Annotated in this window: 51 protein-coding genes and 3 tRNA genes (1 of these 54 running past the window's edge); 28 read left to right on the top strand and 26 right to left on the bottom strand. The window is 43.9% G+C overall.

All coding sequences use genetic code 11. From position 1 onward, the window contains the following. From gspF to FQV37_RS01995, 8 genes are all read right to left on the bottom strand, one after another. On the bottom strand, positions 1-1,140 hold the 5' portion of the coding sequence (gene gspF / locus FQV37_RS02030; RefSeq protein ID WP_057758190.1) for a type II secretion system inner membrane protein GspF. It extends 63 nt beyond the left edge of the window; only the first 1,140 of its 1,203 coding nucleotides appear in the window; it begins with the start codon at positions 1,138-1,140; its stop codon lies beyond the left edge, outside the window. Between the two features lie 83 nt (positions 1,141-1,223). Then, positions 1,224-2,285 carry a hypothetical protein gene (locus tag FQV37_RS02025; RefSeq protein ID WP_102090814.1) on the bottom strand — a complete coding sequence of 354 codons (1,062 nt, stop codon included), beginning with the start codon at positions 2,283-2,285 and terminating at the stop codon, positions 1,224-1,226. Positions 2,286-2,615: 330 nt separating this feature from the next. Continuing rightward, positions 2,616-3,557, bottom strand: a complete 942-nt coding sequence (locus FQV37_RS02020; RefSeq protein ID WP_160021077.1) for an AraC family transcriptional regulator — start codon at positions 3,555-3,557, stop codon at positions 2,616-2,618. Positions 3,558-4,001: 444 nt separating this feature from the next. Then, a tRNA-His gene (locus tag FQV37_RS02015) sits at positions 4,002-4,077 on the bottom strand. Between the two features lie 41 nt (positions 4,078-4,118). Continuing rightward, positions 4,119-4,195, bottom strand: a tRNA-Arg gene (locus tag FQV37_RS02010). Between the two features lie 105 nt (positions 4,196-4,300). Beyond that, positions 4,301-4,377 (bottom strand) — tRNA-Pro (locus FQV37_RS02005). Between the two features lie 249 nt (positions 4,378-4,626). After that, positions 4,627-6,147 (bottom strand): McrC family protein, encoded by a 1,521-nt coding sequence (locus FQV37_RS02000; protein ID WP_240990911.1) that lies wholly within the window; start codon positions 6,145-6,147, stop codon positions 4,627-4,629. 15 nt (positions 6,148-6,162) lie between these two features. Continuing rightward, the gene (locus tag FQV37_RS01995; protein ID WP_240990910.1) at positions 6,163-7,680 is read right to left on the bottom strand and encodes an McrB family protein; all 1,518 of its coding nucleotides are present in this window, start codon (positions 7,678-7,680) and stop codon (positions 6,163-6,165) included. 465 nt (positions 7,681-8,145) lie between these two features. Between FQV37_RS01995 and FQV37_RS01990 the strand changes: the two genes are divergently transcribed. After that, positions 8,146-8,871 carry a DUF4442 domain-containing protein gene (locus FQV37_RS01990; protein ID WP_160021076.1) on the top strand — a complete coding sequence of 242 codons (726 nt, stop codon included), beginning with the start codon at positions 8,146-8,148 and terminating at the stop codon, positions 8,869-8,871. A gap of 38 nt (positions 8,872-8,909) precedes the next feature. Then, positions 8,910-9,383 carry a RidA family protein gene (locus tag FQV37_RS01985; protein WP_160021075.1) on the top strand — a complete coding sequence of 158 codons (474 nt, stop codon included), beginning with the start codon at positions 8,910-8,912 and terminating at the stop codon, positions 9,381-9,383. A 111-nt stretch (positions 9,384-9,494) separates the two neighbouring features. Here the strand turns inward: FQV37_RS01985 and gspE are convergent, their stop codons facing one another. After that, a complete protein-coding gene (gene gspE, locus FQV37_RS01980) occupies positions 9,495-11,048 on the bottom strand; it encodes a type II secretion system ATPase GspE (protein WP_160021074.1) in 1,554 nt (517 codons plus the stop codon). Between the two features lie 327 nt (positions 11,049-11,375). Between gspE and FQV37_RS01975 the strand changes: the two genes are divergently transcribed. Further along, entirely contained in the window at positions 11,376-12,197 is an 822-nt protein-coding gene (locus FQV37_RS01975; protein WP_101205496.1) for a thiazole synthase, read from the top strand. 174 nt (positions 12,198-12,371) lie between these two features. After that, a complete protein-coding gene (locus FQV37_RS01970; protein WP_160021073.1) occupies positions 12,372-13,811 on the top strand; it encodes a WS/DGAT/MGAT family O-acyltransferase in 1,440 nt (479 codons plus the stop codon). A gap of 92 nt (positions 13,812-13,903) precedes the next feature. Here the strand turns inward: FQV37_RS01970 and FQV37_RS01965 are convergent, their stop codons facing one another. Both FQV37_RS01965 and dxs read right to left on the bottom strand, forming a co-directional pair. Beyond that, positions 13,904-14,731 carry an inositol monophosphatase family protein gene (locus FQV37_RS01965; RefSeq protein ID WP_102094690.1) on the bottom strand — a complete coding sequence of 276 codons (828 nt, stop codon included), beginning with the start codon at positions 14,729-14,731 and terminating at the stop codon, positions 13,904-13,906. Between the two features lie 355 nt (positions 14,732-15,086). Then, a complete protein-coding gene (dxs, locus tag FQV37_RS01960; protein WP_102094689.1) occupies positions 15,087-17,159 on the bottom strand; it encodes a 1-deoxy-D-xylulose-5-phosphate synthase in 2,073 nt (690 codons plus the stop codon). 632 nt (positions 17,160-17,791) lie between these two features. Between dxs and ribA the strand changes: the two genes are divergently transcribed. From ribA to FQV37_RS01945, 3 genes are all read left to right on the top strand, one after another. After that, positions 17,792-18,520 (top strand): GTP cyclohydrolase II, encoded by a 729-nt coding sequence (gene ribA, locus FQV37_RS01955; RefSeq protein WP_160021072.1) that lies wholly within the window; start codon positions 17,792-17,794, stop codon positions 18,518-18,520. 7 nt (positions 18,521-18,527) lie between these two features. After that, on the top strand, positions 18,528-19,538 hold the full coding sequence (gene hemF, locus FQV37_RS01950) for an oxygen-dependent coproporphyrinogen oxidase (protein WP_160021071.1): 1,011 nt from the start codon (positions 18,528-18,530) through the stop codon (positions 19,536-19,538). A 387-nt stretch (positions 19,539-19,925) separates the two neighbouring features. Continuing rightward, positions 19,926-20,402 carry a c-type cytochrome gene (locus FQV37_RS01945; RefSeq protein ID WP_160021070.1) on the top strand — a complete coding sequence of 159 codons (477 nt, stop codon included), beginning with the start codon at positions 19,926-19,928 and terminating at the stop codon, positions 20,400-20,402. Between the two features lie 130 nt (positions 20,403-20,532). Here FQV37_RS01945 and FQV37_RS01940 read toward each other — a convergent pair whose 3' ends face one another. The 3 genes from FQV37_RS01940 to FQV37_RS01930 all read right to left on the bottom strand — a co-directional run bounded on the left by FQV37_RS01940 (position 20,533) and on the right by FQV37_RS01930 (position 22,931). Beyond that, the gene (locus tag FQV37_RS01940) at positions 20,533-21,510 is read right to left on the bottom strand and encodes a mechanosensitive ion channel family protein (protein WP_160021069.1); all 978 of its coding nucleotides are present in this window, start codon (positions 21,508-21,510) and stop codon (positions 20,533-20,535) included. A 72-nt stretch (positions 21,511-21,582) separates the two neighbouring features. Then, the gene (gene gloA, locus FQV37_RS01935; protein WP_160021068.1) at positions 21,583-22,140 is read right to left on the bottom strand and encodes a lactoylglutathione lyase; all 558 of its coding nucleotides are present in this window, start codon (positions 22,138-22,140) and stop codon (positions 21,583-21,585) included. Positions 22,141-22,292: 152 nt separating this feature from the next. Further along, positions 22,293-22,931: a carbonic anhydrase gene (locus FQV37_RS01930; RefSeq protein WP_057758161.1), complete on the bottom strand. Its 639-nt coding sequence runs from the start codon at positions 22,929-22,931 to the stop codon at positions 22,293-22,295. 390 nt (positions 22,932-23,321) lie between these two features. Between FQV37_RS01930 and potA the strand changes: the two genes are divergently transcribed. From potA to FQV37_RS01910, 4 genes are all read left to right on the top strand, one after another. Beyond that, positions 23,322-24,563, top strand: a complete 1,242-nt coding sequence (gene potA / locus FQV37_RS01925; RefSeq protein WP_160021067.1) for a spermidine/putrescine ABC transporter ATP-binding protein PotA — start codon at positions 23,322-23,324, stop codon at positions 24,561-24,563. Beyond that, positions 24,563-25,441 (top strand): spermidine/putrescine ABC transporter permease PotB, encoded by an 879-nt coding sequence (gene potB, locus FQV37_RS01920; RefSeq protein ID WP_160021066.1) that lies wholly within the window; start codon positions 24,563-24,565, stop codon positions 25,439-25,441. Before potA ends, potB begins: the two co-directional genes overlap by 1 nt. Then, positions 25,441-26,247, top strand: coding sequence for a spermidine/putrescine ABC transporter permease PotC (gene potC / locus FQV37_RS01915; protein WP_160021065.1), 807 nt, complete (start codon positions 25,441-25,443; stop codon positions 26,245-26,247). The genes potB and potC overlap by 1 nt, the downstream gene beginning before the upstream one ends. Before the next feature lie 115 nt (positions 26,248-26,362). Then, positions 26,363-27,253, top strand: a complete 891-nt coding sequence (locus FQV37_RS01910) for a LysR family transcriptional regulator (RefSeq protein WP_160021064.1) — start codon at positions 26,363-26,365, stop codon at positions 27,251-27,253. A 204-nt stretch (positions 27,254-27,457) separates the two neighbouring features. Here FQV37_RS01910 and FQV37_RS01905 read toward each other — a convergent pair whose 3' ends face one another. The 5 genes from FQV37_RS01905 to FQV37_RS01885 all read right to left on the bottom strand — a co-directional run bounded on the left by FQV37_RS01905 (position 27,458) and on the right by FQV37_RS01885 (position 31,056). Next, positions 27,458-27,961: a hypothetical protein gene (locus tag FQV37_RS01905; RefSeq protein ID WP_160021063.1), complete on the bottom strand. Its 504-nt coding sequence runs from the start codon at positions 27,959-27,961 to the stop codon at positions 27,458-27,460. 370 nt (positions 27,962-28,331) lie between these two features. Next, a complete protein-coding gene (gene crcB / locus FQV37_RS01900; protein ID WP_160021062.1) occupies positions 28,332-28,703 on the bottom strand; it encodes a fluoride efflux transporter CrcB in 372 nt (123 codons plus the stop codon). A gap of 44 nt (positions 28,704-28,747) precedes the next feature. Then, positions 28,748-29,785, bottom strand: coding sequence for a tRNA (adenosine(37)-N6)-threonylcarbamoyltransferase complex transferase subunit TsaD (gene tsaD, locus FQV37_RS01895; RefSeq protein ID WP_160021061.1), 1,038 nt, complete (start codon positions 29,783-29,785; stop codon positions 28,748-28,750). Positions 29,786-30,022: 237 nt separating this feature from the next. Continuing rightward, positions 30,023-30,559 carry a c-type cytochrome gene (locus FQV37_RS01890; RefSeq protein ID WP_160021060.1) on the bottom strand — a complete coding sequence of 179 codons (537 nt, stop codon included), beginning with the start codon at positions 30,557-30,559 and terminating at the stop codon, positions 30,023-30,025. A 125-nt stretch (positions 30,560-30,684) separates the two neighbouring features. After that, positions 30,685-31,056, bottom strand: coding sequence for a hypothetical protein (locus tag FQV37_RS01885; RefSeq protein WP_160021059.1), 372 nt, complete (start codon positions 31,054-31,056; stop codon positions 30,685-30,687). Between the two features lie 638 nt (positions 31,057-31,694). On the opposite strand from FQV37_RS01885, the gene rpsU reads away from it, so the two are divergent. Continuing rightward, complete coding sequence (gene rpsU, locus FQV37_RS01880) at positions 31,695-31,910, top strand: 30S ribosomal protein S21 (protein ID WP_010195908.1); 216 nt, start codon at positions 31,695-31,697, stop codon at positions 31,908-31,910. Between the two features lie 202 nt (positions 31,911-32,112). Further along, positions 32,113-32,562: a GatB/YqeY domain-containing protein gene (locus tag FQV37_RS01875; protein ID WP_160021058.1), complete on the top strand. Its 450-nt coding sequence runs from the start codon at positions 32,113-32,115 to the stop codon at positions 32,560-32,562. A gap of 42 nt (positions 32,563-32,604) precedes the next feature. On the opposite strand, the gene FQV37_RS01870 is transcribed toward FQV37_RS01875, so the two are convergent. Further along, positions 32,605-34,287 carry a M48 family metalloprotease gene (locus tag FQV37_RS01870; RefSeq protein WP_240990909.1) on the bottom strand — a complete coding sequence of 561 codons (1,683 nt, stop codon included), beginning with the start codon at positions 34,285-34,287 and terminating at the stop codon, positions 32,605-32,607. 427 nt (positions 34,288-34,714) lie between these two features. Here FQV37_RS01870 and FQV37_RS01865 point away from each other — a divergent pair, with 427 nt between their 5' ends. From FQV37_RS01865 to thiS, 4 genes are all read left to right on the top strand, one after another. Further along, the gene (locus FQV37_RS01865) at positions 34,715-35,170 is read left to right on the top strand and encodes a sulfurtransferase TusA family protein (protein WP_160021057.1); all 456 of its coding nucleotides are present in this window, start codon (positions 34,715-34,717) and stop codon (positions 35,168-35,170) included. A 240-nt stretch (positions 35,171-35,410) separates the two neighbouring features. Beyond that, the gene (gene rpoH / locus FQV37_RS01860; RefSeq protein ID WP_197099889.1) at positions 35,411-36,274 is read left to right on the top strand and encodes an RNA polymerase sigma factor RpoH; all 864 of its coding nucleotides are present in this window, start codon (positions 35,411-35,413) and stop codon (positions 36,272-36,274) included. Between the two features lie 24 nt (positions 36,275-36,298). Further along, positions 36,299-36,673, top strand: a complete 375-nt coding sequence (locus FQV37_RS01855) for a DUF423 domain-containing protein (RefSeq protein ID WP_160021056.1) — start codon at positions 36,299-36,301, stop codon at positions 36,671-36,673. 127 nt (positions 36,674-36,800) lie between these two features. Beyond that, the gene (gene thiS / locus FQV37_RS01850; RefSeq protein WP_101205102.1) at positions 36,801-37,001 is read left to right on the top strand and encodes a sulfur carrier protein ThiS; all 201 of its coding nucleotides are present in this window, start codon (positions 36,801-36,803) and stop codon (positions 36,999-37,001) included. Between the two features lie 208 nt (positions 37,002-37,209). Here the strand turns inward: thiS and hpf are convergent, their stop codons facing one another. Further along, positions 37,210-37,590, bottom strand: a complete 381-nt coding sequence (hpf, locus tag FQV37_RS01845) for a ribosome hibernation-promoting factor, HPF/YfiA family (protein ID WP_102090835.1) — start codon at positions 37,588-37,590, stop codon at positions 37,210-37,212. Between the two features lie 359 nt (positions 37,591-37,949). Continuing rightward, positions 37,950-39,608 (bottom strand): RNA polymerase factor sigma-54, encoded by a 1,659-nt coding sequence (rpoN, locus tag FQV37_RS01840; protein WP_160021055.1) that lies wholly within the window; start codon positions 39,606-39,608, stop codon positions 37,950-37,952. Between the two features lie 287 nt (positions 39,609-39,895). Here rpoN and FQV37_RS01835 point away from each other — a divergent pair, with 287 nt between their 5' ends. Continuing rightward, complete coding sequence (locus FQV37_RS01835; RefSeq protein WP_160021054.1) at positions 39,896-40,765, top strand: nitrilase-related carbon-nitrogen hydrolase; 870 nt, start codon at positions 39,896-39,898, stop codon at positions 40,763-40,765. A gap of 33 nt (positions 40,766-40,798) precedes the next feature. Here the strand turns inward: FQV37_RS01835 and FQV37_RS01830 are convergent, their stop codons facing one another. From FQV37_RS01830 to lptM, 4 genes are all read right to left on the bottom strand, one after another. After that, positions 40,799-41,821 (bottom strand): tyrosine recombinase XerC, encoded by a 1,023-nt coding sequence (locus FQV37_RS01830; RefSeq protein ID WP_160021053.1) that lies wholly within the window; start codon positions 41,819-41,821, stop codon positions 40,799-40,801. A gap of 46 nt (positions 41,822-41,867) precedes the next feature. Beyond that, positions 41,868-42,755: a diaminopimelate epimerase gene (dapF, locus tag FQV37_RS01825; RefSeq protein ID WP_057758121.1), complete on the bottom strand. Its 888-nt coding sequence runs from the start codon at positions 42,753-42,755 to the stop codon at positions 41,868-41,870. A 328-nt stretch (positions 42,756-43,083) separates the two neighbouring features. Beyond that, positions 43,084-44,313 (bottom strand): diaminopimelate decarboxylase, encoded by a 1,230-nt coding sequence (gene lysA, locus FQV37_RS01820; protein ID WP_205962043.1) that lies wholly within the window; start codon positions 44,311-44,313, stop codon positions 43,084-43,086. 336 nt (positions 44,314-44,649) lie between these two features. Then, positions 44,650-44,964: an LPS translocon maturation chaperone LptM gene (lptM, locus tag FQV37_RS01815; RefSeq protein WP_160021051.1), complete on the bottom strand. Its 315-nt coding sequence runs from the start codon at positions 44,962-44,964 to the stop codon at positions 44,650-44,652. A gap of 796 nt (positions 44,965-45,760) precedes the next feature. On the opposite strand from lptM, the gene FQV37_RS01810 reads away from it, so the two are divergent. From FQV37_RS01810 to tdh, 10 genes are all read left to right on the top strand, one after another. Next, positions 45,761-46,993, top strand: a complete 1,233-nt coding sequence (locus tag FQV37_RS01810) for an acetate/propionate family kinase (protein ID WP_160021050.1) — start codon at positions 45,761-45,763, stop codon at positions 46,991-46,993. Between the two features lie 153 nt (positions 46,994-47,146). Then, positions 47,147-49,294 (top strand): phosphate acetyltransferase, encoded by a 2,148-nt coding sequence (gene pta / locus FQV37_RS01805; RefSeq protein ID WP_160021049.1) that lies wholly within the window; start codon positions 47,147-47,149, stop codon positions 49,292-49,294. A gap of 220 nt (positions 49,295-49,514) precedes the next feature. After that, positions 49,515-50,447, top strand: a complete 933-nt coding sequence (locus tag FQV37_RS01800; RefSeq protein WP_160021048.1) for a nicotinate-nicotinamide nucleotide adenylyltransferase — start codon at positions 49,515-49,517, stop codon at positions 50,445-50,447. Positions 50,448-50,578: 131 nt separating this feature from the next. Next, positions 50,579-50,992 carry a ribosome silencing factor gene (rsfS, locus tag FQV37_RS01795; RefSeq protein WP_057758112.1) on the top strand — a complete coding sequence of 138 codons (414 nt, stop codon included), beginning with the start codon at positions 50,579-50,581 and terminating at the stop codon, positions 50,990-50,992. Between the two features lie 214 nt (positions 50,993-51,206). After that, positions 51,207-51,986, top strand: a complete 780-nt coding sequence (locus tag FQV37_RS01790) for an MOSC domain-containing protein (protein WP_160021047.1) — start codon at positions 51,207-51,209, stop codon at positions 51,984-51,986. A 157-nt stretch (positions 51,987-52,143) separates the two neighbouring features. Then, the gene (locus FQV37_RS01785; protein ID WP_160021046.1) at positions 52,144-53,502 is read left to right on the top strand and encodes an APC family permease; all 1,359 of its coding nucleotides are present in this window, start codon (positions 52,144-52,146) and stop codon (positions 53,500-53,502) included. 94 nt (positions 53,503-53,596) lie between these two features. After that, entirely contained in the window at positions 53,597-54,472 is an 876-nt protein-coding gene (locus tag FQV37_RS01780) for an N-acetylmuramoyl-L-alanine amidase (protein WP_102090846.1), read from the top strand. Between the two features lie 29 nt (positions 54,473-54,501). Further along, complete coding sequence (locus FQV37_RS01775) at positions 54,502-54,693, top strand: hypothetical protein (RefSeq protein WP_102090847.1); 192 nt, start codon at positions 54,502-54,504, stop codon at positions 54,691-54,693. Positions 54,694-55,073: 380 nt separating this feature from the next. Next, a complete protein-coding gene (gene kbl, locus FQV37_RS01770) occupies positions 55,074-56,264 on the top strand; it encodes a glycine C-acetyltransferase (RefSeq protein ID WP_160021045.1) in 1,191 nt (396 codons plus the stop codon). Positions 56,265-56,327: 63 nt separating this feature from the next. Continuing rightward, entirely contained in the window at positions 56,328-57,353 is a 1,026-nt protein-coding gene (gene tdh, locus FQV37_RS01765; protein ID WP_160021044.1) for an L-threonine 3-dehydrogenase, read from the top strand. The last annotated feature ends 318 nt before the right edge of the window (positions 57,354-57,671 follow it).

The following is a 57,671-nucleotide window of genomic DNA, read 5'->3' as shown; positions in this document are numbered from 1 at the left end:
TACTACGCCCATCAACACCAGCATTAAAGGCTCAAGTAATGATAATAAGGTGCTGATAAAATTGGTTGCTTCTGCCTCCTGCATATTGGCGGCACGGCTCAGCATATTTTCAAGCTCGCCTGAGTTTTCTCCGCTTTTTATCATCTGTACCATCATCGGTGGAAAGTAAGTAGATTTCTCTAGTTGACTAGACAAGCTGGAGCCTTCTGTGACCCTATCAGCCGCAGTAATAATCGTTTTTTGGATATGTAAATTGGTCGTGACCGCAGCCCCAATATGTAATGCCTCAATCAGTGGCACCCCTGATCGTACTAGTATCGCAAGGGTACTGGCAAACCGCGCGGCATTCAGACCTTTGGACAATCTAGCTAGTATCGGCAATCTAAGCACCACGCTATCGATAGTTAATTTACCTGCTTGCGTTTGGGCAAAACGGTAGAATAAAAATGCGGTACTTGCCAATACCAGTAATATTAACCACCACCACTGAGTAATGATATTCGATAGCGTGAGAACGATTTGAGTAATTAAAGGCAGTGCTTGCTCAGACTGTTCAAAAACTTTGACAATTTTGGGCACGACGAAGCTCATCAGCCCCATAATTACCGCAATTGCCATTACCATCAGGACAATTGGATAGACCATAGCCCCTTGGATTTTCTTTTGGAGGGCAAAACGGTTTTCGGTGTAGTCTGCTAGCTGATTGAGGATAAGGTCAAGATGGCCAGATTTTTCGCCTGCAGCAATCGTAGCGATATATAACGGTGGAAAGCTAGCAGCTTGTTGCAGAGCACGTGCTAAGCTGAGCCCTTCTAAGACATGTGAGCGTACCGCAAGCATCAGGGATTTTATATGAGTCTTTGGAGATTGCTTAGCAACCGCTGCCAAGGTTTCCTCAAGTGGGATACCCGCTGCCAATAACACAGACAACTGACGTGTCAGCAATGCCAACTCGTATGCAGACGGTTTTTTGTAGCGGTTTTTGCTCTGACTCTGTCTGTCATTGACCGGGTTGACTTCAACGGGTGTCCATTGCTTATCACGCAGCTGCTGGCGAATTTGCCGCGCAGAGTCCCCTTCTAGCAAGCCTTTTTGGACAACGCCATGGTCGTCAAGCGCTTTGAAATGATAGGCAGGCATGGCAACAGATATCCTAAGAGACTTACAGGTAGACAGTTATAATTTATGACTTAATAGAAATTTATTAATTTGACATTCAACGCTTAGAGCAGTGGCGTTGAGTCATTACTATCAGGCATTAAACCTTGTAATAATAAGACATCCAAATGCTGCTGCTGTAGCTTTTTATCAAAGTCATTGACCTCAGCGATTAGCATTCTTTCAATACGTTTATCACTCGCGAAAACACTCAAGCGCGCACAAATAACGGCCAACTGATAAATGCGTTTTTTGCAATAACCGTCAAGACCTTGTAATAATCTGACCATATGCGGGGTTTCAAGACTGGCGTAATCATAGTCAGCCACGACTTGCTGTCCAAGGGCTGTGACGCCATAAGTGATCGACAAGTGAGCACAATAATAACAGCTGAATAAATAACCAACCACATGACCAATATAATAGCCTCGATCGTAGGTAAAGCTACTCACGCCAAAATGTCCAAGCACATAACTATTGAGGCTACCTTGGTCGCGAATTGGCTTGCCGTGCTTTAACTTACCGACCGTAGCAAAGCACAATGGATTGCGACCATCTTGAGTCGTCAGCTGCCAACCGGCGGGCTGCTGTGCAGGCATATGACGCACGATATCTGCAATAATGTCATCGACCACATGCAGCTGCTGCCAGAGTCTTTCGAGCGTATCCGTATCCATCAACCCACGTTTATCGAGCTGCTGCGCAAGTAAATATTGCTGATATTCTGCGAATTGTGGCTTCAGGGTTTGTACTAAGTAAGTAGGACGCGTATTGGCAGATGCCATATATAACAGTCGAGTACGCTCATGCTGAACACGATAAAGCGCAACACGCTGCGTAGCGACATTGGTTTCTTGCGCCACAGGTTTTGCAGCTACTGTAAGACTATCGGATGACTCAGATATTACTGCTTCAGTTGCTACCGCCTCGATATCTGACAAGGTAAACATCGTCAATAATGCCGCCTTATCAGGTGTATCTACCGGCTCATTTTTCGGCGCCTCTTTGCCGACATGCGGGTTCTCTACAGCATTGTTTTTATCAACATTACTTTCTGTTTTAGCAGGTGCAGCAGCCTCTTGTTGGCCATTGTTTCCTGCATTTAGCTTTGCGGTCGGTTCAGTCATAACATACCATCAGCAGCGAAGATAAACATCGTCTCGATCCTTTTATACACCTAGCATATAAGGACATATAACGCGTTATAACACTAACGCTTTTGTCTCGACGACTCATCAACCCATAGTACCTGAACACAGACTCAATGTCAGCTGCCCTTAACTAAAATAGCCATAGCAAGTTACCAAAGGCCTTATAGATATGAGTGACTCAACATCTACAAATAACAAGTATTCACAAATTAAAAAAGCGCCAAGGACATATAAATGACCTTAGCGCTTATCTTCGAGATTCTACTTAAATAAACAGAAACTGGAACTAGAATTTTAATTGTAAAACTATTCAAGATTGTTCTGTCGATACTGCTGGCGGTATACTTTTGGCGAGACACCATACACACGTTTAAATGCCTGACTAAAAGTCGAATCTGAAGCGTAGCCCACCATCTCACTGATACGGCTAATACTGTTTTGCTGTAAGCGTAAATAGCGAGCCGCCAATCGTAAGCGGTAATCGATCAGATAAGTCAGTGGTGGCATGCCAACAGTGTCTTTGAAACGCTGTGCAAAGCTGGAACGTGACATCCCTGCTACTTCGGCAAGCTGATGAATGGTCCAGCTTTCACTCGGTGCGCCATGCATTGCAGCTAGCGCCTTGGTCAGAAATGGATCTTTCATGGCTTTGAGCCAATTTTCTGTAGCTTCAGGCAAGCTTTCGATATAGACGCGCAAACACTCAATCATCATGATGCTTGCCCAATGATTGATTACGGCCGTTTTGCCCATACGCTCACGCTCAGCTTCTAGTGTTAGCAGCTTTATCTCTACATCAATCACTTCAAACCGACCGTCAGCAGCATCATTGAGTTCAGGCAATATCGGTGGCAGTACTGACAACAGAGGATTAATCATCTCTTTGTCGTACTTACATTCGATCAGTATCAAAGAAGAATTGGGGTCTCCATCGCCATCGCCATCGATATCAAGTGTACGCTCGGTGCAATTACTCAATAGTTCATCAAGCGACTCAGCAACATCGCCATGGTGATTGAGTGCGTAACTCACATGCTTGTGCGCATTCGGAATCATGATCATGTCGCCAGCGCGAGCTTCTCGTAGACCATTACCAACATCAATGCAAAAACCGCCAGACATTACTAAGTAAAATAAAATGGTGTCTTTTCTAGTAATAGAATAAGACCAATTGCCAGTGCCATTTAGACGATAATACTTAGTCTCAAATAAATGCACGTTTTGCAGCAATACACTCAGTGCGTCCATCAATCAATTCCTCAATAATGCAGATTAATAACGATTCATCTTAAAAAATAATAGTATTCTTAATAACAATTTCTGTCGGTTTGCTCTATGCCAATGCTTGCTCCAATAAATAATTTTTATTGAATAGTATGGATGTGATAACACTTAAGCATAATGCATCATTTAAAACGTCATGTCTATTTACTTATTAGAATTACTAAACAATAATAGAGGAGACACAGTCACGCTAGGCCTTAAGGAAAACCTACAGGAAGTATTGATAAAAATTTGGAGGGTTATCTAGTATTGAAGGTGCTATCAAACTTTATCTGTTTAATATTATAAAGATAATATAGAGATAAAATCGAATAGGCATAAAAAAATCGCCATCAAGGGCGAGTGCTATTACTTATATATTTTTAGATTAAGATATGATTTGTATGTAGGTACATACAGAATAAAATATGGGGCGACTGATGGGACTCGAACCCACGACAACCGAGATCACAACCCGGGGCTCTACCAACTGAGCTACAACCGCCATAACTATTGCCAAAGAATAGGCAAGATTTGCAGGCTAAATGGTGCGCCTGGCAGGATTCGAACCTGCGGCCACCTCCTTAGAAGGGAGATGCTCTATCCAGCTGAGCTACAGGCGCTCTTAGAGGACTTTTATATACTAAGTTTACTTTACGATATATTTTACTATATCAGAAACTAAACCGTTATACATAAAAAAAAGCCTGTAAGGCTCTTAAAATAGATGGTCGGAGTGATAGGATTCGAACCTACGACCCTCTGGTCCCAAACCAGATGCGCTACCAAACTGCGCCACACTCCGAAATTCTCTATTATCACGATAGTTTGTTAATCAACTCGTTGTTGGCAATGCCGCTAACTTGTTAATGTTCCTCGCTATCGAGGTGCACATATTAAGGGGTAAAGGCGATTGTGTCAACACCTATTTTCGATTAATTTCAAATAATCGCTAATTTTTTTAAAATTACGTCAATTTCGCCAAAATAGTGACAGAAAGACCCTTTTTTATCTATCAATTAGTCAGTCATTCGCGTTGTCATTGATAACGATATTAAGCTTTGTCCAAATGTGGCAGTACTTCACCGTTAAGTGTGCCTGTCAAAACATCAAACGGCATTAACCATAAATGGGCATCAATTGATCCATTGTTTTTAATATCATCGCTACTGCTATCATTATTACTATAATGTGATTGCTGCTTGAGCGCTACTGGTTGCCTATCATTACCTAGCACTGGGTAAACCAACCAGACCTGCCCCGCCAAGTAAGCTTGTGCATAGCTGGTCAATTGATAAGCGTCGCTCGCACTAATCGCAGCGGCATGCGGTAAATACTTCCACTTAATATCGATGACATGACTGTAGCAACCTTTGGTTTTGTTTTTGGCTTTAGTTTGATTAGGTACTATATCGTTCTGGTTTTGACAATCATCGGAGACGATTTCAAATATCAGCAAATCAGGCCGTATAGATAAGCATGCTAGTCCCTCAGCATCGTTAAGCCAGACACTTTGGGTTTGGTAAAAAGGACGATAATTGCTACTAATCTGCTGAAATACAGATGCGATACGCTGACTTGCCCATTGCTCAAAAGCTTGATTCATATCAATCAATAAACACAATCTTAGCTGAGAGCAATTTTGTCTATTTGGATCAATACCGTTACCTGTCGCAGCTATCGTCTGTTTCAATAACCAGTATGCCAAGTCTACTAACTGCTGCGCGGCATGCAGTTTTTGCTTTTGGAGTGGTTGAATGTCTAGCTGACGCTTTGCTTGAGTATATATTAACGCTATCTGCTGCATTTCGCGGTTGTTTAGCGTAGACACCTGCTGCCATAGCTGTAACAGCTTTGAAGAAATAAACTGGGGCAATAAAGGCATCAAGTAAACCAATGCTCTCTTAATCAGCCGATTGGCCAACATGTCGTGACTTAATACGCTACTTTCACAGATGAACTTATGCGGTTGCATACTATTGTGACGCAGTTGCTCTTTGATGAGCAGTCGACCTTGCAAGGATGCCTGATTTTCAATCTGAGCCTGATAATGCTTGGTTGGTTGATAATCCATTAAACGCTGCAAAAACTGCTCAATCAGCCAATCTGATATAGGCAATACTTTCAACGGTAAAGGAGTGGACTGGGAACTAAACTGACCGAAATTTTTCGTATTGGGTAGCTTACGATTGTTATGCGCATCAAGATGAATTAAATCCGATAGCATACCCTGTACCCAATGACGGGTCTGGACGATATCATTGCTCTGAGTAGACTGATTTAGCTTTGGCAATATCTCAAGCGTTATGCCACTAGGTAGGAGAATAATCCCAATATAGTGCCCAACCTTAAGCTGCCATTGCCCTTGCTTACGCTTGATAGTAAATACTGCAAACTCTTGTGCCATTAGCCAATCGAAGTCAGACGCGTGCAAAAAATCATGCACGGTCAAACGTTGATGCTCAAACACGGTGATAACATTCATGGTAGCGACACTACTGTTAGGGATACGAGTCTGGCGACTGTTTGCCCTAATAGCGTGCTCTTTGGCGTAATATGGATTATTCGTTATCACTGAACAGTCATCCTGCTAGTACAAACGCTGATAGATAGCAGCATTATTAAACTCACCATCCCTAGCAATCAAATCGGCATTGATAGTATAACTATTCACATTCATAGACTGACCAAGAAAAGAACCCTGCCCTGCAAATATTTGGTGTTCAGCGGAAGCATTGTTTTGGTTGCCCATCGGATTATACAATTCGTCATTCATCAATGCTTGACTGTCCTGTACGAACTGCTTACTCGTCGGTTGCTGCTCATCTCCAAAGATATACTGTAGCACCGTAATTTGGCCACCAGCTGCTTGAGCCAATTGAGGAATAATTTGTTCAACGAGAGCTGTTTGTAATTGCTCTAACTGAGTGACGGTGAACAAAAACGCATGCCCCAACTGTGCTTCTATTCCCAGTGTCTGCACGATACGTCTATTCAAGCCTGTTAGTAATTTACTCAAATCTATCGCGCTTGCTTCTGAACCGTCAGACAGTCCAGTATCAATGTCATTGCTGTCATAAATTGTCGATAGTAAATCAGGCTGCGGTGGACAGTCAATGAAACGAAAACGTCGGCGTAATGCCATATCAAGTGGTGCTAAAGAATGGTCTTGGGTATTCATAGTGGCATAAATATCGACATTGGCAGGAACACTAAAAGCATGCCCAGAATACGCCAAATTCACTGTCATCGCATTCGGCTTGCCCGCTCGTTTATCAGGCTCTATCAAACTAAGAAGCTCACCAAACACCCGTGACACGTTAGCACGGTTAATCTCATCAATCAGCATGGCATAACGCTGCTGAGGGTCACGGGCGGCGCGTTGGCATAGCTTTAAAAACGCCCCATCTTGCACCGCGTAACTCATTTGATTTTGATTAGATATGCTATTATTTGCTTGAGTGGCGCCACTCATGACAGGACGTATACCTTCTACAAACTCTTCATAACCGTAGGCTTGATGGAAGCTCACCATACTAAAACGTTGCTGACCGATGTTTTGATTTTGATGGGCTTGGTTGTCACGCTGTGCTTGCTGAAACTCTGCTAATTGCTGCGATAAATCTTCTAGTAGCACCATACTCTCTGGCAATAAATACCATGATCCACTATTGTCTTTATCAAAATAAGCTTGGCTAGCACGGTTATCAAAACTGACTGTTTGAGAATTCGTAGGGCTATGTCTACGTAACTCTAACCAAGCTGTGCTATCTAGATTTTTATCACGTGAGTTCTGAGCAGCCTTCGTCATAAAAAAAGGATGATCAATAATTTCTCGTACCTTTAACAAATCCTGTTGTTCAGCACGTAAATCTAAAAATACCAAACATAATACTTCGCGCCAGCTTAGACCTTGCAGCAGCTGCTCTAATAAATCTTCATTTTCAGTCTTGGATAGATAGTCGGTATATTGCTTCGCGATTTGCAGTAATCTATAGGTTTTACCTGTACCAGCAACGCCCGTATAAATAATATTGGTCGGTTCATGAGTAGACATATCAGGCATAACGTTATCCAGCGGCATTGAAAACAGGTTTAAAACAGACATGCTAACATTTTGTCATTATAACGTGACTGTCTATTGGCATGGTAACTATAGTCAACCCTCTATAAATTAGATGCGGTGTCAGTCTCGCTTAGTCTACTATTCGTAGTACTTTCACTCGGCTTCCTTTGTCCAAATGACGCTGGCATATAAGATACCTAGACTACTTTAAGTGGTGATCTAAATTAATGACATAACCTAGCAACATAGCAACATAGCAACATAGCAACATAGCAACATAGCAACATAGCAACATAGCAACATAGCAACATAGCAACATAGCAACATAGCAACATAGCAACGCTACTATTGTTTTGTAAGCGCAGCAGTTCATGCTAATAATAGTAGGAAGGCAATGGTTGATGTACCATAGTATTTGTAGCGACTTTCATTATCTATATTTATGTCGCCATCATAAAAAGCCATGCTAAGAATGTCATTCAACTCATTTACGTTAAGGAATTTTGTATGTCAGGATTATTAAAAAAACTACCCGCCAAGTTGACCAATAAACTGCCAGCCAAAGTATCTGACAGCACAAAATCTTCAGTTGAAAAACCCAGTAGTACGCTAAAACCAATTAGCAATCAATTTACTAAACTGTTATCCGTCACCAAATATCTGCCTGCTGGAGCACGCTCAAGTATTTTATCTAAAGCCTTTGGCAAGGTCGTCCCATATGTCGGCACGACTGGCATTTATTATGAGACGGTAGAACCAAACCAAGTGGTCGTTAGTTTAAACAACAATAAAGCCGTCCAAAACCATATCGGCTCTATCCATGCAGTCGCCATCACATTACTGGCTGAGACGGCAACGGGTTTTATTTTGGGTTTGAACTTGCCTTCTGATCGTATCCTGCTGATTAAATCTTACTCAGTAAATTTCCATCGTCCAATCAAAAAAGGTCAAATTGCTGCTGTGGCAAGCTTGTCTGATGAACAACGTTTGAATATCCTAAACACGCCCAAAGGTGAGATGATTATTCCTTGTGTCATCAAAGATCGTGAGTCTGATAGTGACCGTGATCCCATTGTTGTTGAGATGACCTGGGCATGGATACCAAAAGCAGAGCTAGAGGCACGCCGCCAAGGTAAAGCGTCTGAAAAAGACGCAGAAGATGACACTAAAACCGAGGCACCAATCGAAGAAAGCGATGCTTCATCTACTCAAAATAATAGTGCTGATAAGTAGTTAATAAAAATTGATAACAAACCCAATGAGGAAACAGTATGTCCAAACTTAGCACTTGCCTATCTACGCTAGCGCTAGCCACTCTGTGCTCATTGGGTTTTGTTCATAGCGCTAGTGCTAATACGACGACAGCTGTTAGCATTGCTAAATCTAGCCCTACTTTCTTGGGAGATGGCGGTACTTATCCTTTTTCAGAAGCTGTACGCGTGGGCAATACATTGTATATGTCGGGACAAATTGGCTTTAAAGATGGCAAACTGGTCAAAGGCGGTATCAAAGCTGAAACCAAACAAGTGCTCGATAACATCCATATCACGCTATTAAAATATGGCTACCGTAAGTCTGATATCGTTAAATGTATGGTCATGCTGACTGATATGGATGACTTTGATGATTTTAATAAGGTCTACAAGTCTGAGATGATAAAGCCTTATCCTGTACGCTCGGCTTTTGGCGTATCAGAACTGGCTGCTGGAGCAAGCGTTGAGATTGAATGTATGGCTGCAAAATAATAGCGACTAAAAACTCTAAAGCTCCACAATTAGAAAAACGTTAAAACTAAAACAACTGGCTATCCACGCCAGTTGTTTTTTGTCTGATATACCGATATCTAGTCTGCAAATTTATACCAGTATCGTGTCATCCGTTAAGGCGCTCTCTTTCGTCACTCGCAGCACTTCTTCCAATGTCGTGCGCCCTTCTATGACCTTACGCAAACCATCTGCACGAATCGATGGAGTCTGCTGGCGCGCATACTCTTCCAGCTCATACTCAGCCGTATTGCTATGAATCATACGGCGCAATGTATCATCGATTGGCACGACTTCATAGATTGCGGTACGGCCTTTAAACCCTGACTGATTACATTTATCGCAGCCTACTGGCTTGGGCAAACGAATCGACTCACTTGCTATATCTTCGGCATCACTTTTCAACCCTGACCCAATACCAATTTCGGTAAATAGTTTGGCTTGCTCAGTATCAGCAGCCTGCCAGCTTTGACAATGTGAACATAAGGTACGCACCAAACGCTGCGCTACTACGCCAATAAGCGACGACGACAACAGAAACGGCTCAACCCCCATATCCTGTAAGCGAGTGACTGCACCGATAGCAGTGTTGGTATGCAGCGTCGATAATACCAAATGCCCTGTCAAAGAAGCCTTTACGGCAATCTCTGCTGTCTCTAAATCACGAATTTCACCAACCATCACTACATCGGGATCTTGACGGAGCATTGCACGCAAACTTTTAGCAAATGTCATGTCTACTTTATTATTGACCTGCGTCTGCCCAATACCATCGAGCTGAAACTCAATCGGATCTTCAGCGGTCAAGATATTGCGAGTTTGATCATTTAAATCGGTCAATGCAGAATATAGCGTCGTGGTTTTACCCGAGCCAGTCGGCCCTGTCACCAAAATAATGCCATGCGGACGATGGATTAAGCGCTTTAGCTCAGTATAGTCATTATCAGACAACCCCAAATACGTCATGTTAAGACGGCCAGCTTGCTTATCTAATAGACGCATCACCACACGCTCACCAAAGCTTGATGGCAAAGTCGATACACGCACATCGACCTCTCGCCCTGCCAGTCTTAAACTAATACGACCATCTTGCGGCACTCGCTTTTCGGCGATATCTAATTTAGCCATTACTTTAATACGCGAGACTAGCAGTGGAGCCAATTGGCGCTTCGGTGTGATGATTTCTTTGAGCTCACCATCAACTCGGAAACGGACGACCAAACGCTTTTCAAAGGTTTCAATATGGATGTCTGAGGCACTTAAGCGAATGGCTTCGGACAACAAGGCGTTGATCAGACGAATGATAGGTGCATCATCTTGTTGATCCATCAAGTCTTCAGTTTCAGGGACGCTATCTGCCAAGCTATCGAGATCAGGGTGGTCTTCAAGTCCAGCAGCAATGTGCTGCGACTCTCCTGTATTGCCAGCATAAGCTGCGTTCATACGTTTTTCAAAATCGTTCGCGCTGATACTTTCATAAGTAGGTACACCGCGAATGCCTTGCTGCTGTAAAAACCGTACCGCTTCATTAATCGCTGACAACGGAGTCGCTTTGGTGAGTACCAATGTTGGCGGCAATTCTGGATCTATCGCAAGTATGGCCAAAATCTGATGGCGTTTCGCAAAGCTGTATGGCAATTGCATCATAAAGACGGCCCAATAAGTGAGGAGAGGATAAGAAGTACGCACGTCAAGACATGATGGATGCCTTGTCCTTAACAGTTCGAATCAAAAAAGACTGCCAGTAAGGTTGCATGAGTTTGTTATAATAGCATTTTGTTTTAGACGGGTATTATTTTATGTGACTGGCGCTTTATATCTATCGCCCAGCACATATTATTACTATCAGAGTTAGCATATCATGCGATTTTTTTTCTGACAGCTTGCCATTGTCTATTACAACTTTTAGATTGCTTAGATTGCCCATCATATTTTGTCTGTCCCTTCTCCCGCTCGATATTAGGATTTTCCGTTATGTCAGAGAACGTTAGCACTACTCATCCAACACCACTTTTACAAGATACCTTTACTGTCGGTAGCCGTACCTTTTCTTCGCGTCTGTTAGTCGGTACCGGTAAATATAAAGACATGACAGAGACTGGAGAAGCCATTGCCGCTTCAGCAGCCGAAATCGTGACCGTTGCTATTCGCCGTGTCAATATTGGACAAAACAGTGATGAGCCTAACTTATTAGATGTGATTTCACCTGATAAATATACGATATTACCGAATACTGCTGGCTGCTTTGACGCCGAAACAGCCATTCGCACTTGTAAGCTTGCTCGCGAGTTATTGGGTGGGCATAATTTGGTTAAGCTTGAGGTATTGGGGGACGAAAAAACCTTATATCCAAATGTTATGGAAACTTTAAAAGCCGCCAAAGTATTGATCGATGATGGCTTTGAAGTGATGGTTTATACTTCAGATGACCCTATCGTCGCACAAGAGTTAGAAAGCATGGGCTGTGTCGCTATTATGCCGCTTGGCAGCTTGATTGGTTCAGGACTTGGTCTACTCAATCGTCATACGCTAAGTCTCATCATCGAAAACGCCAAAGTACCCGTATTGGTTGACGCTGGTGTCGGTACTGCGTCTGATGCTGCACTTGCGATGGAGCTTGGCTGTGATGGTGTACTGATGAACTCAGCTATTGCCAATGCGCAAAACCCAGTAATGATGGCGCACGCAATGAAACATGCTATGTGGGCAGGGCGCGCTGCGTTTTTGGCAGGTCGTATGCCTATGCGTAAGATGGCTACTGCTAGCTCACCACAGACTGGGTATTTCTTCCAATAAATTGAAGTATAGATGACATATCATAATAGAGCGTGTTGAGTATTTACGTATGGCGCTGTCAGTGCTATGGTTGATTGCTTAACACGCTCTATAAAATAATAAAAAATGTTATTTGATTGAATCTCTATTTATTATAATTTTCACATAACACTTATCGTCATAAAAGGATTTATTATGCGACTTCTCACAGCAGTCGACCAGTTGTTTCTACTTCTTGAGTCGCGTAAACAGCCCATGCACGTTGGTGGACTGTTTGTATTTGAATTACCAGACAATGCGGATAGCGATTTTGTCTATCAATTGGTAAAACAAATGCAAGAGTCTGATGTGCCGCCCAGCTTTCCTTTTAATCAGGTACTTGAGCATTTAGCCTTTTGGAAAAAAGACAAAGACTTTGATGTCGAGCATCATTTGCATCATGTCGCGCTACCAAGTCCTGGACGCGTACGTGAACTATTGATGTACGTCTCAAGAGAACATGGGCGTTTATTAGATCGCGCCATGCCTTTGTGGGAATGTCATGTTATTGAAGGTATACAACCAGAAGTCGAGGGTGGACCTGAACGTTTTGCATGGTATTTTAAGATTCATCACTCTTTGGTTGATGGTATCGCAGCGATGCGTTTGGTTCAAAAATCCTTATCACAATCGCCAACCGAGCCAGTGACCCTTCCTGTCTGGTCGTTGATGGCGCGCCATCGTAACCAAGTAAACGCTATCTTACCTGCCGAACGATCTATCAGGGGCATAATAAAAGAGCAGATATCTACCATCAAACCTGTATTTACAGAACTGCTAGATAATGTAAAAAACTACGGTGATGAAGGGTACGTCGGTACTTTTGACGCACCGATGAGTATCCTGAATAAACGTATATCAGCCTCACGGCGTATAGCCGCACAGTCTTATGATATACAGCGGTTTAACGATATTGCTGAAAGGCTCAAAATTAGTAGAAACGATGTGGTACTGGCGGTCTGTGCAGGCGCTATTCGTCGTTATCTAATCTCAATGGATGCGCTACCGAGCAAACCGTTGATTGCTTTTGTACCGATGTCACTGCGTACGGATAACAGTATCTCGGGCAACCAGCTGTCATTTGTATTGGCAAACTTGGGTACGCATTTGGACAATCCACTGCGCAGGATAGAGCTTATCCATCGTAGTATGAATAACGGCAAACGTCGCTTTCGCCGCATGAACCAAGCGCAGGTCATTAACTACAGTATCGTCTCATACGCGTGGCAAGGCATTAATTTGGCGACAGGACTGTTTCCTAGAAAGCAGGCATTTAACCTGATTATTTCTAACGTACCTGGTTCTGAAAAACCGCTGTACTGGAATGGCGCACGTCTGCAATCGTTGTACCCCGCTTCTATTGTCTTTAATGGTCAAGCGATGAATATCACCTTAGCCAGTTATTTAGATAAGATTGAATTTGGTATCACCGCTTGTAGCAAGGCGCTGCCTCGCGTACAAGATATGCTAATGCTGATAGAAGAAGAGTTGCAGCTGCTAGAAACTACCAGTAAAGAGTTAGCATTCAAAGGTATTACCGTCGAAGATAAAGCAGGCAATCAGGGTAATGATAAAACAAAAAAGCTGGCTCCATAATGGAACCAGCTTTTTTCATTCATACTCAATATAGATATTACTTGAATTTAAATCCTGAAAGCGCTAAACGTTAATACCAACGAGGTTAACGTTTAGATTGCGTCACCCCAAATTTGTACAACTGTTTGCATCAATGGCTTGAGCAATTTCACATTACAAGCGAAGATAGAGCCTGATGTCATAGAGTTGTGCGCGCCAGTATGATCAACCACCACACCGCGTGCTTCAGTCACGATAAGCTCGCCCGCAGCGATGTCCCAAGGCTTGATAGACATCTCAAAATAACCGTCAAAACGACCAGCGGCAACATAGCACAAATCAAGCGCAGCTGAACCCATACGACGTACCTGACCACCTGCCTCAGATATCTTCTGTAAGCTCTCAAAGTGCTGTTTAGCATAAGAGATAACTTCGCCATTGCGCTTACGCTCAAGCGGATGTCCTGTCGTAAAGAAACCGCCATCAATGGTTTTACGCTCGCTCACTTGCATACGGCGATTGTTCAAGCGCGCGCCTTTACCGCGGCTCGCTGAGAACATCTCATCACGTACTGGATCATAGACCACACCATGTTGGGTAACACCTTTATGCTGTACAGCGATAGATACGCAGAACTGCGGTACACCATGAACGAAGTTCTTAGTGCCGTCTAGTGGATCGATAATCCAGCACCAGTCAGCATCTTCGCCGCGGCCTTCTTGCATACCAAACTCTTCACCCAAAAATGAATGATTAGGATAGCTGGCTTTTAGCGTCTCAATCGTGAGCTCTTCGCTAAAGCGATCAATGCGGGTAACCAGACCATCAAGTCCTTTAGACTCAATATCTAACTCGATTTTGTGGCGGTTTTGATGCGCATATAAAATCTCTTTACCAACTTTTTCAGCAGTACGCGCTGCGATGACGACCATGGGTTCCATAAATAACCTATTTGCTTGATGAATGAATATAAAAAAATAAGACTAACTTTGTGCCCACAACATGCCAAACAGCCGCCGCATCACACCACATCTATGCGATTAAAAACGTGTCTCTTATAAACGGAAACTTATAAAAGACACCCGCATTATACTAAAATTGTTCGATAAAAACGAAAAAACCGTCACGCTGACCAAGCCAGTACTTTGGCGATCATCTAAACTGCGCAAGTTGTAAAAAAGTTAGCACCTACGGCTAGTAGGCGTTTGCTCTGTTTAAGGAGCTTATATTAGTTTTGAGTAAGACCTTTTTAACGCATTAATTTTTTAAAAAATATTGTAACGTTAAAAACATTGCTTACGATAAGAACGTTTTGAGCTGTTTGATCACGCCTTCGACATTTAGACCACAGTCGGCCAATTGTTCTGCTTGGGAGCCATGAGCAATAAAGCGATCAGGAATACCGATATTAGCAATAGCTGGACGACTTTGCTTAAATACTGCCGACTCGTTTAGTAAATATTCATTCACTGCACTACCTGCGCCGCCCATAATCATGTGCTCTTCTAGGGTTGCTATATGAGTGACCCCTTGCGCTAATAACGTTTCAAGCATTGCTGTATCTAGCGGTTTTACCCAGCGCATATTGATCACATGTATCTGGTAATCTAATGCTGCATCGTTATTTATTAGGGTTTCTGCTGCTTGCTGAGCAGTTGCTACCATCGTGCCAAAGGCCAATAATGCCAATTTGTAAGGTGCGTCAGCTTTACCTAATACTGACTCGACAACTGCTTCGCCAACTTTATAAGTTTGGGCGGGCTGCTCAATATCAGCACCCGTACCTGTACCACGCGGATAACGTACAGCCGTGCACCCTTGATACTCATAGCAAGTATTGAGCAAATGGTAACACTCGTTCTCATCTTTTGGCGCTGCAATCACCATATTAGGCACACAACGTAAGAATCCAAAATCAAATACGCCAGCATGCGTCGCACCGTCTTCACCGACTAGACCCGCTCGATCTATGGCAAACATCACATCGAGATTCTGTAGAGCCACGTCATGAATCAGCTGATCATATCCACGCTGCAAGAACGTCGAGTAAATTGCGACAATAGGTTTGACGCCTTGAGTTGCCATCCCAGCCGCTAGCGTGACAGCATGTTGCTCAGCAATGGCCACATCAAAGAAACGCTCTGGAAAGTGACGAGCAAAGTCCGTCATACCTGAGCCTTCTTCCATAGCAGGGGTGACAGCTAGTAGTTTATCGTCTTCGGCCGCTTTATCACATAAGAACTGGCCAAACACTTGCGAATATTTTAACGCTGGCTTTGTACTTGGTTGTTTCGTTGGCTGCTCTATGGAGTCAGCTTTAGACTCTTCATGCTCTTTATGATTTTCGACTGGCAATTTACTGATTGCGTGATAGCCCACTGGATCTAACTCTGCTGGCGCAAAGCCTTTACCCTTAGTCGTATAGATATGTACCAATACTGGGCCTTTTATTTGTTTTGCCAGTGACAATACGCGCAGCAGCTCAGGAATATTATGCCCATCAAATGGACCAAAATAGGTAAAACCAATCGCTTTGAATAAGTTGTCTTCTAGCTGCGGAACATCACGCATCTCTTTGTGACGCTTGCGGCGATCGAACGCTTGCATATCAGGACGGTGGCAGAGTACTGGCTCACCTGACTCAGAGATATCAACTTGATAACCTGATTCCCAAAGCATGGCTAAATGTCGTGAAAATCCGCCGATAGAGCAAGATATCGACATATCATTATCGTTTAGAATGACCAGCAAATCAGCATCTTGCTGTACTGCGTCATTCATGGCCTCAAATGCCATACCGCCTGTCATCGCACCATCGCCGATGATGCAAGCAACCGTTTGCTCGCGGCCTTGATAACGCAGTGCGAGGCTCATACCCAGACCAGCTGAAATAGAAGTCGATGAATGACCAACACCAAATGTATCGTAGACAGACTCTGCGCGCTCAGGGAACGCCGTCAGACCGTCTTTAGATCTGATAGTACCTAGCTGCTCACGGCGACCGGTCAGTACTTTATGAGCATAGGCTTGATGACCCACGTCCCAGACGATTTGATCCTGCGGTGTCTCTAACAAATAATGCAATACTATAGTTAGCTCGACCACGCCCAAATTGGCACCAAAATGCCCACCACTCTGACCAGCTGAATACAATAGAAAAAGGCGCAATTCATCAGCCAACGTAATAAGCTTGGCAGCCGAAAGCGTACTAAGGTCAGTGGGTGTATCAATTGCATCAAGCAATGGCGTATGAGGACGCACACGTGGAATTACAGTATAGGTCTGCTGTAAGCTCGATAGCTGAGCAGCAGAATCCAGCACTGATGTAGATAGGGACTGAGACTTTGGAGAATGAGGTGACTGCTGCATAAACCGTACGATACCTACCAATCTGCTGACAAGACGTGTCTTTAAAATATAGCGGTGACTATAATCAAAAGACGTCAATAATACCTACATCATTATTGATGTAATCGACCATATAATTATTCATGCAACTTTCGTATTTGTATAGCTGCGCTACTTACGACAGTAGACACGCTAGACAATAGACTGCGCGTCAATACCAACGTTTTGATATCAAAATATTGATGCTTTCATACTATTGACAACTGAAGGGTGACATTATGCCCTATTATTTTGCATCAATAGCGGATGTTAGTGACGACATAGTAATGTAAGGGTAAAGACTTGTCACTGTATCCGTCAAAATAGTATGGCATAATAGCATTTTTTTTTAATTGTCGCTTTAATCATCGTGCGTCGTCTGTGAACTTTGTGTGTTTTTATAAAAAATACAATGAGCACGCTGTCTTTATGAACAGGTTATACTGGTATCATCTTAATCTTAGCAGTAAAGTTGAGATGACATGCTCATCTCAACTAATAGTTATTTCGAAAACAGTAGTTATCTCGAACAGTAACCGGCTCTAACAGCGCTCATCTCGAACAGCAATAACATACTTTTCACCGCCACGACTTTAGGCTTATGTAGGACAGCAATGTCATATCAATTTATCACTAGTGCCAAATTACCCACTCGTCACGGCGAGTTTGATATTCATATCTTTGAAAATAGCGAAGGTCAAGAGCATGTCATGCTGACCGTTGGTCTAGCTGTGGTCGATCAAAAGACAGACGATATCGCTAAACAACCTTTAGACGACATGATATTGAACCAAAAAGATGAATCGATAGCGAAGCAAGTACCGCTCATTCGCATTCATTCTGAATGTCTGACAGGCGACGCGTTTAGCTCATTGAAATGTGACTGCGGTCCGCAGCTCAATACTGCCATGCAAGCCATCCAAGAGTCAGGTTGCGGTGCGATTTTGTATTTGCGTCAAGAAGGCCGCGGTATTGGTTTGACCAATAAGATTCGTGCGTACGCCCTTCAAGATCAAGGGCATGATACGCTGGATGCTAATCTTATGTTAGGCTTGCCTGCTGATGCGCGTATCTATGATATGTGTGGTCCGATGCTGGCCCATGTCGGTGTCGACGCTGTCAGGCTCATTACCAACAATCCAAACAAAGTCGCTTATCTGACTGAGCATGGTATTGATGTTGTCGAACGAGTGCCATTGTTGGTCGGTGTCAATGATATGAATGCGGAATATCTAGCAACCAAACGTGACCGCATGGGCCACTTGTTTGATAAAAATATCAATCTTGATATAGACGCTTCTCTCGATACAGACCTTAATACCGCCATACACCTGAATAAATAGATATCTTATGAGTATTACAAATACAAATAACGAAACAGACTTATCAACGGTAGCATCAGTGACGACGCCAACCAATAACGACATCATGCGAGTGCGTGAATTTTTGGTTGATTTACAGGCACGCATCTGTGAATCGCTAGAAGCACAAGAGCGTGACGGCAGCACTAATAACAACGAGCATGCGACCTTTGTACCTGATGACTGGGAACGTCCTGAAGGCGGCGGCGGTCGGTCATGCGTATTGGCAGATGGTGAAGTCATCGAAAAAGCGGGCGTCATGTTTAGCCATATTCATGTACATAACCTCCCCGCCTCGGCGACAGCGCGTCACCCTAATATCGCTGGACGTAAAGCCCAAGCAATGGGCGTGTCGCTAGTTGTGCATCCCAGAAATCCAAACGTGCCTACGAGCCATGCCAATGTGCGTTTATTCGTAGCAGAAGCCGAAGGCGAAGCTCCTATCTGGTGGTTTGGCGGTGGTTTTGACTTAACGCCATTCTATCCAGTACTCGCTGATTGTGTACACTGGCATCAAGTTTGTCACGACTTGTGTGCGCCTTTTGGGGACAATATTTACGCTGATTTTAAACAGTGGTGTGATGAGTATTTCCATCTACGCCATCGTGATGAGCAGCGCGGTATTGGTGGTCTGTTTTACGATGACGTCAGTACCGAAAGTCGCGGCTGGGATTTTGAGACCTGCTTTAACTTTATGAAAGCCGTGGGCAACGGTTATCTTGACGGTATCATGCCGATTTTTGAACAACGTAAAAATACGCCTTATACTGAAACGCAGCGCGAGTTTCAGCTCTATCGCCGTGGCCGCTACGTCGAATACAATCTGGTCTACGATCGTGGAACGCTATTTGGGCTACAGAGTAATGGACGTATCGAATCCATCCTAGTCAGCATGCCACCGCTTGCCAGCTGGCATTATCGTTTTGAGCCTGCTGAAGGAACGCCTGAATTTGAGTTGACCGATTATTATCTAAAGCCGCGTGATTGGTTGGCACTATAAGTTTCGTGAATATCACGGCATTTATATTTTTGGAAAATATTAAAAAGGTCAGCCTCTATTTGCTGGCCTTTTTTATTGTCGGTACCATTCAAACGAGCAACTCTCACGTTATTATTGTAAAAAACATGTCGTGTATTTACCAATACAATCATCGCAATCAACTATAAGCAGTAACAACCAAGTTAAGGTATGCTTATTTAAAATATTACGAGGATATAACAACTATATAATTCCCATCGCCCAGATAACCGTTACAATAGAAGACGTTCTTTATTAGCAACTGTGCTCAAAAGAATTTTAGGCAGTATTTTGTATAACTATATTTTAAGTCAAAGCGAGCGTTTGTAATCGCGCTTACTATTAGCCAAGTTTAAAGGAGTAAGTCATATGGCACAGGTTCATACCAACAAATCTTTCAAATCTCTGTTTAGCGTTACCTTGATGGCAGCTGCACTAGGTCTAACGGCCTGTAGCACTTCAACAGGATCTAACCCTGACGTACAAGCGCGTCAAGACACCATGAAAAACTGGGGCGACGCAATGGGCGTCATGGGTGATATGGCAAAAGCACCTGACACATTTGATACGGATGTATTTAAAGAGCAAGCGGCGTTCTTGGCAGAAGATGCCGCCAAGCCTTGGAGTCATTTTGAAGACCCAGAAGCGGTAGGCAATGCTACCGAAGCGGTTTGGTCTAATGCTGATGGCTTCAGTGCTGAAGCTGAAAACTTTCAAAAAGTCACTGCTGAGCTAAATGCTGCTGCTCAAAACGCTACTAGCATGGACGATGTTAAACCTGCCTTTGGACAAGTTGGTGCAAGCTGTAAATCATGCCATACCGACTTTAGAGCAAAAGACGAATAAGCCTTTATATTTATCGCAAGTCGACACGTATAAAAAAACCGCCATATCAATTGATGTGGCGGTTTTTTAGTTTTCTAAGTATTATTAGATATCACATTTTTGACACTAATTAAATATTTCACCGAGCGCCCTACTCTGCCACTGTTTTATTCACATCCACAACGTCTTGCTGCTCGTTCATTTTATTAACGATTGCACTCACTGAAGGATCACTCAAATCAATCGTACGTATTGGGAATGGAATGTTTACGCCCGCTGCATCCAATGAATTTTTGATACCTACAATTACTTGATGAATCGAGGCAACCTTATTAGCTTGCGTACCATCTTCGATAAACCAACGTACCATTAGATCAATGGACGAACCGCCAAAACCAGTAGCAATCACGCTTGGTGTTGCTTTCTTTGAGACACTCTCTATCTTGTCTAATGCTTTTATAATCTCAGCTTTGGCCGCTTCGATGTCATCTTCATAACCAATACCAACTGCGACTTGTAGACGGCGCTGCTTATAAGCGGTATTGACGGTCAATGCTGAAGTATAGAGATCTGAATTTGGAATCACTACTTGCCTGCCATCATAAGTCCTGATAGTAGTTGCGCGGATTTTAATATCTTCGACCGTTCCTTCATAGTCGCCTGAGACAATCTGATCACCGATACGAAACGGCTCTGAAATCAGGAGCAAAATACCAGAGAGCAAGTTTTGAAAGATATCTTTAAAAGCAAAACCGATAGCCACAGAACCAATACCTAGTGCGCCGATTAGCTTAGCTGGTGTAAATCCTGGAATAGCAACAACCATGGCGATCATAAAGCCAATAAAGAAAATAAGCGCCCCGCCTACCCGCTGAAACACTTTTACCAAGTTCTGATGCCGACTACGGCTACCTAATAATTTGTGAACGATTTTCTTGAAGACAATCGATAAAAACCAAAAAATTAGGATAACGATAATTGATGCGACAAAATATGGGATGCGCTCAACAAAGCCAACCCATATCTCATTTGCCGAACCAAGAATGCTTTGATAGGTCAACCCATCTGTCGTCGTAGACTGCGCAGCTGTCTCAGCACTCAGTGTCGTGTCTGCCTCAGAGGTAGGCATCTGGGTGATACTCCTTTATTCTATTTATTTCTATTAACGCACTTATCTTAATAGGTGCTGTCGTTATGACAGTTAGCCCATCAAATCGGCCTGTACGATTTCGATCCAGTAGCCGTCTACATCTTTGATAAAGGCAATGTTTTTCATACTGCCATCTTCTGGACGTTTTTTGAATTCGACGTCGTTTTTATCAAACCAAGCAACCGCTTCATCCAAGCTTGGAACGCTAAAACAAATATGACCAAAACCCTGTGGATCCTGATTGCCGTCATGATAGCTAAAGTCAGCTTTTGTCTCGGTGCCGTAGTTGTGCGTCAACTCTAAAATACCACGTTGACGGAAAGCAAAGATTTCTAAGTCATCGCCAGTTGGCAAGTTTTCGCGCTCGCTTTCGGTCAACTTAGCCAAGAAATATAAATCGAATCCCATGTCAGGGAACTTCTTAACGGCAAGCAAGGTCATACCTAAGACGCCAGTGTAAAACTCTAGCGATTTAACAGGGTCTTTGACACGCAGCATGGTGTGGTTAAAAGTAAAACCGGTCGTCTTTGATGAGATTGGCTGAACGCCATTCGTGCTAACACTGCTAGCAGGCTGTGCGATGGTCGAATTATTATCGTTAGTAGACATAGTTATCCTAAGGTTATTCAAAAAAGAGTGTTATAAATAAGCGAATCACGACTGTCATGATTCACTGCTGTCTCTCATCATAATAAGAATTGGCAAAATAATTGATAGGGTTTTGTAAGGATATGAACAAAGTATGTTCATATTTAGATATATTAGCTGTCTAAGAATCGTACCTTTCCGGTCTCTAGATCATATTCAGCGCCGACTACCAATAGCTGACCACTATTGGTTAAGTCCTCTAATGCACGTGAGCCATGCTTTAGCTGACTGACTGACATACGTACGTTAGCGCGGATAGAGCGGTCGACCAGCTCGTCTGCATCGACGTCTTGACCATTGGCAGTTGCCAATTCGTGTAAGTTATAAACGCTTGGGCGAATACGATCAACGATAGATTGCAAGTTAGGTGAATAGTTCTGCTCAGGGTTAATCAACGTCTCAACGCAAGCCGTGACAGCGCCACATTTTGAATGTCCAAGTACCACTACCAATTGTGTGCCAAAGGCTTCAGCTGCAAACTCGATTGAACCAATCTGTGATGGTGCAACGACGTTACCCGCGACTCGTATAACAAACAAATCTCCCAAACCTTGATCAAAAACAATCTCAACGGGTACTCGTGCATCCGAGCAACCCAAAATAATGGCCAATGGATTTTGATCCTTGACCAACTCTGGACGGCGCTGCATATACTCATCGGTACTGGTGAGGCTATCAACGTAGCGTGCATTACCTGCTTTTAAAAGCTCAAGCGCTTCTTGACCTGTGGTTGGACGTATATCGGTAGGCATGAGAGATCCTTTATCATCAATAATATTAGAGTTATAAGCTGTTTTGCATACATGTATTCCAGCACAGACTGACTAATTATCGTCAAACTATCAGGCTAATAATATTTGTCAGCCATAACGTGATTGTATAGGAATAAAAACCCAAAAACGGTAAAAAAATTTGTCTAAATATCGCTAGGTGAATGTAGTCACATTTAAAAATATAGCTGTATATATCGCTGCTACGACAGTATTACTCGCGTAACTTATAATGAACTTGCACTGACTTATACCAAGGGTTTGTTATAATACGCAGCACTCAGGCAGCATTCAGACCGCGCTTACGCTCATGCCAATCCCTATAATGACAGTCAGCTGTATACAGAAATTGGACGCTTAGGAACAGATATTATGACCGATTTATCTCAAAATACGCATAACACCTCTGCGTCACCTCATGATGATCAGGTGCTGCTGCAACTGACTGGTCTAAAAAAAACTTATGATCAAACCGAAGTCCTAAAAGACATCAACCTTGATATCAAACATGGTGAGTTTTTGACGCTGCTTGGCCCATCAGGCTGTGGTAAGACGACATTACTACGCTTGATTGCAGGCTTTGAGCAGCCTAATGCTGGAGCGATATATTTGGATGGTGTACAGATGGCAGGCTTATCCGCTGATAAACGTCCGGTCAATACCGTATTTCAGCAATATGCATTGTTCCCTCATATGAGCGTCGCCCAAAACGTGGCTTATGGCCTAAAGCTAAAAAAAGTACCAAAAGATGAAATCCAAAGACGTGTTAGCGAGATGCTAGCGATGGTACAGCTAGAGCATTTGGCCAACCGCAAGCCGCAAGATTTGTCTGGTGGTCAGCAGCAGCGAGTTGCGATTGCACGCGCAGTGATTAACCGCCCTAAACTGCTATTACTTGATGAGCCATTATCCGCGCTCGATCATAAACTGCGCCTGCAAATGCAATCTGAACTCAAGCGTCTGCAACGTGAACTTGGCATTACCTTTGTTTTCGTGACCCATGACCAAGAAGAAGCGCTGTCGATGTCAGACCGTATTGCCGTGATGAAAGACGGTACGTTCCAGCAAATCGGTACGCCTATCGAGATTTATGAAACCCCTGCCAACCTGTTTACTGCCAAATTCATCGGTGAGACGAATTTGTTCAAAGCTGAGGTCAAAGGTGTCCATCCAGACCAGCCAGATCGCGATGGCAAAGTGACCAACGGACGTATCGAGGTCGAAGTCTGTGAAGCACAGGCGCAAGAAGGGCCGACCACCTTACGCAACTTACGTCGTCCCAATTTTGCCAATGACGTGCAAGTGGGCGATATCGTCAATTTACTACTTCGCCCCGAAGACTTACGAATATATGATCCAAAAGACAACGAGCATAGCGGACTGTTAGGCCGTGTCATCGAGAGTAACTATAAAGGTAGCACTTTAGACTCAATTATCGAACTGGCAAATGGTCATATCATTAAGGCCTCTGAGTTTTTTGATGAGGATGACCCGAGCTTTGATTACAAACTAAACGAGGGCGTCAAAGTCTCATGGGTAGATGGCTGGGAATGGGTATTGCCAGAAGACTCTGAAACTGTGCCAGACATAACTGTACAAAAGGATGGTAGCTGATGGCCCGCAACCACTTAGGCAGTAAAAGTCCATTTCGTACCGCTACGCTTTGGCTAATTTGGGGTTGGCTACTGATATTTGCACTATTACCAAATATCCTAGTCATCGCTGTCAGTTTTTTGACCCGTGATAGCAGTGCGTTTATCAGCTTACCTGTTAGCATCGACAGCTATGTGCGGATGATTGATCCATTGTATTTTGAGGTATTTGTCCACTCATTATGGATGGCAGGTATCACAACGGTTATTTGCTTGCTGCTTGGCTACCCTTTTGCATGGCTGGTTTCTAAGGCGAAAGTGCGTTGGCAACCGCTGCTGATGCTACTACTGATACTGCCATTTTGGACCAACTCTTTGGTACGGACGTATGCGCTCAAATTACTATTTGCCAATAACGGTTTGATTAACAAATTGCTATTAGCCATCGGTGTAATCGATACGCCAATCGATATTTTATATACCCAAGGCGCAGTGATCGCAGGACTAACTTACTTGTTATTCCCGTTTATGGTGCTACCGCTATATGCAGTATTTACCGACTTGCGTAATGACATGCTACTGGCTTCGCAGGATTTGGGCGCAACTAGAGCACAGACCTTTTGGCATGTAGTACTGCCATTAACGACCCCTGGTATTATCTCTGGTGTACTGCTCGTGCTGTTGCCTGCAATGGGCATGTTTTATGTGGCTGATATCTTGGGTGGTTCTCGTAATTTACTGGTTGGTAATATCATCAAAAACCAATTTTTGGATGCGCGTGATTGGCCCTTTGGTGCGGCAGCTAGCGTTTTATTGACACTGGCAATGGCAGTATTATTACTTGCCTACCGTGCCAGTAGCCGCCGCATTGGCAAAACCGATTTTAACGAGGTGGCCTAATGTCTTATAGCTCACCGAATAAAAAAACTCGTACGCTCAAGATTGGTAATATCGCCGCCAAAGGATATCTTGGACTGATTTATACCCTGTTGTACCTACCTATTATTGTCTTGGTGGTAATGTCCTTTAACAAATCAAAAATTGGCTACAACTGGGGCGGATTTAGCTTAAAGTGGTACGAGTCACTGTTTAATAACCAAGCGATGCTCGATGCATTTTGGCACTCGATTGTATTAGGGTTGGTGGCGGCCACTGTCTCGACTTTGATAGGCACACTCACTGCCCTAGCTTTACATCGTTATAATTTTCGCGGTAAAGGCTTACTAAATGGGCTGCTGTTTGTACTTATGATGTCGCCTGAGATTGTATTGGCTATTTCATTGCTAGCACTGTTTTTATTGATTGGTTTACAATTGGGCTTTGTCTCATTGCTATTGGCGCACATTACTTTTTGCTTGCCATTCGTTGTCATTACCGTCTTTGCGCGGTTGAGTAGTTTAGATGAGCGTTTAATGGAAGCGGCACGCGACTTGGGTGCTAACGAATCAACCATGGTGCGCACCGTATTGATTCCAGTTATCTTGCCAGCCGTCATGGCAGGTTGGTTGCTGGCTTTTACCCTATCGCTAGATGATGTGGTGGTTTCGACCTTCGTCACAGGACCTAGCTATGAGATTTTACCGCTGCGCATTTATTCTATGGTGCGCGTAGGACTCAAGCCAGAAGTCAACGCCATTGGTACGTTATTGCTAGTTGCTTCACTAGTATTGGTGGTTATCTCACAGTTATTATTACGCAAGCGCTAGATGTTGATTGCTAACTAATTGCTTATTAGCTACTTATTAATAACGGACTATGAGTGAAAGTCAGCGCTATATTGACTATAATGAATTTTTCTCACCTTAGCGGTTAGGTTATATTATGCTTGAGCTACGTCATCTTAATACATTAACCGCGCTACGAGCGCATGGTTCACTTGCAGCAGCGGCGGATGAACTACACGTTACCGCCTCTGCCGTTTCACATCAACTGAAAGAGCTTGAGAACTATTACGACATTAGCTTAGTCAATCGTCGGACGCGCCCGCTTAGTTTTACGCCAGCAGGTAAAGCAGTATTGGCATTGGCAGACAATATCCTACCGCAAGTTACTCGTACCAAATCTAACCTTAAACGCTTAGCGCATGGTCAAGCAGGCAGGTTGCGCCTAGCATCAGAGTGCCACAGCTGCTTTGATTGGCTTATGCCAATACTTAACCACTATCGCCGTGAATGGTCGGATGTTGAGCTAGACTTTGCCACAGGGTTTGAGCCTGAGCCGCATCATCTACTCATGGAAGGTGATATTGATCTGCTTATTACTACCAGTGATTTACCGCTCGACGGTATCAGCTATCAGCCATTGTTTGAATATGAGAGTCGTTTGGTGCTTTCACCAACGCATGATTTAGCTGCTCAAAAATTTATTGACCCCAATGATTTGATTAACGAGACATTAATTGCTTATCCGGTAGAGGCAAAACGCCTCGATATCATTGCTAATTTTATGACGCCAGCGCAAGTAAGTTTTGAGAGTGTTCGTACGACCGAGCTCACCGCGATGCTGATTCAGCTGGTTGCTAGTGAGCGCGGCGTAGCAGCATTGCCTGATTGGGTAGTGGCCGAATATGAGAAAAAAGGTTGGGTCGTCTCGCGACCACTAGGAGAAGGTGTACATTGTCAGCTGTATGCAGCGACGCGCACGTCAAGCCAAGATACCGCGTATATGCAAGGGTTTGCGAGTTTGTTAGAGGGTATTGTAAAGCCAGTTTAATATTACACTGTTTATTACATTTTTTGGTTATAAAATATCGTTCGCTTTCTTACGTTATGATAGGCATTGGGGAAAATAATGGTTCCCTAGTGAGGACTTGAACGCTAAGCTGTGAGCTAATGGCATCAACGTTTTAACTCGCTGAAATAGTCACAGTGTACTTCATGGTGTACTTACCATACATATTCTATCGTAATCGGTGCGCTATACAGGCATCGATCTGCCAGATATAACTTCAACGTATATAGGCTGAGCATATAATTCAAGGCTATTGATATCATGCACTACTTCACCGTTCCTACTCTTGTGAAAAGTAAAAGTTGCAAACCTCCCAACCTCATCATCTTGAAAACCTATTGTTATATTAACGCTCTCTAAAGGAAAGTCTATAAGCCATTTTTTCTTGAATTTGTTAGAAAATATGATGGACTGGATGAACGGGTCTTGGTCTGTAAAATCTTCTATATGAAACCTATTAGTAGAAACTTCATAACCCGAAAAATCAGTAAATTGTCTTTCAATCTTATGTTTTTCAATTGAACAGCGAGCATAGCTTGAAGGGAATATTTTTTCTAGAAAAACGCAGTCACCTATCGGTAAAAACCCTTCTTTTAAGATAAGGTCTAACTCCTTATCTAATTTGCCTTCTCGTATTTCACTTTCATTAATATCTAAAAACTCTTTCATCAGTAGATTGGTGTAAATCATAGCTTTGCCCTAAATGTCCTATTAATCCAGTGTAGATAATATGAATCATATAAAAATTACCAGTAAATCTTTTTTGTACTCATTGATTTAAAGTAAGGATCATAAACCAGGGTATACCCCAACGGAACCAGCTAATTCACTCTCCAAACGTATTAATAGACCACTTAAAACAGACTGCTATCATGGAACCACTTATAACAGACCATTAAACGATTAGGTGGTGTATCAAAAAGTATGCTGATTAAAATTCGAACAATTTTTGAAGCCTTTAAAGCCCTATAGAATCAGGGAACTTAGCATAGATTTCTTATTGACTTTTATCGCTAGCATACTTTTTGATACACCACCAACGATTAATATTTATCAACGGCTACAAAATTAGCTTAAAGAAATAAAAGCCAAGCGCGGTTGCCAGTAAAGTCAGCCCAACATGCAAACCGATGAGCGCTAAGCCTGCCAGCAGCCGCCCGTCATGGATAAAGCCAAATACCTCTGCACTAAACGTACTAAAAGTCGTCAATCCACCCAAAAATCCTGTTATCACAAACACGCGTACATGATCAGATAGATTACTTCCCATACGTTCAAACCACACAAGCGCCAGCCCTATCAGCAGTCCGCCTAAAATATTGGCGCTCAGGGTACCGAGTGGCACCCAACCGTGCAAGGCATTAAAACGCGATAGCCAAGCTCGCAGGCAAGCACCAAATGCTGCGCCCAAACCAATAGCAAGCCACTGCATAGACTGTCCTTAATTCATATAAACGTGTTGGACCAAATGCTCATTTATACGGCTGGCAATTCTGTCATCGGCCAACGCGGAATACAGCTAACGGCCAAATCATCAGATTGTCCTGCTTGCAAGCGCTCAAAACCTGCATAAGCAATCATCGCGCCATTGTCCGTACATAGCGCAGGCGGTGCATAATGAACCGTTGCATTGATCTTATCCAGTTCCGCTTCTAACGTCTCGCGCAGATGAGTATTTGCACTGACCCCGCCCGCAATTACTAAGCGGCTCATACCTGCTTGCTTGAGTGCTTTGACACATTTTTTCACTAAGGTATCGACCACCGCATGTTGGAAGCTCGCGGCGATATCTGCGCGAACTTGCGGATCGCTATCAGAACCCTCAGTGTCTTTGATCAGATTATGTACCGCTGTTTTCATACCACTAAATGAAAAATCTAATCCTCGATGAAGCATCGGTCTTGGCAGTGCGTAAGCATCAGGATTACCAGTTTCTGCCAGTTTGGCAATATTAGGGCCGCCAGGATAAGGCAGGCCTAGCATCTTAGCGGCTTTATCAAAGCACTCACCCGCTGCGTCATCTATCGACTCACCTAATATCTCATATTGTCCAACACCGTGAGCAGCAATCAGTAGCGTGTGCCCACCAGATACTAGTAGCGAGACAAAAGGAAACGCCGGAGGGTTTGCACCCATAAGCGGTGCCAAAAGATGCCCTTCCATATGATGAATACCAATCGCTGGAATATCCAAACCATATGCCAAGCTACGACCAAATAGTGCGCCTGTCATCAATGCACCAATTAGACCAGGCCCTTTGGTATAAGCAATCGCATCAATCTCGCTTTTTTTCATATCGCACTGTTCGAGCAGCTCGTTGAGTAATGGCACTAGCTTGCGAATATGATCGCGACTGGCAAGCTCAGGCACAACGCCGCCATAAAGTGCGTGCAGCTCAATCTGAGAGTACAGTACTTGCCCGACCAAACCTTGGTTGTCGCTATTTATTTGCTCACTATCAAAAATCGCTAGCCCCGTCTCATCACAAGAGGTCTCTAAGCCCAATACTTTCATACTTTTGCCTTTATACTTTCGTTTTCGTGCTATTTTTATCGCACTTTTATCTTACATCATTCTGGGAAATTGGATAACGAATACAGCCAGTCACATACTATTTCAAATTCGCTTAATACAGCTGTATATTCTCAGACTGGCATGACAAAAAACGTGCATAAAAAAACCGTCATTGTCAGTCACAATGACGGCCAGTTTAGCAAATTTCAATAGCTGACATACTCTATATATACCGTATCAGCTTACCGACGCTAGCATATAATCAACAGCCGCTTTGACTTGTGCTTCGCTGACACCGTTTACCGCTTGCGCTGGCATTTTATTAAAGCCTTTAGCCGAGTGCATGTACAGCGTCTCTTTATCTTTGGTTAGACGAGCTGTCCAAGCCGCTGTATCACCATACTTTGGCGCATCGAGCAAACCTGCAGCATGACAAACCTGACAATTTGATTCATACAGTTTAGCACCTGCATCTGCGGCCAACACTTCAGGCTCAGAATCAGTTGCAGGTGTTGCCACTGCCTCATCTACTATGTCGGCAGACTCTATTGCTGTTTTTGACTCTGTTGCTGATTCTGTTCCTGACTCATCCACAGTCTCAAGCGTCGCGCCTTCGGCTACAGCTGTTTCTTCTACAGCGGTAGCAGGCTCATCGGCTGCTGCAGGCTCTTCCGTAGCTGTGTTATCACCGCTACAAGCACTCACAGCAAATACCACACTCATGCTGATTACAGACAATTTCAGCTTGTTCATATACGGTTGTATATCAATCATGGTTTTATCCTTACTTAATCAGTCTGCAATCAATTAGTGATACGTTATATCAGCTTAAAGTACTTACGTATACGACCAACGACTGCTTAATATTCAATTGAGCTAATAGTCCATTGACCACTAAATTACTCAGCAGTGGCTGCAGCTGTATCGTCAGTAGCCGCCATATCAGCGCTGTCAGTAGGAGCAGCGGCTGTATCCGTACTATCGGTAGCTGCGGCTTCTGCAGTATCAGCGTCAGCCGTTCCTGCTTCGGCAGTAGCCGTAGCGTCAGCTTCTGTACCCGCTGCATCAGCTGCTGGCATTGGTGCTGTCTCTGGGAACTCCATTTCTTCAGCTGGTGGCGCATTTTTGATGGCAAGCTCAGCAGCTTCGTCAACGCGATCGATTGCCATTACTTCTTCATGCTCTTCACCGCCACTACAAGCGCTCACGCTCACACCTAAAGCTACAATAAGTGCGGTGCTTAATGCCGTGTTAAATACTGTTTTTTTCATTCCAACATCCTCAATAAAATACACACAAAACGGTTCATAGGCTTACTAGGGTCTATTGAACTTTCAAATGTGGTGCTGGCAGTCACTATTTCTTAGACAATATGCAGTAAAATTGTTGAAGCCTAGTCATTCTAGGTTAAACTATTTCGCCATATATTGACAAAAAAGAGTACTGCCCTGAAAGGCTGATGCTAAAATTACCCCAACCCTTGTTGAAAACCTAGCTAAGGTCTCGACATTATCGTCGGTTTTCGCCTAGTTTGGTGTAACTTTAGCCATCAGCAGCCCTAATATTTGAATGTTCAATAGACCCTATAATATGGGAATTATCATAGCATAAACTCCAATCAAACCGTTATAGACGGTAGGGATTTTTTATTGATAAAGCGTTGTATATATGTCGAATTCATAGTTTGAGAGCCAAATTCAAATAGCTATCTAATTGAACACCTTATCGGCAATAAATGCTTAAAATCATTGACTTTGTTGGTATTTTTTATTAAAATACCTGCCCTTACGCTAATGCGTGAGAATTGTCCTAGTTTGAGCTGATGCCTGTAATCTTGAGATATTACGGCTAAATACTAATACACAGCCAAACTAATGCCCTTATATCTCATCCTAATCGAGGAGTCTTCATGCCTGCAGTTAAGGTTAAAGAAAACGAACCAGTTGATATCGCTATTCGTCGTTTCAAACGTGCTTGTGAAAAAGCTGGTGTATTATCAGACGTACGTAAGCGTGAGTTTTATGAAAAACCAACGCAAGTACGTAAGCGTAAAAAAGCTGCTGCCGTAAAGCGTTATAAGAAGAAGTTACAACGCGAAACTATTCGTACCACTCGTATGTACTAATCAGTAATCTGATTAGCTAAGTACAAGCGCTACACTAACGCCACTGTTATCAATCGATATCAGTGGCGTTTTTTATGCTACAATTTTTGTTATTACTGCTGACATAATTTTTTATTAAAACCACTATCAGCAGGTTTTGTTCTAAAATTTAACAAACGACCTCTAACGAATAGCATTTAACAGATCGATAAGGATAATAGCAGTGAGCCAACTTAAACAGACGTTATCAGACAATATCAAAGTTTCAATGAAAGCTCGTGAGCTTGAGCGCGTCAAAGTACTGCGCAATGTACAGTCAGTAGTGAAACAAATCGAGATTGACCGTCAGACAGAGCTTGATGATGCGCAAGTATTAGAAGTGTTGCAAAAGCAGCTAAAGCAGCGCCAAGAATCACTAACTATCTTTACAGAAAACGGCCGTGATGACTTAGCCACAAAAGAGCAGTTTGAGATTGATATTATCAACGAGTTTATGCCGCAGCAAATGAATCAAGACGAGATCATGGCATTAGTAAATGCTGAAATCACTGAGCAAGGTGCGACGTCTATGCGCGATATGGGTAGCGTCATGGGTGTTTTGAAGAATAAAACAGCTGGCCGTGCTGATCCTGCTTTGATTTCTAAAATGGTCAAAGACGCGCTACAAGGCTAGCACTTGCTATTGATTGGCAGGCTACTCTGTACAAATAACCGCCTAAGGCTTAAAGTCTTTGGCGGTTTTTATTGCTTTGAGTTCTGCATTAATATTAGCCAATAACGGACGCGCACTATTGGCCTGATCTGTGGTTTGCAGATTTTCCGTCAACTGTTTGGCCTGTGTCAAAGAGGTCAGCGCACTCTCATAACGCCCGTTCCATAGCTGATCATAACTACGATAGCGCAATGCATTAATCGTCGCGATATTGGCTAACTGTGGTGAGGTGGTTGTCTTAGCAAGTTTTTCATTGGCAAGTTGCAAGCTTTGCCATGCATAACGGTCGCTTGGCTGCTGTTCTGTTAGTGGCTTCAACAGCGCTTGAGCTTTTATCGGTTGATTACTGTTAGTCAGCGCTTCGGCCAGATAAAGACGTAAATCACGGCGCTCAGGATATAGGCGCTGTTGGCTCTCTAAGACATCTACGGTTTGTTGCCATTTGCCTTGTTCACTTAATAACTGACTGTGGGTAATCGACAATAGAGGCTCTAAATTTTGACGCTGCGTGCTTGATAACGCATTTATCTCCGCCAATACCTTATTAGCATCTGTAAAACGCTGCTGCTCTCCATACCAATGCATTAGCGCAAGTTTGGCCCCGAGACTGTTTTTGGCGGCCGTTGTCAACGTCACTTCAGACGCATGTTTACCAGTCACTTGCACACGCCAATACAACAAATCAAACAATGCTTGATGGCGCTGCTGCTGGCTCAATGAGAGCGCTGGATACTGCTGAGCGCGACTTTGTGACTCGCTCAACCGCTCATTACTCAGAGGATGTGAGCGTACAAAGCTCGGTAAAAATTGATTCTCAACTTGATTTAACTGACTCTGCTGATTCATCGTGGCAAAGAACCGTGGCATCGCCCGAGGATCATAACCCGCTTGGGTCATAATCTGCATTCCTACTCGGTCAGCCTCACGTTCGTTACTACGGCTAAACGCCATGCTGCTATTCATCGAAGCCGTCTGACTGCCCATCATCACAGCCGCAGCGGCATCACCATCGACAGCTGAGGCAGCAATCGCGGCTAGCATACCGCCTAGCTGCATCAGCAAGGCTTTTTTACGTTCGTCAGCGCCGCTTTCGTAGTGTCGTTGACTGATATGCGCAACTTCATGCGCGACGACGCTCGCCAGCTCATCCATGCTACTAGCTGACAGTATCGTTCCAGTATTGATACCTATTACGCCGCCAGGCGCTGCAAAGGCATTGATACTGGGGTTATCAATGATAACGACGCCAAGTGGTGCTTGCTGACGAGCTTGGGCATTGAGACGCCACGTCATGTCTTTTATCGTTTCTTGTACCCAAGGATCATGCTCCATTCTGACGCGGCCATTGATATTCTGTAATGACCACTCGCCAAGCATTTTATTTTGATATTGCTCAGCAAAGCTTAAGCCTTGTCCGCGCAGGTTTGGTAGATCTAGCGTTTGCGGATCTGTGACTTGCCACGAGCTATCAGCAAATGGCAACATTTGACTCTCACGACTATGTGCACCGCTGGCCATGGCTAGTAGCATCATTGACAGCCCTACCTTGATACTATTTGGCAAAGCTACACTCATGAAATGACGTTTATCTTTTTGCTTAGACAGCATAATCGGCAAGCCTACAGAGTTGGTGGCTACTAAAGAGTTGTTGCTGTCGGGTCGCTTCGTTCTATGAGCATGGTACAAGTGCATATCCTATAAGATAATTGACGACGTCTTTTCGACTATACGAGCTTGTTTATCCAAGGTCAATTCTACAATGAACTTAACTACCAATAACTTAGCCACCCGTCACGATTGCGCAACATGGCTGTGTAATTATTCATTGGGCTATTATTTATGCAGCAAGTCTCAAGCGTATAACTATTCATCGGGCAATTGCTAATCGCGCAACTCTTGGTTATATGATTCTAGTGAACCGAACACAGCGTTGATTATATTCAACTGCAACTATACATTGTCTATTTGGTATAATAAGCAACAATGATAGTAGGTTTAGATGACTGTGATGGCGACCTCATAATTTATGATTTCTGGATTATGTTCGTACTCAATATCAAAGCCTATTATTAATAAAGCAAATTATAATATAGATATCTACAAGGTTTAAGTTATGCCCGCTGCTAGTGAATTAGTCATCGAACGTGTATCGCATTCTATACAGTTATCAGCGAATTTAACTGATGCACAGCAGAACGACATTGCAAGTTTATTAGAGCTGCTACCGACTGAAAGTCATAACTCAGATAATATAGCTACATCGCAATCTGAACTAAATATAAAAGGTTTCGTTGATGGACGCGGTCTTGCATGTCCGATGCCATTGTTAAAAACTAAGGTCGCATTACGTGATATAACAGTTGGTGAGTCGCTGTACGTGGTTGCAACCGACCCTAACTCACAAGCTGATATCACAGCATTCTGTCGACAAAGCCAGCAATCACAGTCGGCAGATTATTTGGAACTAGTGGTCAATGAAGTTACTGACCACTCGTCAGCTGATGGCACATCATTACAGCGTTTCGCTACAATATATCACTTCATCATTACCAAAACTGATAGCAACTAAGCGCTGCTATCCTTTACAATTAAATCATAAAGATTTTTATCTGACTATTTGCTTAACTATTTAACCAAGGTCAAGAATATGGCTAATACTTCTACTGATGCTGTAAATACAAATAAAAAAGATGGCTCAGCTCCTATAAAAAACGATGCGCGCGATGCTGCACTAAAGGCCGCTGCTCAGCGACCACCTTATGACGCGAGTGCATTGGGCAATACCAGTACGCGTGACTTAGTACCAGCTATGCCAACTCACCTGTCAGCGCCAGGGGTCAACTTGGGTGCATATATCAATACTGTCCATCAAATCCCGATTTTGACGCCAGTACAAGAGCAAGAGTTGGCGCATCGCTATTATGATGAAGGTGATGTCGAAGCCGCTCGTCTACTGGTGATGTCACATCTACGCTTTGTAATTCATATCGCACGTAGCTACTCGGGTTACGGATTGCCGCAAGCAGATTTAATCCAAGAAGGTAACTTAGGATTGATGAAAGCAGTCAAACGTTTTGACCCGAATAAAGGCGTACGTCTGGTGTCGTTTGCCGTACATTGGATTAAAGCTGAAATTCATGAGTTCGTGATTCGCAACTGGCGTATCGTCAAGGTTGCGACCACCAAGGCTCATCGTAAACTGTTCTTTAACTTGCGCAGCCTTAAGAAAACCAACAATCAGCTGACACTAGAAGAAGCGGACGCTATCGCTAATGACTTGAATGTCACGCGCAAGCAAGTGTTAGAGATGGAATCACGTCTAACTTCTTATGACGCTTCGTTCGAGGCGCAGTCAAGCGACGATGATGATGGTCGCTATGCCCCTCAGCTATTTTTGGAAGATGGAATTGATCCAGCTGAGCAGCTAGAGGAAGCGGATTGGGAAGAGAACAACTCATCAGCACTCATCGCTGCGATGGGCACTTTAGATGATCGTTCGCGTGATATCGTCGAACAGCGTTGGTTATCTGAGCAAAAATCCACCTTGCATGAGTTAGCAGCAGTTTACTCTATCTCAGCTGAGCGAGTGCGTCAGATCGAGAAAAATGCTATGGACAAAATCCGTGATGCGATGACCATTGATAGTGTGATTTTGCCAGATGATATTCAGTAGCCTTAAGATGATACGAGCTGTTCAATGATAAATTGGATCGGTATTGCCGCAATTAATATGGCTATTGCTGTTGCTCTGGGCGCATTTGGTGCGCATGGTCTAGAAGGTCATGTCAGCATACAGCAGCTCGAGTGGTGGCATACGGCAACGCTGTATTTGTTCGTACATGCGCTAGGATTATTGCTTGTTGGCTTACTGATTCGTTTAAAATATATTACTCAGACGACCGCTTGGTTACTACAAATTGGCATTGTCATTTTTGCTGGTAGCTTATATGCAATGACGCTTGGTGCACCGCGCTGGTTCGGTGCGATTACGCCTATTGGTGGCGTTCTCATGATTGCAGGTTGGCTATGGTTGGCCGTTTCCGCTTTTCGATTGAAAGACTCAGTTAACTGAGCTGTTCAATAGTTATTGTTATTTTTAGCTCTTTGCATCAGCTGCAACGAACTATCAGTAATAAAGCAAAAGATACGCAGTGAATAGCAGATAAACAGGAATTTTAAAATATTAGGGAGTATTTAATATGAGCACCATTAGTGTCAATGGTAAAAGCTTGCAAACCACTCATCAGACTGTACAACTGGTTATCAATGAGCTTGGTCTTAGCCAAGGTCGTTACGCTGTAGAAGTAGACGGCGAGCTGACGCCAAAGAGCGAGCTTGCTCAACTGCGTATCGTAGAAGGTATGAATATCGAAGTAGTACAAGCCGTCGGCGGCGGTTAATAATGTTAAGACAGATAAGCTTGAGCTGACAGCTAGTTCATTTTGGTTCTAAGTTTACTAGCACTAAAAAAGACCTCAACGTATTACACGTTAGAGGTCTTTTTTTATGTCAATTACAAACTAATGCAGTAGCTACTTATAAATTTTTTATTCTCTTAGTCTACTTTCACTAGCTTGTAACGATAATGTTCAAATTTTTAAACTCGAACTATGCTGCTGGTACTGCTTCTGCAGGGGTTAGATCCTGATAGCGACTATCGCGTCCTGCACCCTGAGTCTTTTTGCGCTCTTGACGGGTTTTGTACTTACGTACTTGTCTATCTAGCTTGTCTGCCATTTCATTAATGGCTTTATACATATCATCTTCATACGCTTGGACAAACATTTCTTGACCCGAGACACGCATAATTGCTTCAGCTTTATGGCTCTTTTTACCGCCGTCACTAGTACCGCTATTGTCTAACGATAAAATCACTTGAATACTTTGTATCTGATCGAAGTGACGCTCTACTTTTTCAAGCTTCTCGCGTACTGCTGTGTCCATAGCTTCTGTAACGCTGATATGATGACCACTGATAGAAACATTCATATTGTTGTCCTTTTATTTGTAACTTACAATCAACAGATGAGGTAGCATTCTTGCTTTTGTCATCCTGCCTTACCAATAACTACTCCAATGCCTCTAGTAATGTGTCGACGTATCCTTTTATCGTCTCCTTTATTAATTGTAAATAAATACTATAAATCGGCACTTGGTTTTCGTTGTTGGTATGACTCTAATTTGTCATGAAAATCGCCCAGTAGCAAGCCATTAAATTGTAATTAAGTGTAACAATACCTATTATTTCTACTTGGTTTCTATATAATCAAAAAATTTTATTTTTTATATCTCGATTACACTATACAGACAGGTAGCCATTAACCTTGTAGAAAGATGAACTTAGATAATTAATATTTCTGTTTGCGCTGAGTAGACGAGCCAATGTTCATTGCTTCACGATATTTGGCGACGGTTCTTCTGGCTATATCAATACCATCTGCTAACAGCTCATCTTTAATACGACTGTCTGATAAGGGCTTTTTGGGATCTTCGTCAGCGATGAGCTTTTTAATCATGGCACTGATAGCGGTCGATGAGATATCTCCATCAGCACTACTCACGTGAGATGAGAAAAAGTGTTTCAAAGAAAACAACCCTTGCGGCGTTAAGATGGTTTTACTGGTGGTAAGGCGTGAGACCGTAGACTCGTGCAAGTCAACTTCTTCAGCAATTGCTTTTAATATCAGAGGTTGCATGGCGGTTGCCCCATGCTGCAGGAACTCTTGTTGATAGCGTACAATGCTAGTCGCTACTTTTAGTAGATTTTGATTGCGCTCTTCGATACTACGAATAAACAATCGAGCATCGGTGAGGTTTTCGCGCAGATATTGATTGTCAGGACTGTCATCGCCACGCTTGACCAAGTTGGCATATTCTTGGTTTACGCGTAGTTTTGGTAAGGTATCTGGATTAAGGCGTACATACCAGCCATCTTCTTCTGCTTCAGAGTTACTTGTCGCCTTATTGTTTCTAATAGGTGTGACCAACACATCTGGAATATCATAGCTCTCAGGCGGCTGGGCATAGTCAGGCTGGCTAGACTGAAACAGCAGCCCTGGCGAAGCGTTTAAGGTACGTAGTAGCGTAAGTGCAGGTGTGATGTATTCTGGTACAAGCCCTGTGCGTTCAGTCAGTGCTTTAATATTATTACTGACTAAATGCTCGCTCGCTGATAGCAGCGCTTGGGCTTCTTGTAGGTATTCGGTGCGGGCATCTAGCTTAGATAGCTGAATCGATAAGCACTCGCTTAAATGACGCGCCCCTACGCCAACTGGATCACAGGACTGGATAATACGTAATACCGTCAAGACTTCTTCTTTTTCAACGCGCTCATCCCATTGATAGAAACTTGCCATCGTATCAAAGCTCTGTAGCAGCTCATCTATATCAATTCGAATAAAGCCCATGTCATCCATGGAGTCTATTAAATACTCTGCAATCAGCGTATCGGCCTCTGATAGACGCTTAAAGTTCAGCTGCCAGCGCACATGATCTTGAATGGTGGACGAAGTACCGCCTTGGTAACTATCAAAATCTTCATCACCCCTACTATTGCCAGAGCCCGTGGCGGTGGAGGCATAGTTACCCGTGTCAAAGCTACCTATATCAAAGCTATCGGCATCTGAACTGCCGTAGCTATCTACATCTATTGCACTATCATCGATATTAGGCTGTTGAAGCTTATCCAAACTATCACTGAAGCTATCGCTACTATCGCCGCTGTACTCTGTACTGGTAGTAGGTACTGAGTCAAATGAGTCACTGCTACTTTGATTCCAGCTATCAAGCGTCAACGGCTCGCTCCACTCCTCTATTTCATCGTCACCACTGTCGTATTTGTCATCGTTTTCGATACGTTCAAGTAATGGATTACTATCTAGTTTTGCCTGAACCTCTTGTGCGAGCTCAAGACTAGAGAGCTGCAGCAATTTTATGGCTTGCTGCATTTGCGGGGTTAGCTTTTGTGAGTTGCTCAGCGTGGTCGCCAATCCGAACGACATACTCATGGGCGGCTTATTGCACTCCGATCTTAGTGATATTGTGTTTATTCTGTCAGTAAAAGTAACGACATAAATCTTATCAGGACATGACGATAGCATTTTTTGCCACAATTTTGCTATGATAATTTATGTTTTGTCCGGATACGTTTGGTTTGCTATCGCTAGTAAACTATCATCTTGGCAAGGATGAGCAACCCATAAATACGAGCAGTCTGCTCATTACCGCGAAAATATTATAATAAATAAATTACGGTAAATGGCCAATACAGCTCACACCCAATAGGAATATTGTCATGAATTCAAGTAACCATCAACTTAACGTCGCTGCTATTCAAATGAACAGTCAGCAGAATATTGAGGATAATCTAGCAGATATCAAAGCCGCTATCACAGACGCACAAGCTCAAGGGGCTGAGCTTGTTGTATTGCCTGAGAACTGCTGTAGTATGGGACAGCAATCTGCTACTGCTGAGCGTTTTGATGACTTATCAGCGACGATAGCAGATTACGCCCGCACCGCTGGTATCCATGTACTAGCAGGCTCGTTACCCTGCCATTATCGCCCTGATGGCACTGTCGTTCCTGATGGTAGATTGCGCCAAGTGAGCCAGCTGTTTGCACCAGATGGCACCCGCGTCGCACGCTACGATAAGATTCATCTATTTACCGCAACTGTGGCCGATAAGCATGGCAGCTATAACGAAGCGGCGACCTTTGAGCCAGGTACCCAGACCGTGATTGCGCCATTAGCAGTAGGCAATACAGTCTATCAACTCGGCATGATGGTATGTTTTGATTTACGTTTTCCGGCATTGGCGCAGCGTCTGCGACAAGCTGGTGCTGAACTATTGAGTGCCCCTTCTGCCTTTACTTACTTGACTGGACAATCGCACTGGTCGTTGTTGTTACGTGCGCGTGCTCTAGATAGTCAATGTATGGTCATTGGCGCAGCGCAAGGTGGTGAGCATCTCTACAAAGATGGTAGTACCCGTCAGACATGGGGACATGCAGCTATTACAGCGTTTGATAGTAGTGTTATCACAAGCTATGACGATAGCGAACTGGATAAACAATATGCCATCGTCATGGCGTCATTAGACAAGCAAGCGCAAGAGCAAGGCCGCCAAAAACTACCTATCTTTGATTGCCATCGTTTGGCGTAGATTGTGAAATTCAGTGGATTTCGTGTCTAATTGCTAGGACAAGTCTTCATTTTGAGCATGAGTTGCTCGTGGATGGGCACGATCATAAACCTGCGTTAATTTTGCAAAATCAACGTGGGTATAAATTTGCGTGGTGCTAATATCACTATGCCCGAGCATCTCTTGTACGGCGCGCAAGTCACCACTGCCTGACAGCATATGTGATGCAAAACAATGACGCAGTAGATGAGGATACATGTTTTGGGCGATACCTGCGCGGGTAGCAGCAATTTTTAAACGCTGCTGCACTGCCCGTGTTGATAATCTGGTACCGAGCTTTTCACTGATGAATAATGCGCTATCCATCTGCTCTACCCATAGGTTACGATGCGGCAGGTAACAATTAATTGCTTCTGCTGCCTTTATCCCTAATGGCACTAGCCGTGTTTTATTACCCTTACCCGTGACTCGTACCCGTAAATCAGACAAGTCTACATCTGCCATATCGAGTGCAACCAACTCGCCAACACGCAAGCCACTACTATAGAGCAATTCGAACATAGCTTTATCACGTAACCATAAGCGCGCTTGCTCTGGTGTATCAGGCATCTCTTGATCGAGTAGCTGAGTTAGTAAATCGACATCAGCGATAGAAGGCAGCGGTCTAGGACTACGCTTAAGCTGATAGCCAGTGGTTGGGTTGATACGTGCTAGCGCTTCTTCAATCAGCCAACCATAAAAATGCCGAATCGCAGACAGCTCTTGCTGGACACTGGCAAGCGCCAACTTGTCTTCATCAAGACGTTGACTAATATGCTGGGCAAGTTGCCGTTTATCACAGCGTGTCCACGTTAGACGCTTCCCACGTAAAAACAACGCCAGTTGATTTAAACCAGCAAAATAAGCGGTCAGAGTATGCGGCGAATGGTTGCGCACAGACAATGTATTGAGCCAACGATGCACAGGTGCGAGTAGCTCTCGTAAGACAGCGTCGGATTCTATAGTGGCGGCCAGCTCAGTAGATAGCCAAGGTGCCGAGCTCGCCGCCTGAGTGTCTTTATTGGTAGACATAACCATACTAGAACCATCCTTGGTATTTATACGATTGGCCTAACAACAGTTATCAGCCTTCAGCATTGGGTTTAAGGCCCGCTTGTGCCATCAGGCCATCTGGACTAAATACGCCTTCATAGACGAAAGCGGTCGGACCCGTCATCGTAACTGAATAACCTGGCTGCCATTTGATAATCATACTGCCACCATATAGCTGTGCGCGAACTTCCTCACCCTCATCAAGCCAGCCTTCACGTATACCAACGGCCACTGCTGCACACGCGCCCGTACCACAAGCTTGCGTCTCACCCACACCGCGCTCGTACACACGTAGACGAATATGGCGCTGATTCATCACTTGCATAAAGCCCACATTGACGCGATCTGGAAATGCAGGATGCGACTCAATTGCCTTACCCAAAGTCTCGACCTCAGCATCGAGTACGTCATCGACTTTTATCACAGCGTGCGGGTTGCCCATATTGGCAACGTACAGCTGTACAGGCGTACCATTTACATCAAGATGATAGGTGTTTTGAATTTTGGTTGTCGCTCTTGGACTAAAAGGAATCTCATCTGGCTCAAATTTAGGCTTGCCCATATCGACATCTACCCAACCGTAACGATCAGTAGTCAGAGAAATAATACCGCTAGCCGTCTCAACGCGTAGACGCTGCTTAAATGACAGTTTACGTGCTTGCACAAAACGCGCGAAACAACGCGCGCCGTTGCCACACTGTTCGACTTCGGTGCCATCAGTGTTAAAGATACGATAACTGAAATCGACATCAGGGCGCATGGGTGGCTCGACTACGAGCAGCTGATCAAAACCAATGCCTAGATGACGATCGCCCAATAACTGCACCAAATCCTTGGTCAAATCTAAGCGCTGGGTCACTAAATCAATGACCATGAAATCATTACCCAACCCATGCATTTTAGTAAACTCTATTAGCATATCTTTGATGTCCTATCCTATTTTTATGTATGCCTTATATTAGCACGCTGTCAGATACAATCATAATAATACCAATCCCAAAAAATACGATTAGCGGTGTCAAACTTGTTTAGTCTACAGTGAGTAGTACTTGCACTCGTTTTCCTTGCTACTCTAATTTTTGTGAATGATGTTGCCTTCAACTAAAGGCATGCCTTCAATTAAAAATCAGCTTTAATTAAAAACACTTCCCTCAAAATCCAGTCATAAAAAAACCCATTGTCATTATCACAATGGGTTCTCTTCAACCATCAAATACGGCGATAGTTTTGGCTCGTCTTTAATCGCCTTACTGCGCCTGCCACAGTGCTTCATCTGCATATAACGCTTCAATCGTTTCGCGCTTGCGGATTAGCTGATGACTATCACCAGACACCATCACTTCGCTAGCACGTGGGCGTGAGTTGTAATTACTACTCATGGTAAAGCCGTAAGCACCTGCACCTGTGATGGCCAGTACATCGCCTGTGGCCAATGATAGTAGGCGGTCTTTTGCCAAGAAATCACCCGTCTCACAAATTGCGCCAACGATGTCCCATGGCTGCGTGCCATCCGTATCGATACCATCGCTAGGCAATACGCTTGGAATCACGGCCATTTCAGCTTGATATAAAGCAGGACGAATCAAGTCATTCATGGCGGCATCAACGATCGCAAAGTTCTTATGCTCAGTCGGCTTGAGTACATCAACTTGAGTCAGTAGCACGCCAGCATTGGCAACGATACTACGACCTGGCTCAAAGAACACAGTCAAACCAAGTTCGCTAAGTTTTGGCAATAAGGCTTGGGCAAACTCATCGATAGACACAGGTGTCTCATCAATATAGCGCACACCCAAACCACCGCCCAAATCAATATGCTGTAACTCAATACCAGCATTACGCAGGCTATGTATCAGCTCAATAACTTTATCTAATGCTGCAACAAACGGCTCTACTTCAGTCAACTGTGAGCCAATATGACAATCAATACCAACGATGTCGATATGTGATAAATCGGCCGCTTGCTGATAGACCGCTAGTGCGTCTTCGTGAGTGATACCGAACTTGTTGTCTTTGAGACCTGTTGAGATATATGGATGGGTTTTGGCATCGACGTTAGGGTTGACGCGTAACGAGATTGGCGCAGGCTTATCAAGTGACTTTGCCACATCATTGATTAAAGTCAGCTCGCTGATAGACTCAACATTAAAACAGCCAATACCTTGAGTCAGCGCGTATTCGATATCACTGTACGTTTTGCCAACGCCTGAAAATACCACACGTGATGCTGCGCCACCTGCCGCCAACACGCGCATAAGCTCACCGCGAGAGACAATGTCAAACCCAGCGCCCGCCTGTGCCAAGACACCAAGCACGGCAAGGTTAGAGTTTGCTTTTACGGCATAGCACACTTGATGATTCAGACTGGCAAAGCTATCGGTATAAGCTTGATAAACGTCCAATATTGCTTGCTTTGAATACACGTAGCATGGTGTGCCATATTGTTTTGCTAGCTCATCGATACTGACCTGCTCCATATACAATGCATCGCCGCGATAGCTTAGCGCTGGCAAGTGAGCACTCAACGCTTTCGGGTCAACATACAACCCTCGCTCAGTTTGGATAGTAACGGATTCGCCAGTAGTAGAATCGGTTAAGTCAGCAGGTAGTTCAGAATGACTCATATAAACATCTCTAATATAATCAGATTAACAAGGGTGAAAATTAAATTTAGGTAGCAAAACTCTAAAGCTATGTAGTTAATCAGGCAGTAAAGAATCGACAGTTAGTTAAACTGTTAATTAAAAAGCACCTAACCGCTATCCATTGGCTCAGCTTAGCAACTATTAGCCTAGTAATTAATAGCTTAGCAATTAATAGTCGTTGGGGTCAGTACTAGGCTCAGGCAGTACAATTTGCTCTTCGAAGTAGCGGTTTTTTTGATAGTTATCATCATCGATACCCGCAAAGGCTGCATCTTGTGGATGGCTAGTACTATTAAGTACAGACGCACTGCCCTCTATCGTTTGACTACTAGAGTCTGCCAAATATAGATCGCCTTTTTGCCCGCAGCCTGACAATCCTACCATAACCACACTGCCAATAAATAAAGTGGCGACAGCCTGACGACTGGTACGAGCGAACGAGCTAGCATGCTTGGCTGCTGAAGGGCTGTGTATAGTAGACATATAATAGATAACCTGTGAGCTTACGACGGCATAATGGCGATAGTAAATCGTGATAAATAAAAAATAAGTGGACAGCCAAACCGACAGCGAAAGCACTATCGTTATGACCATTTTCATCATAGCATTATTACATAAAGCTGTATGGATACTGAATATGATTGGTGAATAAATTTGCGTGATGTTGGATATTTTCTAAAACATTAGTCGGATTTTTATAGTAATATCGTCTGCGAGCTTAGATATGAATGTATGACATATGGGTGTCTCGACAATATTTCTTACAATTTTGTGAGCAATAGCACTGTTATGCCGCCCATACAGGTTATCCATTTATAGTTCTATAACTCACTGAATATAATTGATTTATTCTGTATTTAGCCATTTATTAATCACACATTTTAAACCTTGCCCCTGTCGTGGTGTAGAAACAAAAATGTGTTACATTATATGCCCAGTTTGCGGCGGCAATAGGACGCTAGCCTGAGATGCAGACGCATTATCTCATAAGCATGGATGCATAGCACTGTCAGAAATAGTAGCCCAAGTATAAACAAAATCGCCAATATACTTGCTTGATATGATCAGCATAGATATGGCTGATGTTTATTTATTCGGCGGTTATCAACTCCATATAATAATGACATCATGTCTCAGTGACCTTTACTACAGCACTTGAGATATCAGCGATGTAGCATTTGATGATAATAAAACAGGACGTGGCAATAGACGTCTTTTTTGTATCGAACGAACGATATAATTGATTTGCCCTTTATAAAAACCAATCTAAGGATAGAGTATGAGCGCCAACCTAAGTACCACTTTTGATGATAAGAACAGCGAAACATCAACCCTAACTAGCCCCACTTTAGTCCTCAACTGCGGTTCGTCTTCTATCAAATACGCGTTGATTAGCGATGACAATTCTACTCGTATCACCGGTCTTGCCGAAAACTTAGGTCTCGATACAGCCCGTATCAAACACACCACGCTAAATGGCGATAAGTTAGAGATTTCTATCCCTGGTGGTAGTCACAAACTTGCCCTGCAAAAAATCCTAGAGCTATTAGAGCAATATCATTTCATCGCAGTCGGGCACCGTGTGGTACATGGCGGCCGTGAATACTCTCAAGCCGTTCGCGTTGATCAGCATGCGTTAGAGGAAGTGAAACGTCTAAAGATATTGGCTCCACTACATAACCCTGCAAATGCTTTGGGTATTGAAGCGGTTCAAGCTATTTACCCTGACATTCCACAAGTTGTGGTATTTGATACCGCCTTTCACCAAACTATGCCACCTGTCGCCTTTCGCTATGCGTTACCAAAATATCTATACGAAGAGCACAAAATCCGTCGTTATGGCTTCCATGGTACGTCTCATGCCTATGTCTCAGAACGTGCTAGCCAAATCACCGAAGCAAAAGGTCCTCATGGCTGGATTACTGCGCATCTAGGCAATGGTTGCTCAGCAACTGCCGTATATGATGGCAAAAGTCTCGATACCAGCATGGGTCTGACCCCGCTTGAGGGACTGATGATGGGCACACGTAGCGGCGATGTCGACCCAAGCTTACATATGCATCTAAAGCGTCAGCTCGGTATTAGCCTAGAAGAAACAGATAAGATGCTAAATAGCGAAAGCGGTCTGCTTGGTATTTCTGGCCTATCAAATGATTTGCGTACTATTGAACAAGCTGCGAGCGAAGGCCATAAAGATGCGCAGCTCGCCATCGAGATGTTCTGCTACCGCGCTGGTAAATACCTCGCCAGCTTAAGTTGTGCACTGCCTGAATTTACCGGTATTGTATTCACAGGTGGTATCGGCGAAAACTCTGTCACCACGCGCGCAAGTATTTTAGCCGTCATGCGTCATTTCGGTATCAAAATGGACGCTGAAAAGAACGCTAGATTGTATGGTGGCCAAGAAGGCAGCTTCCAAGCAGAAGGTAGCAGTGTCGAGCTGTGGGTTATTCCTACAGATGAAGAATACCGCATCGCTCAAGAGACTCGTCAAGCATTGAACTTAGTATAAGACGATTGATTATAATGCCTAGCGCTTATCGTTCTAGACGCTTATAAAAAGCTGATAACGAATAAGATAAAGCGCTTGGTGTGTTTATACTGCATTTCTCATGCTGCTCAAAATGACTCGACGTCTAAAATAAAATAAATTGTAGGACACATTATGCAAACCATTTTACTTGTTCCCATTAGTCGCGGTATCGGTGTGACATCAGCCGCGCTAGGGCTAATCCGTGCCTTTGATTATAACGGTATCAAAGCGGGCTTTATGAAGCCGTTTTTGCAAGATGATACGCTAGACAAACAGCACAGCTTAGACAGCTCAAGCGCATTGACCATGCACGCATTTGGCCTAAATCCGCCTGACTCTATCAGCCGTCAACACGTCGAGCGTATGCTAGGCGATGACAATCTTGATGACTTGATGGAAGAAGTGATTGCCAATTTTCATACGATCGATGATGGTCATGACGTGATTATCTGTGAAGGTCTGGTGCCAACCACTGAGACCTCTTATGCTTCACAAATCAACCGTGCACTTGCCCACGCGCTCGATGCCAAGATTATATTTGTCAGTACTGCTGATATCAGTAAACCTGCTTATTTAGCAGATAAACTGGATGTCCATGCTCGTGAGTTTGGCGGTGTCATAGATTCACGGACGCTAGGCGTGATATTGATGCGGGTACAAGACGTGCCGAACACGTTTGACAATCAACCTGTCGCGCCGGGTGAGGCCGTTGTCAGCTTAGATCCGAACTTCCTGCAAGAGGTACAGCGTCTATCGCCTTCGTTCAATACCGAAGTATTCCGCCTTATCGGGGTGGTGCCTTTTAGTGACTCGTTGTCTGTGCCACGCACATGGGATATCGCAACAGAGCTCGATGCGACTTGGCTAAATGTTGGCGAAGCGAAGACACGACGTATCAATCGTATCAGCCTAACCGCTCGTTCAGTAGCGCGCGTCAATGAAGTCTTTAAGCGTGGTACGTTAATGGTCGTGCCCGGCGACCGTGATGACTTGCTATTAGCCGCTGGATTGGCCTGTATCAATGGGATTCCATTGGCAGGTCTAGTATTGACAGGTGGCATTACCCCAAGCGATACAGTTGCTGAGCTTTGGCAGTCAGCGCTCAAAACTGGCATCCCTGTCATGAGTGTCGAAAGCGATAGCTACGAGACAGTACAGAGCCTGATGCATATGAGTTCTGAGATTCCAAGTGATGATACAGAACGTGCTGATGAAGTGGCTCGTTATGTGGCTGCTCATTTGGATCTAAGCTGGATTAAAGAATACTTCAGCCGTAATCATGAGCCGCGTCTGTCACCATCAGCGTTTCGCCATCAATTGGTCAAAAAATCACAACACGCCAAAAAACGTATTGTGCTGCCAGAAGGCGCGGAACCACGTACGGTCGAAGCGGCCTGTATCTGTCAGAGTCGCGGTATCGCCAACTGCGTGTTACTTGCTAAGCGTAGTGACGTTGAGCAAGTGGCCAAAAACCGTGATCTAACGCTACCTGAAGGGTTGGAAATTATCGATCCTGACAACCTAGATATGAGCAAATATATCGCTGCTGTCGTAGAGCGCCGTAAAGGCAAAACCACTGCAGAAGTCGCTGCTGAATACCTAAAAGATACGGTCTATTTAGGTACTATCATGCTCCAACTAGACGAAGTAGATGGTCTGGTCTCAGGTGCGATTCATACCACTGCCAATACGGTACGCCCAGCATTCCAGTTGATCAAGACCGCGCCGCAGTACTCACTCGTGTCGTCAGTATTCTTTATGCTGCTACCTGAGCAAGTGGTCGTCTATGGTGACTGTGCGATCAACCCAGATCCTAACGCTGAAGAGCTGGCTGAGATTGCTATTCAATCAGCACAGTCTGCTGATGCCTTTGGTATCGATCCAAAAGTTGCGATGATCAGCTACTCTACTGGCTCATCAGGCGCAGGCGCGGATGTCGAAAAAGTCGCCCGTGCGACCCAAATCGTGCGCGAGCGCGCACCAGACCTCAAAGTCGACGGCCCGCTACAGTATGATGCGGCGTCTGTCATGAGCGTCGGTAAGCAAAAAGCGCCTGACTCACCTGTCGCTGGACAGGCCAATGTCTTTATCTTCCCTGACCTCAACACTGGTAACACGACCTATAAAGCGGTACAGCGTAGTGCCAACGTCGTCAGTGTCGGACCTATGCTACAGGGATTGAATAAACCCGTGAATGATTTGTCACGTGGTGCCTTGGTCGATGATATCGTCTATACCATCGCGTTAACCGCTATCCAAGCGTATAGCGATTTGATTTAATCGCTATAAGACTCGCTAATTAAAGTTCTATACAAAGCCGACTATCATTATGATGGTCGGTTTTTTATTGGTGCTTTGGTGACAGACAATGGTGACAGATGCTCGCGTGCCCTCTACAATAGCGCTATCATCAAATTATTTAACCTAAAAAGGTCAGCCAGTAAAAGAGCAAGGTGCATCAACGACCACGTGCGCCATACCTGCTTTTATACATTTATTTATGCCAAAGACGAGCAACAGCCCTCAAGAGAAAACACCTGAACCTGCCATTCGTGCTTATCTTGGCGGCTCGTTCGATCCAGTACATAACGGTCATTTAGAAGTAGCGATGTCTGTCTATCAGCACCTACTACCAATTGCAACGCAGCTACAGCGCACACTGCATGTGTCCTTATTACCCAATGCACGCTCGCCATTTAAGACACAAAGTACAGACCCTAGCCATCGCTTAAACATGCTAAAACTAGCGACAGAGAATACGCCGATACAGATAAATGAGCTGGAACTGTGGCAAGCGCCGCCAGTCTATACGATCAACAGCGTACGCACATTAAGACAACAATATCCTAATGACAGTTTGATATTTATCATGGGTATGGACAGCGCCCATAGTTTGGATAAATGGAAAGATGGCTTACGTCTCACTGACCATGTCAATCTATGGGTGTTTAATCGTCAGAGCAGTACCGATGTGAGTGATGGTGTTAGCGAAAAATTTTCTGACAGTATTATCTCTTCTAAAAATAATACAGCGACCGTACAAGATATTGCTTTCTTAAAAACGCAATTACCATCGTCATTGCAGCCCCATATAATAGACTCACCTATCGAGCTGCTAACACCAACTATTCAACACTCGACAAATAGCTTAAATTCAAATAACACTGACTTGAAAAACGCCATTCAAGGACGCATTTATATAGATTCGCGACCTATTACTGCGGTATCAAGCACACAAATACGCGAGCAGCTACTGAAACTAGACAATCAAACAAATAAAATGCCAGTCGCTCAACGGCAAATCGCATCTATAGCATCAATAAATGATATCATTAGCAATACTGAATCTAATCCATTAGCTAAATGGCTAAATCCTGCTGTTTATCACTATATTATCGCCCATCAGCTATATTCTGCTGTTCAATTCCGTTAAAATCGCCTTATCTATGTCATTTTGCCTATCCTGTCTCTATGCGTGACTGACGACATATGATCAGTCGGATAAGACAAATTGACGTTTTACCCCTTTATTTTACATATTTACGATTCAAGAGATTAAAATTTATGACCAACACCATGACTGCAGAACGCCTAACAGAATGCTTGACCCTAGTACAAAGCGCTCTAGATGATATGAAAGCAAAGAACATCACTGTAATGAATGTAGAAGAGTTGACTGACGTAACAGAGCGCATCATCATCGCTGATGGTACCTCAAAGCGTCATGTACGTGCGATGGCTGATAGCGTCGGCGCTGAAGCTAAGCAAGCTGGTTTTATGCCACTTGGCCGTGAAGGTGGCATCGACTCTGATTGGACGTTGATCGATTTGGGCGCGGTTGTCGTCCACATGATGACGCCACAAGCACGTGAGTTTTATGACCTAGAAGGCCTATGGTCATCACCTGAGCAATTGGCTGAGCTGGTTGCTACGCCGCGCGAAAAGAAAACTGCGGGTCGTCGTAACAAAAACAAATAAGCTTGTCAGTGACGATATTTGTTCAAAATTAAGAAACGCTACACCAAAAAGACCAGAATACTTATTCTGGTCTTTTTTTATGTAAATTTTATGGTGATGAACCAGTATAATCAGATACATCATTGAGTACAGATAAGCTCATTTCATATTAGTATTTATTAGCCGCTAAAATTAAGCCGCCTTAGCCTATTCATTTTACCTATTAGGAAACCTTATGAGCGCAGAATCGATCACGTCATCACCTGAGCAAACTTCAACAGACTTTAACCAAGACTTGCCCCTACATATCGCTACCCTCACTTGTGTTCGCGCTGGTAAGTCTATGCCATTTGCTCGTGAAGAAATGAGCGCCATTGATAAAGCACCTATCAAATCTCCTGTCGCCGTCAACTTTATGGGCTTAACCACTGATGAACAGGCTGACCGCAAGCATCATGGTGGCCCACTCAAAGCCGTGCATCAGCTAGCGCCTGCAACATATGAAAGAATCAATGCAGAATTCAGTTTAAAGGTTCGCGTCGGTACGCTAGGAGAAAACCTTACGACTGAAGCTATCAATGGTCTGCCTGAAATGACCGAATCTATGGTTTGTATTGGCGATGTTTTTCAATATGGTGGGCATTTTGAAAGCGATCAAGACATTAGTAATGATGATGCTAGCGTTCAGTTACGTATCGTCCAACCGCGACGCCCCTGCTACAAAATCAACGACCAAATTGGCCAATTTACCAAAGTACCAAATATCGCGGCATGGGTCAGCAAGCAAGGCATCTCTGGTTGGTACTTCCAAGTCGTCCGTGATGGCGTTATAGACGCTGATTTACCGGTGTATTTGGTTGAGCGCCCTTATTCGTTTGCAACACTTGAGACACTGTGGCAACTGGCAAACTCTAAAGAGAAATATGATGCCAATGTGATTGAACCGTGGCTCGCGATTGACTGTTTAGAGGACAGTTGGAAAAAGGTTCTGGCTAAGAAAATCCAACAGGATTGAAAAGGTAACACTCAACAAAAACCTTTAATATGACTTTTCTATTTATAAAAGATAGCCACTACCCTGCGTAATGGCATCACAAGGTTTCTCATGTTCTATGTCAGCTCCATAATAAACACTCTCTCCTCCTCCATCTTTGATCGTGAAGGAGCATTCCATGAGTGAAAAGACGGAAAGTATCAGCTACCTACAAGCGATAGCGATTAGCGTTGGTGCGATTATCGGCTGGGGTGCCTATGTCATGCCAGGCGATTTGTTTTTGCCGCAGTCACAGCTATTAGGCTCTTCTGTTGCTATTATTATCGGTACTTTAGCCATCTATATGGTTGCACGTGCCTATATTAATTTGCTGACCCAAACGCCAGAGAACGAGTCAGGCGGTATCTATTGGATTGAAAAATACATCAATCGCAAGCATGCTTATATTTATGGTTGGGGCGTCACGATAGGCTATATTTCTATTATCGCGCTCAATATATCAGCTGTCGCCTTGCTACTGCGCTATCTGTTACCTAGCGGCTTACAATTAGGCTATCTGTATACGATTGCTGGTTGGGAAGTCTACGCTAGTGAAGTGTTCTTATGCAGCGCGGCTATTATTCTGTTCAGTTATATCAATCTAAAAGGCGTACGAGTCGGCGCAAAAATCCAACTCTATATCGCCCTCTTTATGATTCTATCAGTCACCGCGCTGTTCTTTGCCTCGCTTTGGATGACACCAACGAGCCAAGCATTTTTGCCAACTGACATGTCTAGCAGCTCTATTACCAGTCTGGCATGGTTACCTATCTTGGCCGTTATGCCGTGGGCGTATGTTGGTTTTGAGACCACACCGCAGATTTCAAAAGCCATTAGCGATTCAAAAACCAAGACCAAAAGTATTATCCTAATTTCACTCATCGCTGGTGTGTTATTTTACTTTTTGATCAACTACTTTACCGCGCTAAACATGAGCTTTGACTATCAAGCGATCAAAGACAGCCACTGGGCAACGGGTGAAGGCATAGACAATCGGATTGGTAGCATCGGCATTTGGCTGCTATCGATCGCTATGATTGGCTCGATAATGAGCGGTATCAATGGCTTTATATTGTCATCGGTCAAGCTCTTAGAATCTATGGGCGACACGTCATTATTGCCTAGTATATTTACAGATAAACACAACCAATTTAGTAAGCAAAAGACCGTTATATTGATATGCTTGGTGTGCCTACTCTCTCCTTGGCTAGGTAGAAATTATCTACTCGATATCGTGACAATGGCGTCCTTGGGTATAACCGTTGGCTTTGCTTATGTCACGACCGCCGACCTCATCAATGAGCGAAAAAAGAAACAAGCGGGTTTGCTAAATTATCTCTCTGTATTAATCAGTGTGGTCTTTATATCGCTATTGCTGCTACCATTTTCACCAGCAGCGCTGTCGTTCAACGCTTATGTCTTGCTAGGGCTTTTTATTCTGTTCGGGGCGATTGGTTATAAAAAAATCGCGGTTAACCCTAACCTCAATCCTAATTAACGACCAGCAGCATTTAGCTGTCGAGCGAAATAAACACCAGCAGCATCAAATGCAAACGATGCTATAACCGTAACTTTCCCGTACAGAGCACTTCATGGTAAAAAATAGTTTCTTAGCGTTTGGCCTAACACTGCCGTTGGTTGGCTGCGTCACGACTACCTCTCCAGTAGCCACTACTGACAGCTACATTGTGGATAGTAAAACCTACCAAGCTACTGGCAAAAGCGAGCGCGTCAAAACCATCGTCTTGCACTATACAGTCTCAGATAATGAACGCTCGATAAAGACATTGACCACGGGCAATGTGAGCGCGCACTATCTGGTATTAGACAATGATGACGATAAAATCTATAACCTAGTACCAGAGAGCGAGCGCGCATGGCATGCAGGTGATGGCGGCTTTGCAGGACGGACGATATTAAACGATACCTCTATCGGTATCGAGATTGTCAATAGCGGTATCAAGCCTGAATATCGAGACGCGCTAAAAAATGGCACGCTCGATTATCATCCTTATGCGCACTATGTGGCATTTGATGAATTGCAGATTAAAAAAGTCGCACAACTGGTGCAAGATATCGCCACACGCTATGACATCTCACCAAAGAATATCATCGGTCACTCCGATATGGCACCCTCGCGCAAGATAGACCCCGGTGCCAAATTTCCGTGGGAGAGACTGTATTTCGATTACGGTATCGGCGCTTGGTATGATGAATTTGATAAGCAGTTCTTTATGAATCAAGATGGATTTGCGTCGGCCACGATACCTGAAATTAAGCAAGCGTTTCGCAAATACGGCTATCAAATCAACGATACCGATACGTGGGACAAAGCCAGTCGTGATGTCGTCTATGCGTTTCAGCTGCACTTTAGAGCGCAGCAGCCAACGGGTCATATGGATAGCGAGACCTATGCGATATTGCAAGCGCTAAATAAGAAGTATGCTGGTCGGGATGATTTTTATTAAAGAATACAGACTATCAGGAGACATAAGCCATGAATAATTCTCAAAAAGATGAGCAAGACAATCTACAAAAGTATCTAGAAGAAAAAGCCAAGCAAGAGCAGGAAAAGAAAGAGGAGCAAGAACCTGAGCCGCTTTCTGCTTATGATGCTTGTGTGCTAAAGGAAAGCGCCAAGATTCATGAGTTGATCGCTGAGGCTCAGAAGCGTCCCAAAGATGAATAACTGGATAGACAGTACTTATCAATGCTTACCACTCAAGATGATAAAGATGCGCAAGTTGATGTCTTATGTTTTGAGACATAGCTAAGCCGCTATGAAACCAATACCACAACTAAACAGCACTATATCACTTTATAAAAGAAGGCCTATCTACCAACTATTTAGGCTATTTATTGCGATAGGCTAATGATAAAATCACCGCTCACAGGGTTATAGATAGTATCACTGCTCGCACCATCTCATTGGCTTCCCGCATCTTTGGTTTTATCGTTGATTTTAATGATGACTAGGATGATGCGCGGCTTTTGATAGCTTAGTTCTATTACCAGTCCCAATATCTCTATTATCAAATGAACACCAATAATACTAAAAAAGGAATATTTATGTATCAAGCCTTTCAAAAACACCTACAACAAGAAATCAGTGATATACGCGAGGCAGGGCTGTATAAAAACGAGCGCGTTATCACCTCTCCGCAAGATGCGCTCATCAAGATCGCCGATGGCCGTGAAATGCTGAATTTCTGTGCCAATAATTACCTTGGATTGTCTGACCATCCTGAGATTAAAAAGGCGGCTACCCAAGCCATTGAAGACTCAGGTTATGGCATGTCATCGGTACGTTTTATTTGTGGTACGCAAGATTTGCATAAACGATTAGAGGCAGCGATTTCTCAATTTTTTAATACCGAAGACACGATTCTTTATGCGGCCTGTTTCGATGCCAATGGCGGTGTCTTTGAGCCACTACTGACCAGCGAAGATGCCATTATTTCTGATTCGTTAAACCATGCCTCAATCATCGATGGTGTACGCCTGTGTAAAGCTGCGCGTTATCGCTATGCCAATGCGGATATGCAAGATTTAGAAACGCAATTGCAAGCGGCGCAAGCACAGCGTTTTCGTTTAATTGTCACCGATGCCGTGTTTTCAATGGATGGTAATGTGGCACCGATGGATGAGATTTATGCGTTGGCACAAAAATACGATGCCATGGTCATGATTGACGAGTGTCATTCAGCAGGTGTGGTCGGTCGCACGGGTGGCGGCGTGACTGAATTGTTTGATCTACGTGGTGATATTGAGCTGATCACGGGTACCTTGGGCAAGGCATTTGGCGGTGCGATTGGCGGCTTTACGACGGGTAAAAAAGAAATGGTTGAGATGCTGCGTCAACGCTCACGCCCGTATCTGTTTTCAAACTCCATTCCGCCTATGATCGCGGCCGCTGGGTTAAAAGCATTTGAGATGCTAGCAGAGGACAATACCCTACAAGACAAACTGCATGAAAATACCGCTTATTTTGTCAAGCAAATGCAAGATGCGGGCTTCGATATCAAGCCTACCGAATCGGCCATCTGTGCGGTGATGCTCTATGACGCCAACGTCTCGCAACAGATGGCAGACGCACTGCTTGAAGAAGGCATTTATGTGATTGGTTTCTTCTATCCTGTCGTACCCAAAAATGAGGCTCGCATTCGTGTGCAGCTCTCTGCCGCCCATACTCGCGAGCAGCTCGACCAGTGTATCGCCGCCTTTATCAAAGTCGCCAAGCAAATGAAGGTGATTGATTAAGCGTCGCTCGATATTTATCTAGATTCAACCCTTAAGTACAACACCGTTAAATAAGAGAAAAGTATGAAAGCACTGGTTAAAGCTCATGCCGAAAAAGGCATCTGGATGCAAGACATGCCAGAACCAACGGTCGGCATCAATGACGTTAAAATAAAAATTAAAAAAACCGCCATCTGTGGCACAGATTTGCACATTTATAAGTGGGATGAATGGTCACAAAAAACCATAAACACGCCAATGATCATCGGACATGAATATGTCGGTGTCATTAGTGAAATGGGCGATGGCGTCAAGCATCTTGAAGTAGGTGATCGAGTCACAGGCGAAGGGCATATTGCTTGTGGGCATTGCCGTAACTGCCGCCGCGGTAAGCTACATGTGTGCGAAAACACCATCGGCGTGGGCGTTGACCGCGATGGCGCGTTTGCCGAATATTTGGTGATACCTGCCGATAATGTCATCAAACTCGATGAACGTATCAGCGATGAGATGGCCGCTATTATGGACCCTTTTGGCAATGCCACGCATACTGCCCTTTCATTCCCTGTACTGGGTGAAGATGTTCTAATCACGGGTGCGGGGCTGATTGGGTCAATGGCAACGGCGATTTGCCGATTTGCAGGAGCGCGTAATATTGTGGTCAGTGATATCAGCGATTATCGCCTAGAGCTTGCCAAAAAAATGGGCGCGACGATGACCATCAACCCAGCCAAAGGTGAAACCATCGAAGGCGCTATCGATACGTTAAAAATGCACGGCTTCGATATCGGACTTGAAATGTCAGGCTCGCCTCAGGCCTTTGATTCGATGATTACTAACATGTATAACGGCTCTAAAATTGCGCTCTTGGGCATTTTGCCTAACACCACCACGGTGGATTGGAGCAAGATTATCTTTAAAGCGTTAACCCTAAAAGGTATCTATGGGCGTGAGATGTGGGAGACGTGGTATCAGATGGAGCAAATGCTGATTAGCGGTATTGATCTGTCGCCAATCATTACCCATCGCATGCACATTGATGACTTCCAAGAAGGCTTTGATATCATGGAAAGTGGACAATGCGGTAAGGTGATTTTAAGCTGGGATTGATTTTGGCGATTCAGCATTTGATCAGCCATGGTTAGGGTGTACATTGTCACGACTTGTAAAACGGCACTGATTTCAGTGCCGTTTTTTTTGGACTTTAAAGAGTGATGAGAGAGCCTAGCAAGATCAGGAAAAAGAACAAGAGTCTGAGGGGCTTTCTGCTTGTGACTCTTGCGTGCTAAAGGAAAGTGCTAAGATTCATGAATTGATTGCTGAGGCTAAGAAAGGGACTACTTATTAGGAAAGGCTCACTAATTGTAGACGAGCCCATCCCAGATTCTGTGTAACTGCCATTTAGATTAAATGCTTACTAATGCGATC

Source organism: Psychrobacter nivimaris (assembly GCF_009812035.1).
GTDB classification, from domain to species: domain Bacteria; phylum Pseudomonadota; class Gammaproteobacteria; order Pseudomonadales; family Moraxellaceae; genus Psychrobacter; species Psychrobacter nivimaris.
This window is presented reverse-complemented; position numbering and strand designations above follow the sequence as displayed.

What these genes read in the sequence shown, in the direction of transcription:
- FQV37_RS02025 (WP_102090814.1), bottom strand. Translation starts at nt 2,285, where the DNA reads ATGACTGAACCGACCGCAAAGCTAAATGCAGGAAACAATGGCCAACAA.
- FQV37_RS02020 (WP_160021077.1), bottom strand. Translation starts at nt 3,557, where the DNA reads ATGGACGCACTGAGTGTATTGCTGCAAAACGTGCATTTATTTGAGACT.
- FQV37_RS01995 (WP_240990910.1), bottom strand. Translation starts at nt 7,680, where the DNA reads ATGTCTGTTTTAAACCTGTTTTCAATGCCGCTGGATAACGTTATGCCT.
- FQV37_RS01990 (WP_160021076.1), top strand. Translation starts at nt 8,146, where the DNA reads ATGTCAGGATTATTAAAAAAACTACCCGCCAAGTTGACCAATAAACTG.
- FQV37_RS01985 (WP_160021075.1), top strand. Translation starts at nt 8,910, where the DNA reads ATGTCCAAACTTAGCACTTGCCTATCTACGCTAGCGCTAGCCACTCTG.
- gspE (WP_160021074.1), bottom strand. Translation starts at nt 11,048, where the DNA reads ATGATGCAATTGCCATACAGCTTTGCGAAACGCCATCAGATTTTGGCC.
- FQV37_RS01975 (WP_101205496.1), top strand. Translation starts at nt 11,376, where the DNA reads ATGTCAGAGAACGTTAGCACTACTCATCCAACACCACTTTTACAAGAT.
- FQV37_RS01970 (WP_160021073.1), top strand. Translation starts at nt 12,372, where the DNA reads ATGCGACTTCTCACAGCAGTCGACCAGTTGTTTCTACTTCTTGAGTCG.
- FQV37_RS01965 (WP_102094690.1), bottom strand. Translation starts at nt 14,731, where the DNA reads ATGGAACCCATGGTCGTCATCGCAGCGCGTACTGCTGAAAAAGTTGGT.
- dxs (WP_102094689.1), bottom strand. Translation starts at nt 17,159, where the DNA reads ATGCAGCAGTCACCTCATTCTCCAAAGTCTCAGTCCCTATCTACATCA.
- ribA (WP_160021072.1), top strand. Translation starts at nt 17,792, where the DNA reads ATGTCATATCAATTTATCACTAGTGCCAAATTACCCACTCGTCACGGC.
- hemF (WP_160021071.1), top strand. Translation starts at nt 18,528, where the DNA reads ATGAGTATTACAAATACAAATAACGAAACAGACTTATCAACGGTAGCA.
- FQV37_RS01945 (WP_160021070.1), top strand. Translation starts at nt 19,926, where the DNA reads ATGGCACAGGTTCATACCAACAAATCTTTCAAATCTCTGTTTAGCGTT.
- FQV37_RS01940 (WP_160021069.1), bottom strand. Translation starts at nt 21,510, where the DNA reads ATGCCTACCTCTGAGGCAGACACGACACTGAGTGCTGAGACAGCTGCG.
- gloA (WP_160021068.1), bottom strand. Translation starts at nt 22,140, where the DNA reads ATGTCTACTAACGATAATAATTCGACCATCGCACAGCCTGCTAGCAGT.
- FQV37_RS01930 (WP_057758161.1), bottom strand. Translation starts at nt 22,931, where the DNA reads ATGCCTACCGATATACGTCCAACCACAGGTCAAGAAGCGCTTGAGCTT.
- potA (WP_160021067.1), top strand. Translation starts at nt 23,322, where the DNA reads ATGACCGATTTATCTCAAAATACGCATAACACCTCTGCGTCACCTCAT.
- potB (WP_160021066.1), top strand. Translation starts at nt 24,563, where the DNA reads ATGGCCCGCAACCACTTAGGCAGTAAAAGTCCATTTCGTACCGCTACG.
- potC (WP_160021065.1), top strand. Translation starts at nt 25,441, where the DNA reads ATGTCTTATAGCTCACCGAATAAAAAAACTCGTACGCTCAAGATTGGT.
- FQV37_RS01910 (WP_160021064.1), top strand. Translation starts at nt 26,363, where the DNA reads ATGCTTGAGCTACGTCATCTTAATACATTAACCGCGCTACGAGCGCAT.
- FQV37_RS01905 (WP_160021063.1), bottom strand. Translation starts at nt 27,961, where the DNA reads ATGATTTACACCAATCTACTGATGAAAGAGTTTTTAGATATTAATGAA.
- crcB (WP_160021062.1), bottom strand. Translation starts at nt 28,703, where the DNA reads ATGCAGTGGCTTGCTATTGGTTTGGGCGCAGCATTTGGTGCTTGCCTG.
- tsaD (WP_160021061.1), bottom strand. Translation starts at nt 29,785, where the DNA reads ATGAAAGTATTGGGCTTAGAGACCTCTTGTGATGAGACGGGGCTAGCG.
- FQV37_RS01890 (WP_160021060.1), bottom strand. Translation starts at nt 30,559, where the DNA reads ATGATTGATATACAACCGTATATGAACAAGCTGAAATTGTCTGTAATC.
- FQV37_RS01885 (WP_160021059.1), bottom strand. Translation starts at nt 31,056, where the DNA reads ATGAAAAAAACAGTATTTAACACGGCATTAAGCACCGCACTTATTGTA.
- rpsU (WP_010195908.1), top strand. Translation starts at nt 31,695, where the DNA reads ATGCCTGCAGTTAAGGTTAAAGAAAACGAACCAGTTGATATCGCTATT.
- FQV37_RS01865 (WP_160021057.1), top strand. Translation starts at nt 34,715, where the DNA reads ATGCCCGCTGCTAGTGAATTAGTCATCGAACGTGTATCGCATTCTATA.
- rpoH (WP_197099889.1), top strand. Translation starts at nt 35,411, where the DNA reads ATGCCAACTCACCTGTCAGCGCCAGGGGTCAACTTGGGTGCATATATC.
- FQV37_RS01855 (WP_160021056.1), top strand. Translation starts at nt 36,299, where the DNA reads ATGATAAATTGGATCGGTATTGCCGCAATTAATATGGCTATTGCTGTT.
- thiS (WP_101205102.1), top strand. Translation starts at nt 36,801, where the DNA reads ATGAGCACCATTAGTGTCAATGGTAAAAGCTTGCAAACCACTCATCAG.
- hpf (WP_102090835.1), bottom strand. Translation starts at nt 37,590, where the DNA reads ATGAATGTTTCTATCAGTGGTCATCATATCAGCGTTACAGAAGCTATG.
- rpoN (WP_160021055.1), bottom strand. Translation starts at nt 39,608, where the DNA reads ATGAGTATGTCGTTCGGATTGGCGACCACGCTGAGCAACTCACAAAAG.
- FQV37_RS01835 (WP_160021054.1), top strand. Translation starts at nt 39,896, where the DNA reads ATGAATTCAAGTAACCATCAACTTAACGTCGCTGCTATTCAAATGAAC.
- FQV37_RS01830 (WP_160021053.1), bottom strand. Translation starts at nt 41,821, where the DNA reads ATGGTTATGTCTACCAATAAAGACACTCAGGCGGCGAGCTCGGCACCT.
- dapF (WP_057758121.1), bottom strand. Translation starts at nt 42,755, where the DNA reads ATGCTAATAGAGTTTACTAAAATGCATGGGTTGGGTAATGATTTCATG.
- lysA (WP_205962043.1), bottom strand. Translation starts at nt 44,313, where the DNA reads ATGGAGCAGGTCAGTATCGATGAGCTAGCAAAACAATATGGCACACCA.
- lptM (WP_160021051.1), bottom strand. Translation starts at nt 44,964, where the DNA reads ATGTCTACTATACACAGCCCTTCAGCAGCCAAGCATGCTAGCTCGTTC.
- FQV37_RS01810 (WP_160021050.1), top strand. Translation starts at nt 45,761, where the DNA reads ATGAGCGCCAACCTAAGTACCACTTTTGATGATAAGAACAGCGAAACA.
- pta (WP_160021049.1), top strand. Translation starts at nt 47,147, where the DNA reads ATGCAAACCATTTTACTTGTTCCCATTAGTCGCGGTATCGGTGTGACA.
- FQV37_RS01800 (WP_160021048.1), top strand. Translation starts at nt 49,515, where the DNA reads ATGCCAAAGACGAGCAACAGCCCTCAAGAGAAAACACCTGAACCTGCC.
- rsfS (WP_057758112.1), top strand. Translation starts at nt 50,579, where the DNA reads ATGACCAACACCATGACTGCAGAACGCCTAACAGAATGCTTGACCCTA.
- FQV37_RS01790 (WP_160021047.1), top strand. Translation starts at nt 51,207, where the DNA reads ATGAGCGCAGAATCGATCACGTCATCACCTGAGCAAACTTCAACAGAC.
- FQV37_RS01785 (WP_160021046.1), top strand. Translation starts at nt 52,144, where the DNA reads ATGAGTGAAAAGACGGAAAGTATCAGCTACCTACAAGCGATAGCGATT.
- FQV37_RS01780 (WP_102090846.1), top strand. Translation starts at nt 53,597, where the DNA reads ATGGTAAAAAATAGTTTCTTAGCGTTTGGCCTAACACTGCCGTTGGTT.
- FQV37_RS01775 (WP_102090847.1), top strand. Translation starts at nt 54,502, where the DNA reads ATGAATAATTCTCAAAAAGATGAGCAAGACAATCTACAAAAGTATCTA.
- kbl (WP_160021045.1), top strand. Translation starts at nt 55,074, where the DNA reads ATGTATCAAGCCTTTCAAAAACACCTACAACAAGAAATCAGTGATATA.
- tdh (WP_160021044.1), top strand. Translation starts at nt 56,328, where the DNA reads ATGAAAGCACTGGTTAAAGCTCATGCCGAAAAAGGCATCTGGATGCAA.